The organism is Gordonia sp. X0973 (genome assembly GCF_013348785.1).
Lineage (GTDB): Bacteria > Actinomycetota > Actinomycetes > Mycobacteriales > Mycobacteriaceae > Gordonia.
In genome coordinates, this window is sequence record NZ_CP054691.1 from 1,645,022 (window position 1) to 1,701,747 (window position 56,726).

General features: G+C 69.3%; 56 protein-coding genes, 1 tRNA gene and 1 rRNA gene (2 of these 58 running past the window's edge). 40 read left to right on the top strand and 18 right to left on the bottom strand.

The features are described from left to right. From rrf to HUN08_RS08185, 26 genes are all read left to right on the top strand, one after another. A 5S ribosomal RNA gene (rrf, locus tag HUN08_RS08060) occupies positions 1-114 on the top strand; it begins 3 nt to the left of the window's first position. 114 nt (positions 115-228) lie between these two features. Next, positions 229-2,262 (top strand): HAD-IIA family hydrolase, encoded by a 2,034-nt coding sequence (locus HUN08_RS08065; RefSeq protein ID WP_124248907.1) that lies wholly within the window; start codon positions 229-231, stop codon positions 2,260-2,262. A gap of 13 nt (positions 2,263-2,275) precedes the next feature. Next, complete coding sequence (locus HUN08_RS08070; RefSeq protein WP_124248906.1) at positions 2,276-2,557, top strand: hypothetical protein; 282 nt, start codon at positions 2,276-2,278, stop codon at positions 2,555-2,557. Between the two features lie 4 nt (positions 2,558-2,561). Beyond that, positions 2,562-3,455, top strand: a complete 894-nt coding sequence (locus HUN08_RS08075) for a TlyA family RNA methyltransferase (RefSeq protein ID WP_124248905.1) — start codon at positions 2,562-2,564, stop codon at positions 3,453-3,455. A 52-nt stretch (positions 3,456-3,507) separates the two neighbouring features. Continuing rightward, positions 3,508-4,497: an NAD kinase gene (locus HUN08_RS08080; RefSeq protein ID WP_124248904.1), complete on the top strand. Its 990-nt coding sequence runs from the start codon at positions 3,508-3,510 to the stop codon at positions 4,495-4,497. Continuing rightward, entirely contained in the window at positions 4,497-6,293 is a 1,797-nt protein-coding gene (recN, locus tag HUN08_RS08085; protein WP_124248903.1) for a DNA repair protein RecN, read from the top strand. The genes HUN08_RS08080 and recN overlap by 1 nt, the downstream gene beginning before the upstream one ends. 47 nt (positions 6,294-6,340) lie before the next feature. Beyond that, positions 6,341-6,877: a DUF2382 domain-containing protein gene (locus HUN08_RS08090; protein ID WP_301546944.1), complete on the top strand. Its 537-nt coding sequence runs from the start codon at positions 6,341-6,343 to the stop codon at positions 6,875-6,877. Between the two features lie 131 nt (positions 6,878-7,008). Beyond that, entirely contained in the window at positions 7,009-7,788 is a 780-nt protein-coding gene (locus tag HUN08_RS08095) for a YsnF/AvaK domain-containing protein (protein ID WP_124248902.1), read from the top strand. Between the two features lie 179 nt (positions 7,789-7,967). Next, complete coding sequence (gene steA / locus HUN08_RS08100) at positions 7,968-9,152, top strand: putative cytokinetic ring protein SteA (protein ID WP_124248901.1); 1,185 nt, start codon at positions 7,968-7,970, stop codon at positions 9,150-9,152. Between the two features lie 3 nt (positions 9,153-9,155). Then, positions 9,156-10,073 (top strand): copper transporter, encoded by a 918-nt coding sequence (locus HUN08_RS08105; protein WP_124248900.1) that lies wholly within the window; start codon positions 9,156-9,158, stop codon positions 10,071-10,073. A gap of 115 nt (positions 10,074-10,188) precedes the next feature. Beyond that, complete coding sequence (locus HUN08_RS08110; RefSeq protein ID WP_124248899.1) at positions 10,189-11,919, top strand: CTP synthase; 1,731 nt, start codon at positions 10,189-10,191, stop codon at positions 11,917-11,919. Between the two features lie 4 nt (positions 11,920-11,923). Continuing rightward, positions 11,924-12,565: an NUDIX hydrolase gene (locus HUN08_RS08115; protein WP_124248898.1), complete on the top strand. Its 642-nt coding sequence runs from the start codon at positions 11,924-11,926 to the stop codon at positions 12,563-12,565. An 11-nt stretch (positions 12,566-12,576) separates the two neighbouring features. Beyond that, entirely contained in the window at positions 12,577-13,473 is an 897-nt protein-coding gene (gene xerD / locus HUN08_RS08120) for a site-specific tyrosine recombinase XerD (RefSeq protein WP_124248915.1), read from the top strand. A 42-nt stretch (positions 13,474-13,515) separates the two neighbouring features. Next, positions 13,516-14,451, top strand: a complete 936-nt coding sequence (locus tag HUN08_RS08125; protein ID WP_124248897.1) for a ParA family protein — start codon at positions 13,516-13,518, stop codon at positions 14,449-14,451. Beyond that, positions 14,448-15,266, top strand: a complete 819-nt coding sequence (locus tag HUN08_RS08130; protein WP_124248896.1) for a ScpA family protein — start codon at positions 14,448-14,450, stop codon at positions 15,264-15,266. The genes HUN08_RS08125 and HUN08_RS08130 overlap by 4 nt, the downstream gene beginning before the upstream one ends. A 110-nt stretch (positions 15,267-15,376) precedes the next feature. Then, on the top strand, positions 15,377-16,042 hold the full coding sequence (gene scpB / locus HUN08_RS08135) for an SMC-Scp complex subunit ScpB (RefSeq protein WP_301546979.1): 666 nt from the start codon (positions 15,377-15,379) through the stop codon (positions 16,040-16,042). Between the two features lie 4 nt (positions 16,043-16,046). Beyond that, the gene (locus HUN08_RS08140) at positions 16,047-17,084 is read left to right on the top strand and encodes a pseudouridine synthase (RefSeq protein ID WP_124248895.1); all 1,038 of its coding nucleotides are present in this window, start codon (positions 16,047-16,049) and stop codon (positions 17,082-17,084) included. Next, complete coding sequence (gene cmk / locus HUN08_RS08145) at positions 17,081-17,779, top strand: (d)CMP kinase (RefSeq protein ID WP_124248894.1); 699 nt, start codon at positions 17,081-17,083, stop codon at positions 17,777-17,779. Before HUN08_RS08140 ends, cmk begins: the two co-directional genes overlap by 4 nt. After that, the gene (gene der, locus HUN08_RS08150; protein WP_124248893.1) at positions 17,776-19,212 is read left to right on the top strand and encodes a ribosome biogenesis GTPase Der; all 1,437 of its coding nucleotides are present in this window, start codon (positions 17,776-17,778) and stop codon (positions 19,210-19,212) included. The genes cmk and der overlap by 4 nt, the downstream gene beginning before the upstream one ends. A 62-nt stretch (positions 19,213-19,274) precedes the next feature. Then, complete coding sequence (locus HUN08_RS08155) at positions 19,275-19,757, top strand: DUF4878 domain-containing protein (protein ID WP_124248892.1); 483 nt, start codon at positions 19,275-19,277, stop codon at positions 19,755-19,757. A gap of 13 nt (positions 19,758-19,770) precedes the next feature. Continuing rightward, complete coding sequence (locus tag HUN08_RS08160) at positions 19,771-20,796, top strand: hemin ABC transporter substrate-binding protein (RefSeq protein WP_124248891.1); 1,026 nt, start codon at positions 19,771-19,773, stop codon at positions 20,794-20,796. Continuing rightward, complete coding sequence (locus HUN08_RS08165) at positions 20,793-21,845, top strand: iron ABC transporter permease (RefSeq protein WP_124248890.1); 1,053 nt, start codon at positions 20,793-20,795, stop codon at positions 21,843-21,845. The genes HUN08_RS08160 and HUN08_RS08165 overlap by 4 nt, the downstream gene beginning before the upstream one ends. Then, positions 21,842-22,624 carry a heme ABC transporter ATP-binding protein gene (locus tag HUN08_RS08170; protein WP_124248889.1) on the top strand — a complete coding sequence of 261 codons (783 nt, stop codon included), beginning with the start codon at positions 21,842-21,844 and terminating at the stop codon, positions 22,622-22,624. Before HUN08_RS08165 ends, HUN08_RS08170 begins: the two co-directional genes overlap by 4 nt. A gap of 22 nt (positions 22,625-22,646) precedes the next feature. Further along, entirely contained in the window at positions 22,647-22,928 is a 282-nt protein-coding gene (locus HUN08_RS08175) for a GlsB/YeaQ/YmgE family stress response membrane protein (RefSeq protein ID WP_367649942.1), read from the top strand. Positions 22,929-22,998: 70 nt separating this feature from the next. Further along, positions 22,999-23,072 (top strand) — tRNA-Pro (locus HUN08_RS08180). A 90-nt stretch (positions 23,073-23,162) separates the two neighbouring features. Next, complete coding sequence (locus HUN08_RS08185) at positions 23,163-23,780, top strand: group I intron-associated PD-(D/E)XK endonuclease (protein WP_124248888.1); 618 nt, start codon at positions 23,163-23,165, stop codon at positions 23,778-23,780. Between the two features lie 5 nt (positions 23,781-23,785). On the opposite strand, the gene HUN08_RS08190 is transcribed toward HUN08_RS08185, so the two are convergent. Further along, positions 23,786-24,397 (bottom strand): DJ-1/PfpI family protein, encoded by a 612-nt coding sequence (locus HUN08_RS08190; RefSeq protein WP_124248887.1) that lies wholly within the window; start codon positions 24,395-24,397, stop codon positions 23,786-23,788. A 35-nt stretch (positions 24,398-24,432) separates the two neighbouring features. On the opposite strand from HUN08_RS08190, the gene HUN08_RS08195 reads away from it, so the two are divergent. The 5 genes from HUN08_RS08195 (at position 24,433) to HUN08_RS08215 (ending at position 31,400) form a co-directional block, all read left to right on the top strand. After that, complete coding sequence (locus HUN08_RS08195) at positions 24,433-24,819, top strand: DUF6394 family protein (RefSeq protein WP_124248886.1); 387 nt, start codon at positions 24,433-24,435, stop codon at positions 24,817-24,819. A gap of 9 nt (positions 24,820-24,828) precedes the next feature. Beyond that, positions 24,829-26,634 (top strand): TrkA family potassium uptake protein, encoded by a 1,806-nt coding sequence (locus HUN08_RS08200; RefSeq protein ID WP_124248885.1) that lies wholly within the window; start codon positions 24,829-24,831, stop codon positions 26,632-26,634. Positions 26,635-26,708: 74 nt separating this feature from the next. Next, positions 26,709-28,082, top strand: a complete 1,374-nt coding sequence (locus HUN08_RS08205; RefSeq protein WP_301546945.1) for an LCP family protein — start codon at positions 26,709-26,711, stop codon at positions 28,080-28,082. A gap of 73 nt (positions 28,083-28,155) precedes the next feature. Further along, positions 28,156-29,010: a formate dehydrogenase accessory sulfurtransferase FdhD gene (gene fdhD / locus HUN08_RS08210; protein WP_124248884.1), complete on the top strand. Its 855-nt coding sequence runs from the start codon at positions 28,156-28,158 to the stop codon at positions 29,008-29,010. 44 nt (positions 29,011-29,054) lie between these two features. Beyond that, positions 29,055-31,400 carry an FdhF/YdeP family oxidoreductase gene (locus HUN08_RS08215; protein ID WP_124248883.1) on the top strand — a complete coding sequence of 782 codons (2,346 nt, stop codon included), beginning with the start codon at positions 29,055-29,057 and terminating at the stop codon, positions 31,398-31,400. Positions 31,401-31,421: 21 nt separating this feature from the next. Here HUN08_RS08215 and HUN08_RS08220 read toward each other — a convergent pair whose 3' ends face one another. After that, positions 31,422-33,650, bottom strand: coding sequence for an NADP-dependent isocitrate dehydrogenase (locus tag HUN08_RS08220; RefSeq protein WP_124248882.1), 2,229 nt, complete (start codon positions 33,648-33,650; stop codon positions 31,422-31,424). A gap of 235 nt (positions 33,651-33,885) precedes the next feature. Here HUN08_RS08220 and HUN08_RS08225 point away from each other — a divergent pair, with 235 nt between their 5' ends. Then, on the top strand, positions 33,886-34,239 hold the full coding sequence (locus HUN08_RS08225) for a YidH family protein (protein WP_124248881.1): 354 nt from the start codon (positions 33,886-33,888) through the stop codon (positions 34,237-34,239). A gap of 15 nt (positions 34,240-34,254) precedes the next feature. On the opposite strand, the gene HUN08_RS08230 is transcribed toward HUN08_RS08225, so the two are convergent. Beyond that, entirely contained in the window at positions 34,255-34,884 is a 630-nt protein-coding gene (locus HUN08_RS08230) for an alpha-ketoglutarate-dependent dioxygenase AlkB (RefSeq protein ID WP_124248880.1), read from the bottom strand. A 34-nt stretch (positions 34,885-34,918) separates the two neighbouring features. Further along, positions 34,919-35,500, bottom strand: coding sequence for a TetR family transcriptional regulator (locus HUN08_RS08235; protein ID WP_124248879.1), 582 nt, complete (start codon positions 35,498-35,500; stop codon positions 34,919-34,921). Positions 35,501-35,595: 95 nt separating this feature from the next. Between HUN08_RS08235 and HUN08_RS08240 the strand changes: the two genes are divergently transcribed. The 6 genes from HUN08_RS08240 to HUN08_RS08270 all read left to right on the top strand — a co-directional run bounded on the left by HUN08_RS08240 (position 35,596) and on the right by HUN08_RS08270 (position 40,238). Further along, entirely contained in the window at positions 35,596-36,621 is a 1,026-nt protein-coding gene (locus tag HUN08_RS08240) for an ABC transporter permease (protein WP_124248878.1), read from the top strand. Positions 36,622-36,753: 132 nt separating this feature from the next. Continuing rightward, positions 36,754-37,776, top strand: coding sequence for a putative nucleotidyltransferase substrate binding domain-containing protein (locus tag HUN08_RS08245; RefSeq protein WP_124248877.1), 1,023 nt, complete (start codon positions 36,754-36,756; stop codon positions 37,774-37,776). A gap of 5 nt (positions 37,777-37,781) precedes the next feature. Continuing rightward, positions 37,782-38,657 (top strand): Fic family protein, encoded by an 876-nt coding sequence (locus tag HUN08_RS08250; protein ID WP_124248876.1) that lies wholly within the window; start codon positions 37,782-37,784, stop codon positions 38,655-38,657. A 10-nt stretch (positions 38,658-38,667) separates the two neighbouring features. Then, entirely contained in the window at positions 38,668-38,943 is a 276-nt protein-coding gene (locus HUN08_RS08255; RefSeq protein ID WP_124248875.1) for a DUF2277 domain-containing protein, read from the top strand. A 27-nt stretch (positions 38,944-38,970) separates the two neighbouring features. After that, positions 38,971-39,834, top strand: coding sequence for a DUF1622 domain-containing protein (locus HUN08_RS18535; protein WP_367649943.1), 864 nt, complete (start codon positions 38,971-38,973; stop codon positions 39,832-39,834). Between the two features lie 29 nt (positions 39,835-39,863). Next, a complete protein-coding gene (locus HUN08_RS08270; RefSeq protein ID WP_124248874.1) occupies positions 39,864-40,238 on the top strand; it encodes a VOC family protein in 375 nt (124 codons plus the stop codon). Between the two features lie 17 nt (positions 40,239-40,255). On the opposite strand, the gene HUN08_RS08275 is transcribed toward HUN08_RS08270, so the two are convergent. The 11 genes from HUN08_RS08275 to HUN08_RS08325 all read right to left on the bottom strand — a co-directional run bounded on the left by HUN08_RS08275 (position 40,256) and on the right by HUN08_RS08325 (position 51,181). Further along, on the bottom strand, positions 40,256-41,473 hold the full coding sequence (locus HUN08_RS08275) for an oxygenase MpaB family protein (protein WP_124248873.1): 1,218 nt from the start codon (positions 41,471-41,473) through the stop codon (positions 40,256-40,258). A gap of 20 nt (positions 41,474-41,493) precedes the next feature. Next, positions 41,494-41,940, bottom strand: coding sequence for a hypothetical protein (locus HUN08_RS08280; RefSeq protein ID WP_124248872.1), 447 nt, complete (start codon positions 41,938-41,940; stop codon positions 41,494-41,496). Continuing rightward, positions 41,937-42,440 (bottom strand): flavin reductase family protein, encoded by a 504-nt coding sequence (locus HUN08_RS08285; RefSeq protein WP_124248871.1) that lies wholly within the window; start codon positions 42,438-42,440, stop codon positions 41,937-41,939. Before HUN08_RS08285 ends, HUN08_RS08280 begins: the two co-directional genes overlap by 4 nt. 27 nt (positions 42,441-42,467) lie before the next feature. Then, a complete protein-coding gene (locus HUN08_RS08290) occupies positions 42,468-43,706 on the bottom strand; it encodes an LLM class flavin-dependent oxidoreductase (RefSeq protein ID WP_124248870.1) in 1,239 nt (412 codons plus the stop codon). Positions 43,707-43,739: 33 nt separating this feature from the next. Then, positions 43,740-45,005 carry an SfnB family sulfur acquisition oxidoreductase gene (locus HUN08_RS08295; RefSeq protein WP_124248869.1) on the bottom strand — a complete coding sequence of 422 codons (1,266 nt, stop codon included), beginning with the start codon at positions 45,003-45,005 and terminating at the stop codon, positions 43,740-43,742. Then, the gene (locus tag HUN08_RS08300) at positions 45,005-46,213 is read right to left on the bottom strand and encodes an acyl-CoA dehydrogenase family protein (RefSeq protein WP_124248868.1); all 1,209 of its coding nucleotides are present in this window, start codon (positions 46,211-46,213) and stop codon (positions 45,005-45,007) included. Before HUN08_RS08300 ends, HUN08_RS08295 begins: the two co-directional genes overlap by 1 nt. Positions 46,214-46,267: 54 nt before the next feature. Then, positions 46,268-47,434 carry a dimethylsulfone monooxygenase SfnG gene (sfnG, locus tag HUN08_RS08305; protein WP_124248867.1) on the bottom strand — a complete coding sequence of 389 codons (1,167 nt, stop codon included), beginning with the start codon at positions 47,432-47,434 and terminating at the stop codon, positions 46,268-46,270. Positions 47,435-47,520: 86 nt separating this feature from the next. Continuing rightward, positions 47,521-47,820, bottom strand: a complete 300-nt coding sequence (locus tag HUN08_RS08310; protein ID WP_124248910.1) for a DUF503 domain-containing protein — start codon at positions 47,818-47,820, stop codon at positions 47,521-47,523. A gap of 45 nt (positions 47,821-47,865) precedes the next feature. Then, on the bottom strand, positions 47,866-48,714 hold the full coding sequence (locus HUN08_RS08315) for a transglutaminase family protein (RefSeq protein WP_124248866.1): 849 nt from the start codon (positions 48,712-48,714) through the stop codon (positions 47,866-47,868). Further along, positions 48,714-49,703 (bottom strand): alpha-E domain-containing protein, encoded by a 990-nt coding sequence (locus HUN08_RS08320; RefSeq protein WP_124248909.1) that lies wholly within the window; start codon positions 49,701-49,703, stop codon positions 48,714-48,716. Before HUN08_RS08320 ends, HUN08_RS08315 begins: the two co-directional genes overlap by 1 nt. Beyond that, on the bottom strand, positions 49,700-51,181 hold the full coding sequence (locus HUN08_RS08325; protein WP_301546946.1) for a circularly permuted type 2 ATP-grasp protein: 1,482 nt from the start codon (positions 51,179-51,181) through the stop codon (positions 49,700-49,702). The genes HUN08_RS08320 and HUN08_RS08325 overlap by 4 nt, the downstream gene beginning before the upstream one ends. A gap of 99 nt (positions 51,182-51,280) precedes the next feature. Here HUN08_RS08325 and HUN08_RS08330 point away from each other — a divergent pair, with 99 nt between their 5' ends. Then, positions 51,281-51,889 carry a hypothetical protein gene (locus tag HUN08_RS08330; RefSeq protein WP_124248908.1) on the top strand — a complete coding sequence of 203 codons (609 nt, stop codon included), beginning with the start codon at positions 51,281-51,283 and terminating at the stop codon, positions 51,887-51,889. On the opposite strand, the gene trxA is transcribed toward HUN08_RS08330, so the two are convergent. Beyond that, complete coding sequence (gene trxA, locus HUN08_RS08335; RefSeq protein WP_124248865.1) at positions 51,886-52,257, bottom strand: thioredoxin; 372 nt, start codon at positions 52,255-52,257, stop codon at positions 51,886-51,888. The two genes, HUN08_RS08330 and trxA, sit on opposite strands and share 4 nt — an antisense overlap. A gap of 7 nt (positions 52,258-52,264) precedes the next feature. Then, on the bottom strand, positions 52,265-53,437 hold the full coding sequence (locus HUN08_RS08340; protein WP_124248864.1) for a lycopene cyclase family protein: 1,173 nt from the start codon (positions 53,435-53,437) through the stop codon (positions 52,265-52,267). A gap of 74 nt (positions 53,438-53,511) precedes the next feature. On the opposite strand from HUN08_RS08340, the gene HUN08_RS08345 reads away from it, so the two are divergent. Further along, on the top strand, positions 53,512-55,140 hold the full coding sequence (locus HUN08_RS08345) for an ABC-F family ATP-binding cassette domain-containing protein (protein ID WP_124248863.1): 1,629 nt from the start codon (positions 53,512-53,514) through the stop codon (positions 55,138-55,140). A gap of 8 nt (positions 55,141-55,148) precedes the next feature. Here HUN08_RS08345 and HUN08_RS08350 read toward each other — a convergent pair whose 3' ends face one another. Further along, positions 55,149-56,726 carry the 3' portion of an HNH endonuclease signature motif containing protein gene (locus tag HUN08_RS08350; protein WP_129624320.1) on the bottom strand. It continues 186 nt past the right edge of the window, so 1,578 of the gene's 1,764 nt are visible here — the last part of the coding sequence; its start codon lies off the right edge, out of view; the stop codon is at positions 55,149-55,151.

Sequence of the window (56,726 nt, forward strand, 5' to 3'; positions counted from 1 at the left end):
GGCGGCTATAGCGGAGGGGAAACGCCCGGCCCCATTCCGAACCCGGAAGCTAAGCCCTCCAGCGCCAATGGTACTGCACCCTAACCAGTGTGGGAGAGTAGGACACCGCCGAACACAATTTACGATTCAGGCCCCACGCGCAAGTGTGGGGCCTGAATCATTTTTCCAGGTCCGTCCGCCCCGGTAGGGTAAGCGGAGATCTGAAGTGGAATATGAACGGAATAGGGAATGAGCGCAGGCGACGATAGGCGACGCGGCCGCGAGGGCGACCGACGCGGAGACCACCGCGGCAGCGGAGTGCGCGGTGGTGGGCAACGCGGCAGCGGTCCCCAACGGGGTGGCAATCGCCCGGGGAGTCGTCCCGGCGCCGGCCGTCCGAACGGCGATCGCCCCGGGCCCGCGCGCAGTCGGCCGCGCCCCGACGAGCCGGCGATCCCCGACGACGTCACGCCGAATGACCTGGACCCCGAGGTCCGCCGCGACCTGCGCGCCCTGGACAAAGCGAGTGCCGACGCGGTGGCGCGGCATCTCGTCATGGTCGGGCGTCTGGCCGACGAGGACCCGGTATTGGCGTTGGCCCACGCACGGGCGGCACGTGAGCGCGCCAGCCGGATCGGGGTCATCCGTGAAACCGCCGGTATCGCCGCCTATCACGCCGGCGAATGGCAGGAGGCGCTCGGTGAACTCCGGGCGGCCAAGCGATTGCAGGGCGGCACGTCGTTGCTGCCGCTCATCGCCGACTGCGAGCGGGGCCTCGGACGTCCCGAGCGGGCGCTCGACATCGCCCGCGGCGAGGACGCGCGCTTGTTGACCGACGACGAGCGGATAGAGATGCTCATCGTCGAAGCTGGCGCCCGCCTCGACCTGGGCGAGCCGGAGAAGGCCGTCGTCACCCTGCAGCGGGCGGATCTGACCCCGGGACAGACCGGACCGGAGCCCACCCGACTGTTCTACGCATATGCCGAGGCCTTGTTGGCGGCCGGTCGCGATGACGAGGCGACCACCTGGTTCATGAATGCGGCTGCGGCCGACGTCGACGACCTGACCGATGCGGAGCTGCGCGTCGTCGAACTCTCCGACCCGGACTACCAGCCGACCGAACCCGAGAACCCGGCGACCCGGCCGGAGACTGCGGCGATTGAGCCGGAGACCGCGGCAAGCGACCCCGTGGTCTCGTCGCGCGAACCGGAGACTGTCTCCAGCGAACCCGAATCGTCGTCGAATGAGCCCGAGACCGCGTCGACCGAGCCCGGTCCGACGCTGGCCGAGGAATACGACGCGGTGCTGCTCGACCTGGACGGCACCGTTTTCGCCGGGCATGCGGCGGTCCCGGGGGCGATCGACGCCGTGGCCGCCCTCCCTGCCGAGCGGATCCGCTATGTGACCAACAACGCCAGCCGACGTCCCGCCGAGGTGGCCGACCATCTTCGCGACCTCGGTTTCGACGCCGTGCCCGACCAGGTTGTGACCAGCGCCCAGGCCGGGGCACGGCTGGCCGCCCGGCAGTTGCCGAGCGGTTCGACGGTGCTGGTCGTCGGCACCGACGGATTGGCGGCGGAGGTCGCCGAGGTCGGTCTGGTTCCGACCCGCACCGCCGCCGACGATCCGCGGGCCGTCATCCAGGGCCACTCGACCGAGACCGGTTGGGCCGACCTGTCCGAGGCGGCGCTGGCGATCGCGGCCGGGGCGGTCTGGATCGCGACCAACGTCGACACCACCCTGCCGTCGGAGCGCGGACTCCTCATCGGCAACGGTTCGATGGTGGCCGCCGTGGCCTCCGCGACCGACGCCACGCCCCTCGTCGCCGGGAAGCCAGCGGCCCCGCTGCTGCACGACGCGATCGAGAGTGTCGGCTCGACCCGGCCTCTGGTCGTCGGCGATCGTCTCGATACCGACATCGAAGGAGCCAACACCGTCGAGGCGGACAGCCTCATGGTGCTGACCGGCGTCAGCTCGCTTCGCGACGTCCTCGCCGCCCCCGTCGACCGCCGACCGACGCATATCGCGCGCGGTCTGCCGGCCCTGCTGGAGCCCGCATCGGCGTCAGAGATCGGTCGTCACCACCCGTGGGAGGTACGGATCGACGGTTCGCGCGTCCGGATCACGTCGCGCGCGGTGACCGCCGAGGCGGCGACGGCCCTCCCTGCGCTCGTCGCGGCGGTGTGGACCGCCTCGCTCGACGCCGCCGCGGTGGGCGATCTCGCGGTGACCTCGGACAATCCGGCGGTGGTCGAGATGCTGCGAGATCTCGGCGTCGGATAGCGTTGGTGACATCATGAGCAATCCGCAGACAGACACGCCGCGGCCGGGGGCACCCAAGCCCGGGGCCCACCTCGCCGCCGAGAATCCCGGTGCCACGGTGTCGCCCTCCGATGTGGCCGACGCGATCACCGAGATGCTCGAAAAGCTCGACGAGGTCGCCCATCACGTCGCCGGAAGCGGTAGCGACGAGCCGATGTCGGCGGCCCAACTGGCGGCACTCGACCGCCAGGCAGACCTGCTCGAGCGGGCCCATCGGGTGCTCGCCGACGCGTTGGCCGCCATCGACCACGCATAGGGCGATGGCACCCAGGGCACGGCTCGACGCGGAACTCGTCCGGCGCGGCTTGGCGCGCTCCCGGGAGCACGCGAGTGCGTTGATCGCGGCGGGTGAGGTGACGGTCAACGGTGCCCCGGCCACCAAACCGGCGACGAACGTCGGGAAAGACACACCGATCGTGGTCAAGGCGGTGGAAGAGCAATGGGCGTCGCGCGGGGCGCACAAATTGATCGGCGCCCTCGATCAGTTCGTGCCCCAGGGGCTGGTCGTGCCGGGGCGGCGATGCCTCGACGCCGGCGCGTCGACGGGCGGTTTCACCGACGTGCTCCTGAATCGGGGCGCGGCGCAGGTGGTCGCCGTCGACGTCGGGTACGGGCAACTGGTGTGGCGGCTGCGCTCCGACGAGCGAGTCGCGGTGTACGACCGCACCAACGTGCGGACGTTGACCCCCGAACAGATCGGCGGGCCGGTCGACCTGACCGTGTCGGACCTCTCCTTCATCTCGCTGCGCCTGGTGCTGGCCGCGATGGCCTCGTGTACCCGCGTCGGCGGCGATCTCGTGCCGATGGTCAAGCCGCAGTTCGAGGTCGGCAAGGATCGGGTCGGCGCGGGCGGCGTGGTACGCGACCCGCGGCTGCGGGTGTCCGCCGTCGTCGAAGTGGCCCGATGGGCGTCGGCCCTGGGCCTGCACCTGCGCGACGCGGGCGCCTCACCGCTTCCGGGACCGTCGGGGAACGTCGAATACTTCCTGTGGCTCACTCGAGAGGCCGACGACGCCGAGTTGGCGGAGCGGGCCCGACGGTTGCCGTCGGATCTGTCAGCCGCCACCGATACGCTTGAAGGCATCGACACCGGGTTCGATCGCCACGGCGTCACCGACTTGATCGAGGGCGTCGTGGCCGACGGGCCGCAGTAGAGCAGGGGAGCGGAGTCAGCATCATGGTCACTACGAGTGCGAGCACCGGCGAGTGAGCGTCGAGACGCGGGATTCCGGCGACCGGTCCTTCCTCATCGTCGCGCACACCGGCCGTGACGACTTGCTGCCCACGCTGGAGGCCATCGCGGTGCGGTGTGCGGCAGGCGGGGTGGCGATGCGCATCGCCGATGCCGATCATCGCGGCGCGGCCCAACGCGCCGACATCGACTTCGACCGGCTGCGCGAACTGGGCGCCACCGTCACCCACGTCGAACACGGCGATGCCGCCGCTGACGGCTGCGAGGTGGTGATCGCCCTCGGCGGCGACGGCACCTTCCTGCGCGCGGCCGAACTCGCCCATCCCGCCTCGGTCCCGGTCATCGGCATCAACCTCGGGCATATCGGGTTCCTCGCCGAGGCGGAGGCGGGGGCGGTCGACGAGGTGATCGGCCGGCTCATCGACGGCAGGTACGACGTCGAGCCGCGCATGACTCTGGACGTCACCGTCGTCGGCGCGGATGGCGCCATCCTCCTGCATTCCTGGGCGCTCAACGAGGTCGTGGTCCAGAACGACACCCACCGCGGGGTGTTGGAACTGGTCACCGAGGTCGACGGCCGGCCGGTGTCGGCATTCGGCGCCGACGGAGTGCTGGTCTCCACGCCGACCGGGTCGACCGCCTACGCGTTCTCGGCCGGCGGCCCGGTGATGTGGCCCGACCTTGAGGCGATCCTGGTCGTCCCGAGCAATGCGCACGCACTGTTCGCCCGGCCGATGGTGACCTCCCCGCATTCGCGGATCGCCGTGGAGGTCGAATCCGACGGCCATGCGGCCATCGCGATGTGCGACGGTCGGCGGTCGGTGCTGCTGCCGCCCGGTGCCCGCGTCGAGGTGGTGCGCAGCGACCGCTCGGTGCAATGGGTGCGGGTCGACCCGGAACCGTTCACCGATCGACTGGTCACCAAGTTCAATCTGCCGGTCACCGGCTGGCGCGGACGTCGGGAGCAGCCCGGCCAGCACCGGCACCACGGGGGGAGCGGCTAATGCTGGAGGAATTGACGATCGCCGGGCTCGGGGTGCTGGAGAACGCCTCGGCCGAGTTCGATCCGGGGTTCACCGTTCTGACCGGCGAGACCGGCGCGGGTAAGACGATGGTCGTCACCAGCCTGCACCTGTTGTCCGGCGGCCGGGCCGACGCGAGCCGGGTCCGCACCGGACACGAGAAGGCCGTCGTCGAAGGCCGCTTCCGGCTCGACGGCGCCGCCGGGCCCGCGGTCGGCGAGATCCTCGAGTCGGCCGGCGCCCAGGCCGACGACGCCTCGCTGATCGCGATCCGGACCGTCGGCTCCGACGGCCGGTCTCGCGCGCACCTGGGGGGTCGGTCTGTCCCGGTCGGTGTCCTGGGTCAGGTCACCAGCTCGATGCTGACGATTCACGGTCAGAACGACCAGCTCCGGCTGCTGCGGGGCGACCAACAGCGCGCGGCGCTCGACCGGTTCGGCGGCCCTGACCTCGCCGCCGCGCTCGAGACGTACCGGACGGCGCGCGCCCGGTGGGTACGGCTCGCCGACGAGTTGGAACAACGGCGCGCCAGCTCGTTCGAGCTGGCACAGGAAGCCGACCGCCTGCGGTTCGCGGTGCAGGAATTGGAGGCGGTGAGTCCCGAGCCCGGCGAGGATGTCGCGTTGACGGCGACGATCAAACGGCTCAGCGACCTCGAGCGGGTGCGCTCGGCCGGGGTCCAGGCGCATGCGCTGGCCACCGGGGACGCCGATGCCGTCGGCGACACCGGTCAAGGGGTCATCACCGAACTCGGACAGATCCGCACATTGCTCGAGACGTCGGGGGATGCGGCGCTGGAGGCCCTGCTGCCGCGAGTCGGCGAGGCGCTGGCCATCGTGACCGACCTCGCGTCGGAGTTGTCCGGGATCGTCGCGGGACTGCCGGCCGACGCCGCCGAACTCGATCAGCTGCTGGTGCGGCAGAGTGAACTCAAGGCCCTCACGCGCAAGTACGCGCCGGATGTCGACGGCGTCCGGGAGTGGTGGGAGCAGGCGCGGACGCGGTTGGCCGAGATCGACGACCCGTCCGAGTCCCTCGAGGAGTTGACCGAATCGGTGGCCGCTGCTGCAGAAGAGGTGGGCGTCGCGGCCGCCGCGCTGCGCGCCCTGCGGGTCGATGCCGCCGCGAAGCTGGCCGATCGCGTGACCGAGGAGCTGGGCGGCTTGGCGATGGGCGATGCGGCGCTGCGGGTCACGGTGACCCCCGACCTGACCGAAGGCGTACCGGAGGCAGAGGCCGCGGCGACGACGGTCACGGCGGTGACGCCCGCCGGCCGACGAGTGCTGCCCGTCGACGGTCAGCGCTGCCGGGTCGGTGGCGACGGTGCCGATCTGGTCGAATTCGCTCTGGTGCCGCACCGCGACGCCGTGCCGATGCCGATAGCGAAGTCGGCCTCCGGTGGTGAGCTCTCCCGCGTCATGCTCGCGTTGGAGGTCGTGCTCGCCTCACCCGAGGGTGGATCGGTGATGGTATTCGACGAGGTCGACGCCGGGGTCGGCGGGCGCGCCGCCGTGGAGATCGGACGACGGCTGGCGCGTTTGGCGCGAAACCACCAGGTCATCGTCGTCACCCACCTACCGCAGGTGGCGGCATTCGCCGATCACCACGTCGTGATCGGCAAGGATGACGGAGGCGCGACGAGTTCGGTGCGCACGTTGACCGGCGACGAACGAGTCGGCGAGTTGGCGCGGATGTTGGCCGGGCTCGGCGACACCGACACGGGACGGGCGCATGCCGAAGAACTGTTGTCGACGGCACAGGCAGAGCGGGTCGGCTGACTTCGAAAGGGTTCCAAACGGGTAACTGTCGTTAACAAAATCGCTATGTGATTCCACAAACCCGCGTTGGCGGGTTTAGGCTGATTGGCATGGATGTGACGCAAGGTGCTGCAGAGAACCCATATCCTGCGGACCCGGGACGAATGACCGTCGGGCTTCACCAGGAATATCTGACGGCCACGACCCGTGAGGTTGTCACCGGTGTTGCGCAGGTGCGGACCTCGGTGGTCAACGAGCAGGCCGAGATCGAGGTTCCGGTGAGCCGCGAGGTCGTCGAGGTGGACCGCGTCGCCGTGAACGATCGCGAAGTCGACGAGGTGCCGACCCCGTATTGGGACGGTGACACCTTCGTGGTGCCGGTAGTCGAAGAAGAACTCGTCGTCGTCAAGCGGTTGGTCGTGCGCGAAGAAGTGCGAGTCACGCGACAGCGGAAGACGAAGAACATGGTGATCGACGGCGAGGTGCGGCGACAGCGCGTCGACGTCGTCCAGGTCGACCCGCATCATCGCGTCCGCGCGGAGATCCCGATTCACCCCAGGGGTGTTGGATATGGGGAAACCAAGGACGCCGGCGGCGATACCTAGGTTTTATGATCGCAAGCCAGGATAGTGGCGGCGGCGGGGAAGCGCCTTCACTATCGCAGGACCAGCAAGTGTAGGTAACGTGCCAACGGGCACACCGTGGATGCAAGCTCTCACAACGGAGGAAATGCGAAATGATTGTCACTTTCGCCGGATACGACATCAAGGTTGGTACTCCGGTGGTTTCTCGGGATGGTGCCGAAGTCGGCACCGTCGCGGATACCCAGGGAGCCGACCTCGTCGTCGACGTCCGCAATAACCCGGCCAATATGTTGCTCGCGGAAAGCGGTGTCGCCGCATTCGAACCGGATTTCATTCGTCTCGACCTGACTGCCGCCAAGATCGCGGCCGGTGAGTGGCTGTCGGCCGATCCGGCCCCGGGCGCCTCCGCGCCGGTACCCGAGCCCGCACCGGTGCCCGTCGCCGCTCCGCCGGCACCGGCTCCCGAGCCCGTCGTCGAGACGGTTGCCGCGCCGGTCACGACCCCGGAACCGGTCGCCGCTCCGGCGGCACCCGCTCCCGCGGCGCCGGCCCCCGAGGCCTCGCGCACCGTCGAGCTGCATGCCGAGGATCTCGTGGCCGCCAAGCGCGAGGTCCCGACCGGTGTGGTCAAGGTGCACAAGAAGGTCGTCGTCGACAACGCCTCGCTCGACGTCGACGTCTTCGAGGAGAAGCTGACGGTCAACCGCACCGAGCTCAACGACGACGTCGTCGACCCCAGCTACAACTTCGAAGAGGGCGTCTTCGAGATCGAGCTGCACGGCGAGGAGGTCGAGGTCGGCAAGCGGGTGCGCCGCATCGGCCAGGTCGAGTTCGGCAAGGAGCGCCAGACGCGCACCCAGCGCGTGACCGGTCAGACCCGTCGCGAGGAACTCGAGTTCGACGAGCAGCCCTACGGCGACAGCGCCACCTAGACGCGTTCACAGTCGTCCCCGCACTGCTTCGGCGGTGCGGGGGCGACTGTTTTCGGCTGTTTTCGGCGACCGCATCGGCGCTGCGACACCTGTGGCCTCTGGGGATCTTGTGACAAAAGTGGTTGATGTTGCGGCGCGCCTTCACGCTCCCGCACGTCGGGCCATTCATGATGTCGGGTATGAAGATGCCTGCCGTACTCACCCGTTCCCACGCGAACCTGCCTGGCAAAACTGGAATCGCCAGGATCGACAAAGACACCAAGCGTCTACTGGGCCGGGTCGGTCCGGGCGACGTGGTGATCCTCGACGAGATCGACCTCGACCGGGTCACCGCTGACGCATTGGTCCGGGCCGACGTGGAGGCGGTCGTCAACGCGTCGCCGTCGATTTCGGGTCGCTACCCCAACCTCGGGCCCGAGGTGCTGGTCGCGGCGGGCATCACGCTGCTCGACGACGTGGGCGCCGACGTGTTCAAGAAGGTGCGCGACGGCGCGAAGGTCCGCATCCACGACGACAAGCTCTACATCGGCGACCGGCGCGTCGCACTCGGCGACGAGCTGATCGAGACCGACATCGCCGATCAGATGATCGACGCGAAGGCGGGCGTCGTCGACCACCTCGAAGCCTTCTCCGGCAACACCATCGAATTCCTGCGCAGCGAATCGCCACTGCTGATCGACGGCGTGGGGGTGCCCGACGTCGACGTGGACCTCGACGGGATGCACGTCGTCGTGGTGGCCGAGGGGGCGGAGGGCGCGGCACAGCTGCGCGCGCTCAAGCCCTTCATCCGCGAATACGCCCCGATCATGGTCGGCGTCGGGGCCGGAGCCGACATCCTGGTCAAGGCCGGCCACAAGCCGGCCCTGATCGTCGGCGACCCGGACGAGATCTCGCGGGACACCCTGCGCTGCGGCGCCCAGCTGGTGCTGCCGGCGGACACCGACGGCCACGCCGCCGGGCTGACCCGCATCCAAGACCTCGGCGTCGGAGCCATCACCTTCCCGGCGGCCGGAGCGGCGGCCGATCTCGCCCTGTTGCTGGTCGACCACCACGGTGCGGATCTGATCGTGACCGTCGGCTACGGCGGCGGCCTCGACGACTTCTTCGACCGGTCGCGCCGCGACGGCAATCCGTCGATGTTCCTGACCCGTCTGAAGGTCGGTCCGAAGCTGGTCGACGCGCGGGCGGTGTCCTCGCTCTACCGGTCGCGCGGATCCGGTCTCGGTATCGCGCTGTTCGTCCTGGCCGCCCTCGTCGCCGTCATCGCCACCCTGCTGCTGTCCGGCAACGGGGCGGGCGTCACCGACTACCTGGTCGAACAGTGGCACCACCTGACGGCCTGGATCTCGCATCTGGGCGGCTGACCGGTGATCTCCATGCGCCAGCACGCGATCTCGCTGATCGCGGTCTTCGCCGCGCTCCTCGTCGGCCTCTTCCTCGGCACCGGGTTCATCGGCGACAAAGTCAACTCGCTCACCGGGACCAGCAGGGACAAGGTGGGCGACCTCAACGATCAGCTCGACGAGGCGAATGCCGCCCGCAACGCGGCCGACGGGTTCGCCCATGCTGTGGCGCCGCGTCTGCTGCACGGCCAGTTGGCCGGGCGCAGCGTGGTCTTCGTCACCGCGCCGAATGCGACCGACGACGACGTGACCGCGGTGAAGGAGTCGGTATCGGCGGCGGGTGCGACGTTCGCCGGCCAGCTGGCGTTGACCGACCAGCTGCTCCGCGACCGGGAGGGGGAGAAGCTGCGCTCGATCATCGACCAGTCGATCCCGCCGGGTAAGAACCTGCGTCCCGAACTCACCGATTCCGGCGGTCGCCTCGGCGACCTACTCGGGCTGATCTTGCAGCTCGGGGTCGGCCGCGGCAACCTGCCGCCGACCGAGGTCGATACGTCGCTGCGGTCGTTGCGCGACGGCGGCTTCATCTCCTACACCGACGGTGCGCTGCGCCCCGGACAACTCGCGGTGATCGTGACCGGCGGCGCGTTTCCGGCGGACTCCGGCGCCCAGGGGCAGCTCGTCGGCCGATTCGCCGGCACCTTCGCCGCGCGGGGGCTCGGCGGCGTCCTGGCCGGCCGGGTCGGATCGGCCAAGGGGGGTTCCCCGGTCGCCGTGGTGCGGGCCGATCCGTCGCTGAGCAACTCGGTGGCCACCGTCGACAACGTGAACCAGCCCATCGGCGTGATCACCGCGGTCCTCGCGCTGCATGCGGCGAACGAGGGCAAGCCGAGTGCCTTCGGCACCGGCGCCGGTGCGACGGCCATCACACCCGCGCCCTGACTGCCTCGACACTCCGCGTCCGCGATAGCCGTTTCGTCGATCGAGGTGTTACCGTGAAGTCCCGTAGGTAACGGGGGTATCCGCCCCCGGATCGATACCGATCGGGAGAGTCCGCTTGCGACCTTTGCGCCACGGAAGTGCTGGCACCAAACACATCTTCGTCACCGGTGGCGTCGCGTCGTCCCTGGGCAAGGGGCTGACGGCGTCGAGCCTGGGGCAACTCCTCACCGCGCGGGGTCTGCACGTCACGATGCAGAAGCTCGACCCGTACCTCAACGTCGACCCCGGCACCATGGACCCGTTCCAGCACGGCGAGGTCTTCGTCACCGAGGACGGTGCCGAGACCGACCTCGACGTCGGCCACTACGAGCGCTTCCTCGACGTCAACCTCTCGCAGGCCGCGAACGTCACCACCGGTCAGGTGTATTCGACCGTCATCGCCAAGGAGCGCCGCGGCGAATACCTCGGGCAGACCGTCCAGGTCATCCCGCACATCACCGACGAGATCAAGCGCCGGGTGCTCGATATGCGCGAGCCGGGCGACGACGGGGTGCGCCCCGACGTGGTCATCACCGAGATCGGCGGCACCGTCGGCGACATCGAATCCCAGCCGTTCATCGAGGCGGCCCGCCAGATCCGGCACGACGTCGGGCGCGACAACGTCTTCTTCCTGCATGTCTCGCTGGTTCCGTACCTCGCCCCGTCCGGGGAGCTGAAGACCAAGCCGACCCAGCACTCGGTGGCCGCGCTGCGCAACATCGGTATCCAGCCCGACGCGCTGATCCTGCGCTGCGACCGCGACGTGCCCGAGGCGCTGAAGCAGAAGATCGCGCTGATGTGCGACGTCGACATCGAGGGCGTGATCTCCACCCCCGACGCGCCGAGCATCTACGACATCCCCAAGGTGCTGCACGCGGAGAGCCTCGACGCCTACGTGGTCCGCAAACTGGGCCTGCCGTTCCGCGACGTCGACTGGTCGGTGTGGGGCGAGCTGCTGCGCCGCGTGCACGAGCCGCAGGAGACGGTCCGCGTGGCCCTCGTCGGCAAATACGTCGACCTGCCCGACGCCTACCTCTCGGTGACCGAGGCCATCCGCGCCGGCGGCTTCGCCCATCGGGCGCGGACCGAGATCGTCTGGGTCCAGTCCGACCTCTGCGCGACCGATGCCGGCGCGCAACACGAACTGGGCGACGTCGACGCCATCCTCGTCCCCGGAGGGTTCGGCATCCGCGGCATCGAGGGCAAGGTCGGCGCGATCCGGTACGCCCGGCGCCGCGGGATCCCGCTGCTCGGCCTGTGCCTCGGCCTGCAGTGCGTCGTGATCGAGGCCGCCCGCTCGGTCGGCTTCGACGACGCGAACTCGGCCGAGTTCGAACCCGACACCACCCATCCGGTGATCTCCGTGATGGCCGACCAGGAGCAGGCCGTGGCCGGCGAGGCCGATCTCGGCGGCACGATGCGTCTGGGGTCGTACCCGGCGGTGCTCACCGAGGGCACCCAGGTGGAGCGGGCCTACGGCACCACCGAGGTCACCGAACGACACCGGCACCGGTTCGAGGTGAACAACGCCTACCGCGACAAGATCGCCGAATCGGGTCTGGTGTTCTCCGGCACCTCGCCCGACGGGCGTCTCGTCGAGTTCGTCGAATACCCGCGGGAGGTACACCCCTTCCTCGTCGCGACCCAGGCGCACCCCGAGTTGAAGTCGCGGCCGACGCGTCCGCACCCGCTGTTCGCCAGCCTGATCGAGGCGGCGCTGGAGTACAAGGCCGCCGAGCGGCTCCCGGTGGAGATTCCCGGTCGCAGCGAGGAAGCGGCGGTCGCCTCCGGCTCCGCGTCGGACTGAGTCGATGACGGACCAGCGGCACGAGTTCACCGTCACCGGTTCCCAACTGCGCTACGACGGGGCGATCATCGCGGTGCGCACCGACGAGGTGACCATGCCGGGCGGTCACACCGCGACCCGCGAGGTCGTCGAGCACCTCGGTGCGGTCGCCGTCGTCGCGCTCGACGCGGAGGACCGCGTCGTGCTCATCGAGCAGTATCGGCACCCCGTCGGCCGTCGGTTGTGGGAGCTGCCCGCCGGTCTGCTCGACGCGCCGGGGGAATCGCCGCTCGACGCCGCCGCACGCGAACTGGCGGAGGAGACCGATCTCTCCGCTGACCGGTGGGACGTCCTGGTGGACCTCGTCGTCTCGCCTGGTTTCACCGACGAGGCGTTGCGCGTCTACCTGGCCCGTGACCTGCAGATCCTTCCGTCGGCCGACCGGTTCGACGAGGAGGAGGACCTGGTGTGGTCGCGGGTCGCGCTGGACGAGGCGGTGGACATGGCACTGCGCGGCGAGATCGTCAACGCCACCGCGGTGGCCGGGATTCTGGCCGCCGCCCGCGTGGTCGAGTCGGGCGGTACGCCGCGGGCCGTCGACGCGCCGTGGACCGACCGGCCGGTGGCCTTCGACCGACGGCGGGCGGCCGAAACGGGGCGCGGCTGAACGCCCCGGCCCTGGCCGACCAGGTGCAGCGCTATCTCGACCACCTCGTCGTCGAGCGCGGCGTCGCGACCAATACCGCCGCCTCCTATCGCCGCGATCTGCGCCGCTACCGCGAATTCCTGCAGTCGCGCGGTATCGATGACCTCGGCGGCGTCGCCGAATCCGACGTGCGCGACTTCCTCGTCGCCCTCCGATCGGGTGACGCGCCCCTGGCCGAGAGTTCGATCGCCCGGACCCTCGTCGCCACACGCGGGCTGCACAAGTTCGCCGTCGCCGAGGGCATGGCCGCCACCGACGCGGCCCACGGGGTGCGCCCGCCCAAGCCGGCGCAACGGCTGCCGAAGGCGCTCTCGATCGACGAGGTGGCGGCCATCCTCGCCAACGCGGGCGGCGACGACCCGCGCGGCCTGCGCGACCGGGCGCTGCTGGAACTGCTCTACAGCTGCGGTGCCCGCATCTCCGAGGTCACCTCGCTCGACGTCGACGACCTCGACCTGGAACACCGCACCGTGCTCCTCCGGGGCAAAGGCGGCAAACAGCGCCTGGTACCGGTGGGCGGCCCCGCGGTCGAGGCCGTCGACGCCTATCTGGTGCGCGCCCGTCCCGCGCTCGCGGCGTCGCGCAGCGGACCCGCCGTGTTCCTCAACGTGCGCGGCGGACGGTTGTCGCGGCAGAGTGCTTGGCAGATCCTGTCCGACGCGGCGCAGCGCGCGGGTGTCACGGCGGCGGTCTCTCCACACACGTTGCGGCACAGCTTCGCCACCCATCTGCTCGACGGGGGGGCCGACGTCCGCGTCGTCCAGGAATTGCTCGGCCACGCGTCGGTGACCACGACCCAGGTCTACACGCTGGTAACCGTGTCGACGATGCGCGAGGTCTACGCCACGGCGCACCCGCGCGCCCGCTAGGGTGGACACAATCATCGGGCGGCAGGGAAGGAGTCATGGTCTGTGAGCACGTCGGAGACCGACAAATACCGGCTGTCCGTCAGCAGCCCGGGCGCCGATGACGAGGCCGACTCCGACGAGGGGGCCGACGGCGCCAAGCTCGGCCCGACCGGCCGCCCCGTGCGCCCCATCCCGGAGCCCGCGCCGCTGACGTCGCATGGCCCCGCGACCATCGTCGCCGTCTGCAATCAGAAGGGCGGGGTCGGCAAGACCACGTCGACCATCAACATCGGCGCCGCGCTGGCCGAGTACGGCCGCCGGGTCCTGCTCGTCGACCTCGATCCGCAGGGCGCCCTGTCGGCGGGTCTCGGCGTCGCGCACCACGAACTCGAGGAGACCGTCCACAACCTGCTCGTGCCGCCGCTGGCGTCGATCGACGACGTGCTGCAGCGCACCCGGGTGGAGGGCATGGACCTGCTGCCGAGCAATATCGACCTCTCGGCGGCGGAGATCCAGCTCGTCAACGAGGTGGGCCGCGAGCAGACGCTGGGCCGTGCGCTGCACCCGGTCATCGACCGGTACGACTACATCCTCATCGACTGCCAGCCGTCGCTCGGGCTGCTGACGGTCAACGCGTTGGCCTGTGCCGACAGCGTGCTGATCCCGATGGAGTGCGAATACTTCAGCCTGCGCGGCCTGGCACTGCTCACCGACACCATCGACAAGGTGCGCGAACGGCTGAACCCGAACCTGGAGATCGGCGGCATCCTCGCGACGATGTTCGATCCGCGCACGGTCCACTCCCGCGACGTGATGGCGCGCGTCGTCGAGGTCTTCGGCGACGTGGTCTTCGACACGGCGATCAACCGGACCGTTCGCTTCCCGGAGACCAGCGTCGCCGGCGAGCCGATCATCTCCTGGGCGCCCAAGTCGACCGGCGCCAAGGCCTATCGGAACGTCGCCGCCGAGGTCATCGCGCGCGACGCGCAGCGTCGATGACCGTCGCCGCCCCGGAAGCCGACGACGCCGAACAGGGTTTCCGAGTCCACCTGGACAACTTCGACGGCCCGTTCGACCTGTTGCTCAACCTGATCAGCCAGCACCGGCTCGACGTCACCGAGGTGGCGCTGCACGAGGTCACCGACGACTTCATCGCCTACACCAAGGAGATGGGCGAGCAGATGGACCTGGAGCAGACGACGGAATTCCTCGTCGTCGCCGCCACCCTGCTCGACCTGAAGGCGGCCCGGCTGCTGCCCTCCGGCGAGGTGGACGACCCGGAAGACCTGGCGTTGCTCGAGGCTCGCGACCTGCTGTTCGCCCGGTTGCTGCAGTACCGCGCCTACAAACAGGCCGCCGCGCTGTTCGCCGAGTTGGAGGCATCGGCGCTGCAGCGCTACCCGCGGGCCGTCGCGCTGGAGGACCATTTCGCGGAACTGCTGCCGGAGGTGACGCTGGGCGTCGACGCCATGGGGTTCGCCGAGGTCGCCGCGGCGGCGCTCACGCCGAAACCCGTCCCGACCGTCGGCCTCGACCACCTGCACATCCCCAAGGTGTCGGTGCCCGAGCAGGCCAAGCGGATCTCGGTCCTGTTGCGCGACGCACCCGACGGCACCCTCACCTTCGGGGAGCTGGTGGCCGAGTGTGAGAACGGTCTGGAGGTCGTGGCCCGGTTCCTCGGCCTGCTGGAGCTGTACCGGGAACGCGCCGTGGGATTCGAGCAGGAAGAGGCGTTGGGGGTGCTGACGGTCAGCTGGACCGGCGACCGCGATCCCGACGAGCTGAGCATGGATCGAGTGGAGGACTACGGGTGAACGACGCGGACACCGACCTGGCGGAGACGGACCAGACCGACCTGGCCGAGACCGGCGGCGACGACGCCGACAGCGCCGCGGCGCAGACGACCCTCGATTCCGAGGATGCGATCCACCTCGACGACCCGGCGCTGCGCTCGGCCCTGGAGGCCGTGTTGCTCGTCGTCGACACGCCGGTCTCGGTGGAGGAATTGGCGACGGCCACCGACCAGGACCGGCTCCGGGTCAAGGCGATGCTCACCAGCATCGCCGCGGACCTCACCGCGGCGGGCAGCGGCATCGACCTGCGCAACACCGCGGACGGCTGGCGCTACTACACGCGAGCCGAGTTCGCGCCCTATGTCGAACGGCTCCTGCTCGACGGTGCGCGCACCAAACTGACCAGGGCAGCGCTGGAAACCCTCGCGGTCATCGCGTACCGGCAGCCCGTCAGCCGCGCCCGCGTCTCCGCGATCCGCGGCGTCAACGTCGACGGCGTGATCCGCACGCTGGTGGCGCGCGGGCTCATCAACGAGGTCGGTACCGATCCGCAAACCTCGGCGACCACCTACGGCACCACCGAGCTGTTTCTCGAGCGCCTCGGCCTCGCCTCGTTGTCCGAGCTGCCCGACCTCGGCCCGCTGCTGCCCGACGTCGATCTGATCGAGGACTTGTCCGAGGAACTGACGGCCGATCCGCGATTCGCCAAACTGGCCGCTGGCCAGGCAGAATCGGGTGAGACGACAGCGCCGCCCGCCACCGGCGGGTCCGGCGCCACCGACGACGATCAGGACTGAACACATGGCATCCGCTAGCCGAGACGGCACACCGGGACCTCGACGATCAGGCGGCAAACCCCGCCCTAAGTCCGGGGGTAAGTCCGCTGCGGGCAAGTCCGCGGCCGGTAAGTCCGGCTATCCGCGCGGCGGCAAGCCGCGGGCGAGTTCCCGCGTCGACAAGGAGTCCGGCAAGGTCCGGCTCAACAACGCCAAGCGGGCCAAGCCCCAGCGGCCGCGAGAGGAGTCCGATCGTTTCGCCGACGACGCGGCCCGCGCGGACGGCGAATTCGTCGGCACCACCGGCACGACGGGCGATCCCTACGACCCGGCAGGCACCCGATTGCAGAAGGTGCTCGCGGCCGCAGGGGTGGCCTCGCGGCGCGGAGCCGAGGAACTGATCGCCGCGGGTCGGGTCAGCGTCGACGGCGTCGTCGTCACCGAACAGGGGATGCGCGTCGACCCACGGCAGGTGATCGTGCGCGTCGACGGCATGCGCGTGCTGATCGACGAGGACATGACCTATCTCGCACTGAACAAGCCCGCGGGCTACCACTCGACGATGGCCGACGACCAGGGGCGACCATGTGTCGGCGACCTCGTCGCCGAGCGGGTGATGGCCGGGCAGCGCATCTTCCATGTCGGCCGGCTCGACGCGGAGACCGAGGGGCTGTTGCTGCTGACCAACGACGGCGAACTCGCGCACCGGCTCATGCATCCGTCGTTCGAGGTGCCCAAGACTTACCTGGCAACGGTGCGCGGCGAGGTGCCGCGCGGGTTGTCGCGCAAGGTGCGGGACGGGATCGAGTTGGAGGACGGCACGGTTCGCGTCGACGAATTCGTGCCACTGCAGGTGTGGGAGGGTTCGTCGTTGGTGCGGATCACCCTGCACGAGGGGCGCAACCGGATCGTGCGGCGGTTGATGGATTCCCTCGGCTTCCCGGTCACCCGACTGGTCCGCACCGACGTCGGGCCGGTGGCCCTCGGTGATCAGCGGCCCGGTTCGATCCGGGTCCTCGGGCGCGACGAGATCGGCGCGTTGTACCAGGCGGTCGGCCTGTGACGGCGCAGGACGGACCCCAGGCGCGCGTGGTGGCCATCGACGGCCCGGCCGGTACCGGGAAGTCGTCGGTGTCGCGTCGCCTCGCGCAGCGGGTCGGCGCCCAATACCTCGACACCGGCGCCATGTACCGGGCGGCGAGTCTGGGCGTGCTGCGGGCCGGGATCTCGCCCGACGACGAGGCCGCCGTGGCGGAGCTGGTCGGCGGGTTGCTGATCGATCTGCACGACGGGGAGGACGAGACGGTCGTGTTGCTCGACGGGCAGGACGTGTCGAGCGCGATCCGCGACGACGAGGTCACCGGCGCCGTCTCCGCGGTCGCCGCCAATCCCCGGGTGCGCGAACAGATGGTGGAACTCCAGCGTCGCGTCGGCACCGGGCGCTTCGTCGTCGTCGAGGGCCGCGATATCGGGACCGTCGTGTTCCCGGCCGCCGGTCTCAAGGTGTTTCTGACCGCGACCCCGGAGGCCCGTGCGGATCGGCGGCACCGACAGAACCTGGCCTCGGGGCGCGACAGCGATCCGGCGGCGGTGCTGGCGAGCGTGAACCGCCGGGACCATCTCGACTCGACCCGCGCGGCGTCGCCGCTGCGGCGGGCCGAGGACGCGGTCGAGTTCGATACGAGCGATCTCACCCTCGAGCAGGTGCTCGACGGGTTGACCGAACTGGTGGAGCGACGAATCGGAGTGCGACGGTGACTGACGAGTTTCTGGTGGGAGAGGCGCTGCCCGGCGACGGTGTCTGGACCGACGAGGCCGACTGGGAGATCATCGACGCCGGTGGCGACGAGACGGCCGACGGCGTGGCTGCATTGCCCTCGGTCGCGATCGTCGGCCGGCCCAACGTCGGCAAGTCGACGCTGGTGAACCGTATCCTCGGCCGCCGCGAAGCCGTCGTCGAGGATCTGCCCGGTGTCACGCGCGACCGGGTGTCCTATCCGGCCAGCTGGTCCGGGCGGTCGTTCATGGTCGTCGACACCGGTGGGTGGGAACCCGACGCCAAGGGATTGCAGCAGGCCGTCGCGGATCAGGCGGAGCGGGCGATGGGCGCGGTCGATGCGATCGTCCTGGTCGTCGACGCCACCGTCGGGGCCACCGCGACCGACGAGGCGGTGGCCCGCGTGCTGCGCCGCGCGAAGGTGCCCGTGCTGTTGGCGGCGAACAAGGTGGACGGCGAGCGGCAGGAGGCTGAGACGGCTTCACTGTGGTCGCTTGGCCTCGGTGAGCCGCACCCGGTGTCCGCGGCCCACGGCCGCGGCGCGGGTGATCTGCTCGACGAGGTGCTGAAGGTGCTGCCCGAACGCACGCGGGTCGTCGCGCCGACCGGCGGGCCGCGTCGTGTCGCGCTCGTCGGCAAGCCGAACGTTGGAAAGAGTTCGCTGCTCAACAAGCTGGCCGGGCAGGAGCGCTCGGTCGTCGACAACGTCGCCGGGACCACCGTCGACCCGGTCGACGAGCTGATCGAACTCGACGGACAGGTGTGGCAGTTCGTCGACACCGCCGGTCTGCGGCGCAAGGTGCGCACCGCGTCGGGGCACGAGTACTACGCGTCGCTGCGGACGCGGTCGGCGCTGGAGGCCGCCGAGGTGGCGATCCTGCTGATCGACGCCTCCGAGCCGCTGACCGAGCAGGATCTGCGGATCCTCGCGATGGTGGTCGACACCGGCCGCGCGCTGGTGATCGCCTTCAACAAGTGGGACCTGGTCGACGAGGACCGCCGCTACGCCCTCGACCGCGAGATCGATCGGGAACTCAGCCGGGCCGCATGGGCGTCGCGGATCAACATCTCCGCGATGACCGGGCGTGCCGTCGCCAAGCTGGTGCCGGCACTCGAGGAGGCGTTGTCCTCCTGGGACAAGCGCATCGGCACCGGTCAGCTCAACAACTGGATCAAGGACGTGGTGGCGGCCAATCCGCCGCCGGTCCGCGGTGGGCGTCAGCCGCGCATCATGTTCGCCACGCAGGCCGCCACCCGGCCCCCGACCTTCGTCCTGTTCACCACCGGCTTCCTCGAGGCCGGCTACCGCCGCTTCCTCGAACGGCGACTGCGCGAGGAGTTCGGCTTCCACGGTTCGCCGGTGCGGGTCAACGTGCGTGTGCGCGACAAACGGGAGCAGCGTCGCAAGCGGTGAGCAGATGTTATTAGGATGGCCTTAGCCGGTGCCGTCCGGGCACCCCTGGAAAGGAAACTCTGATGAACCTTCGCATCGCCGGTGCCGTGAGCGCGTTGGCCGCCGTCGCCCTGTTCGGCGCGGTCGGCTGCACCAACTCCGAAGAGGCGTCGACGGCCTCCGGTACCACCCCGTCGGTGGTCCAGACCGCGACGCTCGACTCCGCGAAGGCCCAGGAGATCCTGCGCACCCTCGTCGACCCGGCCACGACGTCGGAAGCAGCCGCCGCGCTGATCAACTCGGGCGACGCCTCGTGGGGCGAGAAGATCCACGGCTTCGCCGAGGGCGCCTCTCGGGGCGGGTACACGCCGGACAAGTTCACCGTGAAGTCGGTCGCCGCGCAGGGTGCCGACAAGGCCGTGGCCCAGGTCGAGGTCGCCAGCCCGCACACCCCGGCGCCGGTCACCGCGCCCTACAGCTTCGAGCGGGTCGACGGCACCTGGAAGTTGTCCGCGGCCTCCGGGGAAGCCCTCGTGGGCATGGGCTCGGCCCACGCCCACCACTGATCGCCGGCCGTACATGAGGTTGGTGACCCGAGCGGCCGTCATCGGTCTGACCGCCGTGTCGGTGCTGGTCGGCGGTTGCTCGGTCACCCCTCTGGACGTCGGCGGCGGCGCGCCGTCGACGGCATCGGTGCCACCGGGCCCCCGCACCGCATCGGTGCCGGCCGACCCGGTACCCGTCGTCACCGATCCGGTGCCGCAGCTACCCGTCACCGTCCCGTCGGCCGACGGGCCGAATGTGACCGTCACCGACGTGAGCCGGATCGTCGCGCTCGACCGATTCGGCACCTACGGAACGACGGTGTTCGCCCTCGGCCTCGGCTCCCATCTGGTGGGCCGCGACATCGCGACGAAGTTCCCGGCGTCCGAGCACATCCCGGTGCTCACCCCCGACGGCACCAACGCCAATCTCGAGGCGTTGCTGGCGCTGCGCCCGACGGTGGTGCTCGCCGACGCGTCGCTGCCGTCGATCGCGAATCTGGCCGTCCGGTTGCGGGCCGCCCGCATCCCCGTCGTCCTGGGCGAGACCTCCCGGAATCCGGAGACCGCGCCGGCCCAACTGCGCAGCACCGCCGCGGCGCTCGGGGTGCGGGCCGCCGGTGAGCAGCTTGCCGCGCGCACCGAGGACCAGATCAGGCAGGCGAAGGCGGTGGTCCCGCATCTGAAGACCAAGCCCAAGATCGGGTTCCTCTACGCGCGGGGCACCGGGCTGATGATCCTCGGCGGCCCCGGTTCCGGTGCGTCGGAGCTGATCGACTTCCTCGGCGGCATCGACGCGGGCACCGCGGCCGGGCTGACCGACGCCTACACGTCGATGACCGCGGAGGGGCTCATCAAGGCGGCCCCCGACGTGCTGCTCATGATGACCGACGGCCTCGCCTCGGTGGGCGGTATCGACGGGCTGGAACACGTCCCCGGCGTCGCGCAGACGCCGGCCGGGCGGACTCGCACCGTGATCGACATGGGTGACGGGCAGTTGTTGACCTTCGGCCCGCGCACCGGCGAGGTGGCCCTCGCGCTTGCCAAGGCGTTGTACCGATGAGCGCCCCGACCGGTGAGATCCGGCGGGTGCGCGCGGGCATCGCGTTGACCGCGGCCCTCGCGCTGACCGTCCTCGTCGCGCTCTACGCGATGGCCATCGGCCAGAACCCGGTCCCGTTGCCGCAGGTGGTCGGCTCGCTGCTGCACCACCTGAGCATCCCCGTCGGCCCGTTGCCCGACCAGGTCGGCGAGGACACGCTGTGGCAGGTACGCATCCCGCGCGTCTACCTGGCGTTGGCCGTGGGAGCGGCCCTCGGCTGTGCCGGTGCGGTCTTGCAGGGGGTGTTCGCCAATCCGCTGGCCGAGCCGGGCGTCATCGGCGTCTCGTCGGGTGCGGCGGCGGGTGCGGCCGGGATCATCGCCATCGGGGGACTGGGGGCCGCCGGCTACTTCGTCGCCGGTGGGGCCTTCGCCGCCGGATTGGTGACCACTCTGTTCGTCTACCTCGCGTCGCGGACGGCGGGACGCACGCAGGTGGTCAGCCTGATCCTGACCGGTATCGCGGTCAACGCCTTCGCCGGCGGATTGATCGCGTTCTTCACCTATCGGGCGACTCCCGCCGCCCGCGACCAGATCGTCTTCTGGCAGATGGGCAGTCTCAACCGCGCGACGATGGACCAGGTGCTGCTCGTCGCCGGCCTCGTCGTCGTGGGCCTCGCCGCATCGATGATGCTCGCGCGCCGCATCGACCTCTTGGCGTTGGGCGAGTACACCGCCGGACATCTCGGCGTCGACGTGGAGCGGCTGCGCCGCGCCTCGATCGTCATCGTCGCGCTCCTCACGGCGGCCGCGGTCAGCTTCTGCGGCATCATCCTGTTCGTCGGGCTGGTCGTCCCGCATTTCATGCGGCTCATCGTCGGGCCGCGCCACGCGGTGTTGATACCGGCCAGCGCGATCGCCGGTGCGGCCCTGCTGACCGCGGCCGACCTCGGTGCGCGCACCCTCGTGCCCTACGGCGAACTCCCGATCGGCATGGTGACCAGCCTCGTCGGCGGTCCGGTGTTCCTGCTCCTGCTGCGTCGCGAGATGAAGCGGGGGGCCGGGTTGTGACGGCGGCGGTACGCCTCGAGCAGGTCGCTGTGAACCGTGGCGAGCGACGGGTGCTGGCCGACGTCTCACTCGAGGTCGCGGCGGGGGAGCTGTGTTGCCTCGTCGGCCCGAACGGAGCGGGCAAGTCGACGCTCGTCTCCGCGATAGCCGGGTCGCTGCGCCCGTCGTCGGGACGGATCTCGTTGCTCGGTGAGCCGCTCGACGGGATGTCGAAGGTCGAGCAGGCCAGGCGGCGGGCGGTGCTGCCGCAGGAACACACCATCGGGTTCACCTTCACCTGTGCCGAGGTGGTGCAGATGGCCCGGCATGCCTGGGTCCGCACGGATCGGCGCCACGACGACGAGAGGGCGGTCGCCGACGCGATGACGACCTGCGACGTCACCGGGTTCTCGCAGCGCAGCTTCGGCAGCCTCTCCGGCGGCGAGCGCGGTCGCGTGGCGCTGGCCAGGGTGCTGGCCCAGGGGACGCAGATCCTGCTGCTCGACGAGCCGACCGCGGCGATGGACCCGCACTACCAGGAGCAGGTGATGGCGATCGTGCGACGGCAGGTCGACGCCGGTGCCGCTGCGCTCGTCGTCGTACACGACCTCAATCTGGCGTCGGCCTATGCCGACACGGTCGCCGTCCTGGCCCCCGACAAGGACGGTTGCGGGCGTCTCGTGGCGGTCGGGGAGCCGCGCGAAACGCTGTCGGCCGAGCGGGTCAGCGAGGTGTACGGGCTGCCGATGCGCACCCACGACGTCGACGGCCAACACGTGGTCCTGCCGCACCGCCGATGATCCTCGTGCGATACTTCGCGGCATGGGAGCAGCGGGACTGATCATCATCGGCGTCATCCTCTTCGGCATGATCGCCGGCGGGGTGGCCCAACTCGTCCTCGGCGTGAGCAAAGTGTCGACGATGGACTGGTCGCTGGCCTTCGTCGCCGGCATCATCGGATCGTTTGTGGGCGGGGTCCTGCACGGCCTGATCACGGGTCGCGGCTTCACGATCGTCCCCAGCGGGCTGATCTTCTCGGTCATCGGAGCGATCATCGTCACCGCGCTGTGGACCTGGTACAAGAAGGGCAAGATCGCCCGCTGACGGCGCCCGGGTCCCGATTGGTGGACCCGCCGGGGCGTGCGATAGGGTAAGTCTCGCTCTCAACGAGCAACGGGCTGTGGCGCAGTTTGGTAGCGCACCTGACTGGGGGTCAGGTGGTCGCAGGTTCAAATCCTGTCAGCCCGACTCGCATGATTCCCATCCGACGATTCGGACGGGAATTTTGTGCATTTGGAGCCGTGCCGGAATGTCGGAGGTTCGTCCTACCCTGCGGACATGTCCAGGGAACCGAGCTACTCCGACGACGAGGTTCGTCGGGCGGTGGCCGCTTCTAGATCATGGCGCGAGGTATTACGACGCCTGGGGCTGCACGCGACGTCGGGCAGTCAGATCAGGTCAGTTCGCGGGCATGCCGACCGTATCGGGGTGGATACGGAACATCTTTCGCGATGCAGTCCGGTCGATGTCCGGCCTGCTTCTGATGGACACCATGGTTCCGACGCACAGCTACTCAAGCCAGAGCCCAAAATGGAGAATCTTTCCCGCGCTGGTGTGCTGATTGCCGCCGCCTGGTACACCATGTGCGGATCTGAGGTTTCCTGGCCTCTCGAACCCTGTAGATACGATCTGCTGGAGGAGCGGGAAGGCCGGATACGGCGCGTGCAGGTCAAGACGACGACCGTTCAGGTCGGCCGGTCATGGAAGGTCTATCTGTCGACAACCAGTGGTGGGCGTCGGGTGTACGGCCGCGCCGAGATCGAGGAGTTCTTCGTCATCACTGGTGATCTGGCACTCTATGTGGTTCCGATTGGCGCAGTCTGTGGCCGTCAAGCGCTTCATCTTGGGAAATATGAAGAGTTCCGGGTCGGAAGCTGGAGTGGTCTGCTGCATTGAAACGGTCACAAGCCGTGCAGCGCGGCGAACCGGTCGCGGGTGGAATCGGTCTGCACGTCGAGCTCGATGTAATCGGCGGCGTGCTGCGCGGTCTCGGGGCCGCACAGCGACCGGATCAACGCGGTGGTCATGTCCATGCCAGCGGCGACACCCGAGGAGGTCCACCGGTCCCGGTCCTCGACCCAACGCGCATGCGGAACCCAGGTGACGTCCTCGCCCTGGCTCGACGCCCAGGCGAAGGCGAGCTTGTTGGAGGTCGCGCGGTAGCCGTCGAGCAGTCCCGCCGCGGCGAGCACACCCGAACCGGTACACACCGAGCTGACGATTCCACAACCGGTCGCGTAGTCGCGGAGCCAATCGAGGAATCCGGCGTCGCCCACGAGCGCGCGGGTTCCGATCCCGCCCGGGATCAGCATGACGTCGGCGGGCTCGGCGTCGGAGAACGCGCGCTCTGCGTTGACCGTCACTCCCTGTGAGCTGGCCACCGGCCGCGCGGTCGGGCCGACGAAGGTCACGGCGAACTCGTCGGGCAGGACGCTCAGCAACTCGACCGGACCGAAGACGTCGAGCAGTTCGAAACCGTCGAAGAGGATGACGGAGACAGTTCGCGGTGCCACACGTGCACGGTACGCCGTGTCGTAGAGTGAGCCGCATGAACATGGCGAAGGTCGTCTTCGGCTTCTTCGTACTGCTGGCCGCGACGCTCAACTTCGGATTCGTCATCGGCAGCCTCTCCGATCCCACCGAGCACAGCGTCTACGAGTTGTTCGCCGCGATCACGGTGAGCCTCATCGCCACGGTCTTGAAATTCGGCGACCGCACGCAACTGGGCGCGGTACACCTCTCGACCAGCCTGGTCGCCGACCTCCAACTGCTGGCGGCGGTCGTCGTCTGGGTGATCGCGCAGCAGGTCAGCACCCACGGCATGACCCCCGGTGCGGTGGCCAGCGTCGTCTCGCTGGCGGCCGGGGCACTGTTGGCCAACGTCGTATCGGTGATCCTGCTGGTCGTCGAAACGGTCACCTTCCACCGCGGCTGAGCAAACGCCGTGGTCATCAGGAGGCGCCGGCGCCGCTCGAACCAGCCCGAGCACCGTTACGAGGATCCGACCTCGGCCACCGTCTTCGTCGTGCTGAGGCGGATGCGCGCGCCGCTCATCACCCTCATCGTGCTGTTCGCGATCGGCGTTCTCGGCCTGGCCCTGATTCCGGGCCGCGACCAGGCCGGTCACACCGTTCATCTGACACTCTTCGATGCGTTCTACGTCATGAGTTACACCGCCACGACCATCGGATTCGGGGAGACGCCGTGGCCGTTCACCGTCGCCCAGCGGCTGTGGGTGACCGCATGCATCTTCATGTCCGTACTCGGATGGGCCTATGCCGTCGGAACGCTGCTCTCGTTGGTCCAGGACCACGGGTTCCGTCAGGTGCGGGCCCGGCACCGGTTCAGCCGGCAGGTGATGCGCCTGCGCGAGCCCTTCCTCATCGTCGCCGGTTACGGGCGGGCCGGTGAGTTGGTGGTGCGTTCCTTCGACGCGATGGGGCAGCAGGTGGTCGTCATCGACCCCGATTCCGCCCGCATCGACGAACTCGACCTCGGTTCCTTCCGCAGCGACGTGCCGGGGGTTGCCGCCGACGCCGGTGACCCCGCACAACTCCGCCTGGCCGGTATCGACCACCGGTACTGTGCCGGAATCCTGGCGCTGACCGGCGACGACCAGGTGAACCTCTCGGTCACGATGGCGGCCGCGCTGCTGCGCCCCGACCTGCCCGTCATCTCGCACACGATCATCGGGTCGACGGCCGAGCAGATGCGAGCCTTCGGCACGCCGACGGTGATCGATCCCTTCGAGCGGTTCGGCGATCACCTGCGCCTCTCGCTGCACTCGCCTGCCGGATTCCAGTTGCTGACCTGGCTCGAGGCCGGTCCGGGCGCCGAACTGCCCGAACGGGGCCGCACGCCCCGGCCGGGCAGGTGGGTCGTGTGCGGCTTCGGCCGATTCGGGCACGAGTTGGCGCGCTACCTACTCGAATCCGGCGTCGACCTGACGGTGATCGACGAACGGGTCGATCCTGACGGCGAGACCGGGCTCGACGGCGAGGTCGAGGTCATCCAAGGTGACGCGGGGGATCCCGAGATCCTCGACCGCGCCGGACTCGACACCGCGGTGGGCCTAGTGGCCGGTACCGACGACGATGTCACCAATCTCTCGATCCTGGCCGGGGCGCGCAAACGCAACGACGAGCTGTACCTCGCCGGTCGCCAGAACCGGGCGACGAGTGCGGAACTCTTCGACGCGATGCACCCCGATGCGCTGCTGGTGCCGAGCGACGTCGTCGCGCACGAGGCCTACGCCCGGATCAGTTCGCCGCTGCTCTGGCGCTTCCTCCGCCACATCCCCGGGCAGGACGACAAGTGGTCGGCCGACCTCGTCTCGCGGCTCGTCAACGAATGCGGTCACGTCCTGCCGCCGGTGTGGAAGATCCGCCTCGACGCCGACCGCGCGCCCGCGGCCATCGACCGGGTGAACGGGGGCGGGGTCCTGCTCGGCGATCTGTTGCGGCGCCCCGAGGACCGCACCAGGCGGTTGCACATCGTCACACTGCTGCTCGTCCGTGCCGACGGCGAGGAAGTGCCGGCGCCCCCGATGGAAACGGTCCTCAACCCGGGCGACGAATTGCTGTTCGCCGGGGGCGGACGCGAGCGCAGGGGAGTGGAATCGACGCTGGTCGTGGAGTCGACCGCGGCCTATGTGCTCAGCGGCGACCACGTGCGGGCCCGGCTGCGGCTCGGTGCCGCGCACAAGCGACGCCACCGAAACCTGGGCCTACCAACAGGAAAGTCTCAGTAGAAACCTATCCGCGTGCGAAACACTGTTGCGGGCGCGGACGGTCCGCGACCGTGAGACCGGTAGGGGCCCGACCTGTGACGTCACGTCGAGGACACGATCGGCGTCCCACCGCGGGCGCGGTGATGCGGGCACAAGAGGCGGCCGGCCGGCCGGTGTTCCGATGGGTCGACCCCGAGCCGGGCGTACCGCCCACCGATCGCATCCGGCAAGCGGCTTCGACGGGCGCCCCTGAAGCAGCGCCGACGGTGGCACCACGTCGGGCCGCCAAGGGCACCGGCGTCGCGACGACCGTGCGGGTGGCGGTCGCGACGGCGTCATGCGTGGCGCTCGCGGTGACGGGTGCGATATGGACCGAGACGGGCAAGGCGGTTTCCGGATTCCGGGTGTCGCACGCGCTCGGCCGACAAGCACCGCACTACACCGGTGGTGCCCAGAACATCCTGCTCATGGGGTTGGACACCCGGAAAGACCTGAACGGGCAGGATCTGCCCGCCGAGATTCTCGACCAACTGCATGCCGGTGACAGCAGCGACGGCGGCTACAACACGAACACGCTGATCCTGGCGCACGTCTCCTCGGACGGCCGACAGATCACCGCCTTCTCGATTCCTCGAGACGACCTCGTCGACGTGCAGGGGGTCGACGTGTCGCAGGCCAAGATCAAGGAGGCATACGGGCGGAAGAAGGCGGCGACCGAGGACGAACTCGTCTCCGAAGGGGTCAAGGACCCGGTCGAATTGGAGACCCGCGGGCGCGAGGCCGGGCGGGCCGAGACGCTGCAAACCGTCGAGACCCTGACCGGCGTGCAGATCGACCGGTTCGCCGAGGTCAGCCTGTTCGGCTTCTACGACCTCGCCAAGGCCCTCGGCGGCGTGCGGGTGTGTCTGAGGCATGCCGTGCGCGACCGGTACTCGGGCGCCCATTTCCCGGCCGGGGTGCAGCGGCTCAGCGCGCGCCAGTCACTGGCCTTCGTCCGACAGCGCCACGGGTTGCCCAACGGCGACTTGGACCGCACCCACAGGCAGCAGGCGTTCATGCTCTCGGCGCTGCACCAACTGCGCCAGCAGGGGACCTTCACCGACGTCGGGAAGGTCAACGCGCTGATCGACGCCGCGCAGCGCAACATCGTGCTCTCCGACGGGTGGAACCTGCCCGACTGGGCCACCGAGATGGGCGGGTCGATGCCGAAGATCACCTTCGAGACGCTGCCGGTGCTCCGCTACAGCACCTTCGACGGTCAGGATGTGAACATCGTCGACCCGGATGCGATCAAGGCGCGCATCCAACACGCCTTCAACCCGCCCGCGGGCAGCCATCATGTGCGGGGGAAGAACCGGTCGCCGTCGTCGTCGGAGGTCACGGCCGATCCGTCGGAGACTACTGCCGCGGATCAGCCCGACTCGGGCGAAGCGGTGACCAGTTCCGCGGGCATTCCCTGCGTGAACTGATCACCGCGGTACCGGCCCTTTGCCGAGCCCGGTAGTCCTGTCTCCGCAGCAACCCCGGCGTACAGTCGGGCTCATGGGGCGTATCACCGTGCGCAGGACGTTGACGAAGGTCGCCGTCGGCCGTGAACCGCAGCGGAGAATCGACACGTTGGCGGTGGAGGAACCACTGGAGATACGGGTGTCCGGCACACCGCTCACGGTGACGATGCGCACGCCCGGCGATGACGTAAACCTCGCCGCGGGGTTCCTGGTCTCCGAGGGAATCATTTCCGACGGTGCCCAAGTGCGGTCTGCGATCCACTGCGACGGGCCGCGCGTGGGTCGCCCGGCTATGCCGAGTGCCGATGGGGCGGTCAATCAATACAACATCCTCAACGTCGTCCTGGCTTCGGATGTCGCACCGCCCGCTGCGGGTGCCGCGCGCAACTTCTACACCACCAGCGCGTGCGGACTGTGTGGCAAGACGAGTATCGACGCGGTTCGGACGGTCTCCTCGCACGACCTCACCGTGGATTCGGTGTCTGTCGCCGCCACCACCGTGACCGGGCTACCGAACAGGTTGCGAGTCCAGCAGGCCGTCTTCGAGAAGACCGGGGGACTTCATGCCGCAGCGCTCTTCGACGTCGCCACGGATGAACTACTGGTCTTGCGCGAGGACGTCGGCCGGCACAACGCCGTTGACAAAGTGATCGGGTGGGCAGCCCTAGCCGGGCGGCTGCCGTTGCGAGGGACCGTTCTCCAAGTCTCCGGGCGGGCGAGTTTCGAGCTGGTGCAGAAGGCGGTGATGGCCGGGATACCGATCTTGGCCGCCGTATCGGCGCCGTCGTCCCTCGCCGTCGAATTGGCCCAGGAAGCCGGGCTGACGTTGATCGGCTTCGTGCGCGGGGAGTCGATGAATACCTATTCGCACCCGCAGCGGATTGCGTAGCCCCCAGCCGAACCAATAGACCGTATCCAGGAAGCGAGACGAGTATGTCCATCGATCACAGTGACGACTCCACCGATCAGCGACCCCGCGGCTTGCTCCCTGATGTGCCACGTCAAGGTGGATTCGGTCCAGTCGTCGACCGGGCATGGGCCAGTGAGCCCTACCACCACGCGGCCGCGTCCTGGGGTGCCGCCGAGTCGGTCGGCAAGATCCTCTTGAAGCAACGCGAGATCGTTCGCGGAACTCACTCGATGTTCGTCATGAACCATCCCAACGGCTTCGATTGCCCGGGCTGTGCTTGGCCGGACGACAAATCTCTGACACTCGACTTCTGCGAAAACGGCGTCAAACACGTCACGTGGGAGATGACCCCGAAACGGGTGCATCCCGATTTCTTCGCCAACCACACTGTTACCGAACTGGCCGGTTGGACCGACTACGAGTTGGAGGACCAGGGCAGACTCACCGAACCGATGGTCTACGACCAAGAGTCGGACAAATACGTGCCGATTCAGTGGCAGGCGGCATTCGACATGATCGGAGCCCAACTCCGCTCACTCGACGACCCGAATCAGGCCACTTTCTACACCTCGGGGAGGTTGTCCAACGAGGCCACCTTCCTCTATCAGCTGATGGTGCGCGAGTACGGCACCAACAACCTCCCGGACTGCTCGAATATGTGTCATGAGGCTTCGGGTCGCGCGTTGCAGGCGGCGATCGGTTCCGGAAAGGGGACCTGCGACCTGGCCGACTGGGAGGAGGCCGACGCCCTGTTCATCATGGGTGCGAACGCGGCGTCCAATGCTCCCCGCATGCTCACCGCCCTCGCGGACGCGACCCGCCGCGGTGCCCGCGTGGTCCACATCAACCCGCTGGTAGAAGCGGGCGCCACCAAGACCATCGTTCCGCACGAGGTGGTGGACATGGCCTTGTTCAAGGCCACCTCGGTATCGAATATGAACATCCAGGTCAGACCGGGCGGCGACCTCGCATTGTTGCGCGGGATAGCCAAGGTGGTCATCGAGGCCGGGCAGACCGATCCGACCGTGATGGACGCCGACTTCCTAGCCGAGTTCACCGACGGCTTCGACGCCTATCGCGAACTCGTCATGACAACGCCCTGGGCCGAGATCACCAGGCAGGCGGGCGTTCCCGAGGACGAGATCCGTCGGGTGGCACAGATCTACCTCGATTCCACGAAGACCATTGTCTCGTGGTGTCTGGGCGTCACCCAGCACGAACACGGGGTGGACACCGTTCGGGAGATCGTGAACCTGCTGATGCTGCGCGGGAACCTCGGTCGGCCGGGCGCGGGTCCGTCGCCGGTGCGCGGACACAGCAACGTGCAGGGGAACCGCACCTGCGGGATCGATCACCGGCCGCCGAAGTGGATCGACAAGCTCGACGAGGCCTGTGGGATAGACAGTCCGCGCGAGCATGGCCTGGACACCGTGAAGTCGGTGCAGGCGATGCACGACGGGTCGGTGAAGGTCTTCGTCGGGATGGGTGGCAACTTCGTACTCGCAGCGCCAGACACGACCTACACCGCCGCCGGTCTCTCCCGGTGCGAGATGACCGTGCAGGTCAGTACGAAACTCAATCGCAGCCATCTGGTGCATGGACGTAAGGCATTGATCCTGCCCTGTCTGGGCCGGACGGAGAAGGATGTGCAAGGCGCCGGCCCTCAGGGTGTCACAGTGGAGGATGCCATGGCGATGGTGCACATCTCCCACGGGAAGCGGCGACCGGCGTCACCCGATCTGCTGTCCGAACCGGCGATCATCGCCGGCATCGCGCAGGCGACGCTGCCCGGCAGCACCACCCCGTGGCAGTGGTATGTCGACGACTACGACCGCATACGAGACCTGATGGCCCAGGTCCTCCCCGGATTCGAGGGCTTCAACGAGTTGATCAAGACCCCCGGTGGTTTCCGGATCCCACAGCCGGCGCGTGAACGGGTCTTCGAAACACCCTCCGGTCGGGCGGTATTCTCCGTGGCACCGATGCCGAACGTCATACCGATGGATCCCGACACGCTGATCTTGCAGACCATGCGATCGCACGACCAGTGGAACACCACGATCTACTCGGCCGACGACCGGTATCGCGGGATCAAGAACCTGCGAGAACTCATCTTCTTGAACGAGTCCGACATGGCGGCGCGAGGTCTGTCCGAGGGTGATTTCGTAGACATCACGGCCACCTCGATCGATGGCTCCCAACGCACGCTTCAGCGCTTCCGGGCGCTGCGCTACGACCTGCCGCGCGGTAGCGCGGCCGGGTACATGCCAGAGATGAATGCCCTGGTGGGGATCGCGGACTTCAGCACCCAATCCGACCAACCGCTGATGAAGAACCTGCGGGTCACCGTGGTGCCCAGCGCAACGTAGCTGGTCGACTGGTCACCACGATCAGATCGCGAGATCCTCGTTGAAGGTCTTGCTGGGGCGCATGGCCTCGGTCAGGCGCGCCGGCTCGGCGGCGTAGTAGCCGCCCAGGTCGACGTGGCGGCCTTGGACCTGCGCCAACTCGCCCACGATCTTCTCCTCGTCGGCGGCGAGTTTCTCCGCCAGCGGTTTGAACTGTGCGGCCAACTCGGGGTCCTCGGTCTGGGCGGCGAGGGCCTGGGCCCAGTAGAGCGCCAGGTAGAAGTGCGAGCCGCGGTTGTCCAGCTCACCGGTCGTGCGCGACGGGCTCTTGTCGTTCTCGAGTAGCTGTCCGGTGGCCTCGTCGAGCGCCTTCGCCAGGACCGCGGCCTTCGGGTTGTCCCCCTTGCGGCCGAGGTCCTCGAGGCTGACGGCCAGCGCGAGGAATTCTCCGAGCGAGTCCCAGCGCAGGTGATCCTCCTCCACCAGCTGCTTGACGTGGCGGGGTGCCGAACCGCCGGCCCCGGTCTCGTAGAGCCCGCCGCCGGCCATCAGCGGCACGACCGACAGCATCTTCGCGCTGGTGCCCAACTCGAGGATGGGGAAGAGGTCGGTGAGGTAGTCGCGCAGGATGTTGCCGGTAGCCGAAATGGTGTCGAGGCCGCGAATCATCCGCTCCATCGTGTACCGGATCGAGCGCACCTGCGACATGATCTGGATGTCCAGACCGTCGGTGTCGAGGTCTTTGAGTTCCTCGCGCACCTTCGTGATCAGTTCGTTCTCATGCGGCCGGTACGGGTCGAGCCAGAACAGCACCGGGGTATCGGAGAGTCGGGCGCGGGAGACGGCGAGCTTGATCCAGTCGCGGATCGCCGCGTCCTTGACGGTGCACATGCGCCAGATGTCGCCCTCTTCGACGTCCTGGGACATGAGGACCTCGCCGGTGGCGTTGTCGACGACGTCGGCCACACCCGTGAACGGGATCTCGAAGGTCTTGTCGTGCGAGCCGTATTCCTCGGCCTTCTGCGCCATCAGGCCGACGTTCGGCACGGTGCCCATGGTGGTCGGATCGAACTGGCCGTTGGTCTTACAGAAGTTGATCATTTCCTGGTAGATCCGGGCGAAGGTCGATTCCGGGTTGACCGCCTTGGTGTCCTTGAGCTTGCCGTCGGCGCCGTACATCTTTCCGCCGGCGCGGATGAGTGCCGGCATCGAGGCGTCGACGATGACGTCGGACGGCGAATGGAAGTTCGTGATGCCGCGCGCCGAGTCGACCATCGCCAACTCGGGCCGGTGCTCGTGGCATTCGTGCAGGTCCTCGATGATCTCGTCGCGCTTGCTGGTCGGCAGCGCCTCGATCTTGCTGTACAGGTCGGACATGCCGTTGTTGACGTTGACGCCGAGCTCGTCGAACAACTTCTGGTGCTTGGCGAAGGCATCCTTGTAGAAGACCCGGATGGCGTGGCCGAATACGATCGGGTGGCTCACCTTCATCATGGTGGCCTTGACGTGGAGTGAGAACATCACGCCGGTCTCGAAGGCGTCCTGCATCTGCTGCTCGTAGAACTCGATGAGCTTGCGCTTGCTCATGAACATCGAGTCGGCGACGTCGCCCTTGCCCAGCTCGACGTGCTCCTTGAGGACCACCTTCTCGCCGTCGGCGCCGGTGAGCTCCATGCGGACGTCGCGGTCCTTGTCGAGCGTCATCGACTTCTCGCCGTGGTAGAAGTCGCCCTCGGTCATGTGGGCGACGTGGGTCCGCGACGCCATCGACCACTCACCCATGCTGTGCGGGTGTTTGCGCGCGTACTCCTTGACCGCCTTGGGGGCCCGGCGGTCCGAATTGCCTTGGCGCAGTACCGGATTCACCGCACTGCCCAAGGCCTTCGAGTAACGACGATTGATCTCGCGCTCCTCGTCGGTCTGCGGGTCGGCCGGGTAGTCGGGAATCGCGTAGCCCTTCTCCTGCAATTCGGCGATGGCGGCCTTGAGCTGCGGCACCGACGCGCTGATGTTGGGCAGTTTGATGATGTTCGCCTCGGGTTCGAGGGCGAGGGCGCCCAGGGCGGCGAGATTGTCGTCGACGCGCTGATCGTCGGACAGGTAGTCGGGGAACTCGGAGAGGATGCGCGCCGCCAGCGAGATGTCGCTGGTCTTGACGTCGATTCCGGCGGCTCCCGCGAAGGTCTGGAGTATCGGGAGGAACGAGTACGTTGCGAGGAGCGGTGCCTCGTCGGTCAACGTGTAGATGATGGTGTTTTGCTGCGAACTCACGTATTTCTCCTGATCCTCTGGGTGGGGATCGGCTGATCCGGACTCGTGCCGGCGCCTACCGCCTGACGCCGGGGTGTGGCGCCGTGGACATCACCAACCTATCGCGACCCGGGCCACGGTGCGGCGGTATGGGTGCCCGTCGGAGTGGCAGACGCCCAAACCGACTGGGGGAGTCGGCCTTCGGCACGAATCCGGTCCGGTTCGCGATACCATCCCGACATGCGACGGAGGCCCCATGAGTGACGACGACTCCGACGCCGCACCGATCCCGCCCGGCGCGGTGGACGCGCGGTTCACCCTGGCGGCCGAGCGCACGATGCTCGCGTGGCTGCGCACCGCGATGGGCCTGATCGCGGCGGGTGTCGCCGTGCTCCACCTCTTCGACCCCTTCGGTAACAGCACCGCGCGAACCGTCTTCGGTTCCGGGCTGGTGCTGGTCGGAGCCGTCACGGCGGTCATCGGCGTGCTGCGCTGGCGCAAGGTGGCGCGGGCGCTGTCGAAAGGCGGCCCGATGCCCGGCCCGCTTCCGGTGATGCTGCTGTGCCTGGTCCTCGTCGTCGTCGCGCTCGGATTCGTCGTCTGGTCGTAGATCCGGGGCGGGACGTCACCACACGCCGGACGGACGGAACTGGATGCTGATCCGCGGTCCCGACCCGGGTTGCTTCGGCACGCAGTGATCCCAGGTGCGCTGACACGCACCACCCATCACGAGTAGGTCGCCGGACCCCAGCGGGAACCGTCGCGACGCGCCGCGGTCGCGAGGGCGCAGCATGAGCGAGCGAGGGGCGCCGAGCGAGACGATCGCGACGAGGGTGTCCGAGTCGGCGCCGCGGCCGATCCGGTCGCCGTGCCAGGCGACGCTGTCCCCGCCGTCGCGGTACAGGCACAGCCCGGCGGTGGCGAAACCCTCCGGCAGCGGACCCGAACGGTAATGCGCGCTCAGCGCGTCGCGCATCTGGGTGAGCGCTGGGTCGGGCAGGGGGTCGGCCTCGGCATACCGGGCCACCAGTCGCGGCACGTCGACGACCCGGTCGTACATCCGACGTCGTTCCCGCCGCCACGGCACCTCGTCGGCGAGGCGCTCGAACAGTTCCGCCGAGCCGCGCAGCCACCCGGGTGCCACGTCGACCCACGCGCCGCCGTCGAGTCGGGTCCGTCGCGCGGCGGCGAGGTCGCCGACGGTCGGCCCGGTGTCGGCGACGCTGAACAGCGAGTCCTGGAAGCCGTTGCGCATGGGACCGAGCTTACGCGCTATTCGAACATATGCGCTAGTGAGGCTGATCGATTATGGCCTGGAGCTGCGGCCCGACGGAGGCGCAGAGCTCGTCGGCGGACTGTGCGGTGAAGGCCGGTGCGCCGATGAGATACCGCATGGTCGCGATCCCGAAGAGCAGTCCGCCGACCGCGCGGACGGTGTCGGTGCCGATGCCGAACTGCTCCGCCGCCACCGGGAGCATCTCGGCGGAGAGGAATTCGCCGAAACTCTGTGCCGTCGCTTCGTCGGTGACTGCGGACCGGAGGAAGGCGCGCAGCGGCGGACCGGTCGTCTCGCCCTCCCAGGTGGTGAGAAACGTCATGGCGATGCGCGTGCCGAGCTGGTCGCGGGGGCCCGCGGCCGCCGCGGAGACGAGTTCGGCTGGATCGAGAGGCAGTGCCATCGCGGCGACGAACAGGCCGCGCTTGTTGGTGAAGTAGTAGGGGATCAGCGCGACGTCGACGCCGGCGTGGCCGGCGATCGCGCGCAGGGAGGTGCCGTCGAACCCGTGTCTGGCGAACAGTTCTCGGGCGGCATCGCGGATGTCGTCGCGAGTGCGACTGTCGCCGCCGCGACGGCCGGTGCGGGGACTCATGGTCTCAGGATAGCGTAAATTCAACGACTGTTGACATACCGCGTCGGCGCGGCCTACCTTGAGCTTCTGCAACTCCAGAGCGAAAGAGAATCACCATGTCCGAGTTCCCCGTGCGCAAAGTCGTCGGTCTCATCGTCGGCGCGGCGATCGCCATTCCGCTCATCCTGCTGATGTTCATCGGCCCGGCGTCTCGCGGCGCCCCGCACGATCTGCCGATCGGCGTGGTCGGGCCGCCGGCCGCGGCCGATCAGGTCGGGCAGGCGTTGGCGCAGCGCCAGCCGGGTGCCTTCGAGGTGCGGTCCTATGCGTCGCAGGCCGAGCTCGAGAATGCCGCGCGCCACCGCGAGGTGTACGGCGGTTTCGTCCTCGGCCCGGCGCCGACGACGGTGATCGCCTCCGGTGCCGGACCGGCCCCGGCGCAGCTGCTCACCCAAATCGGCACCCAGATCGCGGCCCGGCCGGGGGCACCCGGTACGACGGCGGCGGCACCGCGGGTCGTCGACGTGGCGCCGCTGGCCGCCGATGACGCGCGTGGCGCCGGCTTCGGATCGATGGTGATGCCGGTCTTCATGGCCGGCGCGATCCTGGGGGTGGCCATCCCACAACTCACCCGACGGGCCCGGGCGACGGCCGCGCTCTTGCCGATCGGTGCGGCGGCGGTGGCCGCGACCTGTGTCGGCGCGGCGATGGCCGTGGGCGTCCTCCCGGGCGGCTTCTGGTCGCAGTGGCTGGCCCTGGGAGCAGGGATTCTCGCGATCGCCTCTGTCACGGCCGGCCTCGTCACCCTCATCGGGGTGGGCGGCATGGGGATCGCCGCGGCACTGTTCCTGCTCGTCGGGATGCCGTTGGCCGGTATCGGGGCACCGCCGGAGTTCCTGCCCGGCATCTGGGGTGCGGTGGGCCAGTGGTTGCCGCTCGGGGCGACCGGGACCGCGTTGCGCGGTGCCGCCTACTTCGCCGACGGCGACGTGGTGGGGGCGGGGACGGGTCGGGCGTTCACCGCGCTGGTCATCTGGATCGTGGTCGGTTACGTGCTTCTCGGTCTGGCCGTCGCGCGCCGGCGGCGGGTCGTCGCCGAGGTCGTCGAGGCGGAAACATCCGAAACGGCGGTCGGGGCGTAGCACGGGGCGCAACCCCGGTCTGGTCGTCGGCGTCCGCGCCTGGATTTCTCCGCCGAAAACTCCCGATTACGATGCCGTTTCCCCACCCGGATTCGTTTGCGCCGGTCACCGTGCCATCGGAAGAATCACCGCATGAGCAATACGGAACCGGACGACGGGTTGGCGGTCGTCGCCACGGCTGCCGACCGTGCGGTCCTGGGCGAGGCCATCGCGGCCGCGCGCGACGCGATAGCCGCGCGGGCACACCGACTCAGCGCCGACGAGGCGGCGGCGCGGTGGTCGGCATTGGTCGTCGAGGCGGTCGGCTCCGCGGCCCGTGTGGTCGGCGCGCCCACGGGTATGCGGTGGCAGTGGTTCGTCACCGGTAGCTGCGGACGGGGCGAGGGACTCCCGGGGGCCGATGTCGAGACCCTCGTCGGATTCGAGCCGAGTTCCGGCGACACCGCCGACGTGCTCGAGCGGGCGGCGCAGGTACACGAGTTGATCGAGCGGGTGGGGCTCGCCCCCGACCGCAACGGTGCGATCGGGAGCCGATCGCGCTGTTGTCGGACCGTCTCCGGCTGGGCGACCGCGATCGACGGGTGGGCGGCCGACCCGGCCGCCGACCGCGGAGTGGTCATGTCGGGCCTCGCGCTGGACTCGCGGCCCGCCGGTGCCGGGGGCGGCGCATCCGTGGACCTCGATCTCTGCGGCGCGGTGCTCCGGGCCGGCAAACAACACCCGGGATTGGGGCGGGCGATGGCCCAGGACAGCGCCGTGGTGCGCGAGGCGGTACCGGCGCGTCTGGCGGTGCTCGCCGGACGCCGCGAGACCGTCGACCTCAAACGGGCCGTCCTCGATCCGATCACCCGGCTGGGTCGGTTGAAGGCGGTGCTCGGCGGGACCGGAGCGCGGTCCACCCGGGACCGGCTGGGCGCCGACAACGGGATTCTCGACGAGATCGACTGGCCGGCGCTCGAACGCGCGTGGACCTCGGTCACCGCCATCCGCTGGGCGCTGCGTTCGGGTGACTGGCAGCGCAGTGGGGCGGCGGCCGACGTGGTGGGGCTGCGCGACCTCGCGCCGCACGATCGGGCGATCGTGCGCAGCGCCGGGCGCGAAGTGCTCGGCGCACAGCGGGTGCTGCGCTACCTCACGTCGGTGCAGACGAGTTGACGGCGATGGCAGGTACGACGGCGACGACGGATGGCGTGATGCCGCACGCCCGGAATCCGCTGGCGGTGTGGGCCGTCGCGGCCCAGCGGCTGGAGGGGTGGACGCCGGATGCGGATGAGGTCGGCGGGTTGGACCAGCTGGCCGACGGCGCGATCACGATTCACGAATACCTGGGGCGCTGCCGACGACGGTATGCCGGAACCGCGGGCCACCGGCCGCCGGTGCTCGCGCGGCGGCGGCCCTATCTGATCCGTGGCACCGACGTACTCGAGAACAATCTGGGCTTGACTCAGGCGCAGGTCCTGGCGCGGGCCGAACACGCGATCAGTGCCGGTCGCACGGTCGGGATGCTGGCCCGGCCACCGCGCGACGTGACGGTCCCCGACGTGCACCGCGCCCTGTTCGCCGACGTGTACCCGTGGGCCGGGGAGCCGCGGCTGACCGGCATCGCCAAGTCGGGCGTCGCGTTCAGCGGGGTCCACGAGATCGGGGCCGGTTTGGCGCGGACCCAGCGCGACGTGGCCGAAGCGTGGGCCTGCGCGGACGGCTACGGCGCGACGGCGATGGCGCATCGTCTGGCCCGGATCTACGCCGACTACAACCTGGTACACCCGTTTCGGGAGGGGAACGGGCGCACCGGGGTGCTCATGCTCGCCCTGATCGCGATGCGCGGCGGACGCTGGCTCGACGTCGCGCGACTCGACCGTCGGGAGTGGCTCACCGCCTCGCGCGACTCCGTGGCCCGCACCGGCGTCGCCGGCCCGGATGCCGAGCCGCTACGGGCGGTGATCGAGCCCTGTCTCGTCGCGATTCCGGCGGCGGCGGTAACAAGTAGCGGGTTCGCGTCCCAACCCGGCGACGTCGGGTCCGGACGCGCGTAGCGTGGGCCGCATGTGCCGAAACATTCACACGCTGCACAATTTCGAGCCGGCCGCGACCTCCGACGAAGTCGCCGCGGCCGCTCTGCAGTACGTCCGGAAGATCGCCGGGACCACGAAACCGTCCCGCGCCAATCAGGAGGCCTTTGACCGGGCGGTGGCCGAGATCGCACACAGCACCCAGCACCTCCTCGATGCGCTGGTCACCACCGCGCCACCGAAGAACCGCGAGGAAGAGGCCGCCAAGAAGCGGGCGAAGGCCATCGCTTCCGGGCGCTATGCCGGATAGAACCGCACCGGACACCGGTATCGGCCGATGAAACTGCACCAGGTGTTCGACGGAGTCGCCGACGCATTCGAATTCGCGGGCGTGGTGGCGATGGTCATCGGCTTCCTCGTCGCGCTCAGCCTGTCGGCGCGGCGGTACGTCAGCCGCGAGGGCGGGGCCTTCACCCTCCTGCGGACCTCGCTGGGCAGCGCGATCCTGCTCGGCCTGGAGATCCTCGTCGCGGCCGACCTGATCCGGACCATCACCTCCGAACCGTCGTTGGAGAACGTCGGCGTCCTCGCGATCATCGTCATCCTGCGGACCATCCTGAGCTGGTCGATCGAGATCGAGATCGAGGGCACGCTACCGTGGCGACGGGCGCTGACCGAATCCGGCGCACAGGTACTCGCCTCGACGGCGGCGCGCGAGCGCGATCACCATGCGGCCGCCGACGTGGCGAACAGTCGGAAATCATCTCCCGCACGAAGGACCAGGGCCATGGCGAAGACTCGACCGACCGGCGAATCGGTGACCGACTTCATCGCCTCGATCGCCAACGCGCGCCGTCGCGCCGACACGTCGACCGCGGTCGAGATGTTCCGATCGGTGACCGGTGCGCGGCCGGAGATGTGGGGGCCGTCGATCATCGGATTCGGCCGCAACCCGTACACGACGGCCGACGGCGCGGAGCACGACTGGTTCACCGTCGGACTCTCGCCGCGCAGGCAGGCGCTGACCCTGTACGGGATCTCCGAAGCCGCGCACGCCGACCTGCTGGACCGCCTCGGCCCGCACACCACAGGCAAGGGCTGCCTGTACGTCAAGAACCTCGCCGACGTCGACGAGGAGGTCTTGCGCCGACTGGTAGAGATCAGCTGGCGCGAGAACGACGACGCGGCGACGACAACCTGACCGATCGGTGTCGACAGGAGGGTGGAGCGATGCTCGATAGAGATGCCAAGCAGGTGGGGTTCGTCGGGGTCTCCGATCTCGATGCCGCGCAACGGTTCTACGGAGATGTCGTGGGATTGCCACTCGAGGATGCGCGTCCGTTCGCGCTCGTCCACGACGGTGAGCACGCGCAGTTGCGCATCACCCTGGTCGACGACGTCCGTGCCGCGCCTTACACGGTTGCGGGCTGGGCGGTCGCCGACATCGAGGCGGAGATCGATCGGCTGGCCACGGCCGGGGTGGTGTTCCGTCGTTACGACGGGATGGATCAGGACGAGCGCGGGATCTGGACGGCGCCCGGCGGCGCGCGGATCGCCTGGTTCGGCGATCCCGACGGGAACACGCTCTCGTTGCAGGCGCTTTGACCGCGGGCGGAGCCGAATCAGCGACGCAGACTGCGGCCGGCGTCGAACTTCTCCTCGCGTTGGCCCAGGTGCCAGGCGTGCCAGCGCCGCCAACGGCGCACCTGGCCGAGCTGCCACCACCGGTCGATCGCGGGCGACAGTCGTCGGGCGGCCTCGATCAGGGCGACCAGCGGCGCCCGGACCAGCAGGATCGCCAGCCCGGGCACGCCCGACGGCAGCCGGTATCGGCGACGGTTCCACGGCAGCATGAACAGTCGCGTGTATCCGGCCTGCAACTGCAGGTGATAGACCGCGCGCAACCGGGAGAGGCCGCGTAGCTCCGGTCCGGGAGTGAAGGAGGGGACGAATCCCTCCACCAGTTCCGGGCCGAGTGGCCCGGAGTCGTGTTTGCGCGTCGCGTCGAAGAAGTAGAGCAACCGCAGGCCGTCGGCGACCGTCTCCGGGAACATGTCGTCGACATGGCATCCGACGAGGTGCCCGAGGTAGCGGTTGAAATGCAAGACCGCTCTCATCTCTGCGGGAGACGTCAGGAAACCGAGGCCGAACAGGCCGACCGCCGGGGCCACGCTGCCACCGAGCAGCGTGAGCATCATCTCGCTCTGGCTGATCGGCAGGCCGTGTTCGTCGGCATCCCACTCGGGATGCTCCGCGACGCGGGCGCGGACCGAGACATGCATGACGCGTACCTTCAGCGAAACCTCGCGGGCGGTCGAGCCGGGGGTGAGGACGGCGCCGGGCCGACAGACCTCCAACCACCAGCGGGAGGTCTCCAGGTATCGGTGCAACGCGCTGGCGCCGGCGTAGCCGCCCGAAAGCGAGAGGGGGACCGCCAGCGACGCCTCTGTGTAGGTGTCCATCGTGCCCGCGTTGCCCACGGCGCCCAGGCTGTAACCCCAACGGCGCCACACCGCGGCACCCCGTTCGACGAGTTCCGGATCGACCCACTCGGGAATCGACTCGAACTCGGCGAACAGCTCGCGCATGGAGTCCGGCGCATCGGGGACGTTGTCGATGCCCACCCGCAGCGCCTCGTCGAGCAGGGCGCGGGACCGATCCGGCCCGAGTTCGCCGTGATACGTCTGCGCGACGAACCGCTCGGCCACCGGGTCGCCCGTGTCGTGGTCGCGGATGAAGGCCGCCTGCACGTCGGCAGTCGGTAGCAGGTCGACCCGGGTGAACCGCTTGACCCGGTCGCGTAACCGCTGGTGGGCGGGGGAGACCGTCGACTCGACCATGCCCACGACGGTAGTCGGCCTCAGGCGACCGCGGCGGCCGATCCCGATTCGACCGCGAGTCCGCGTGCGGTCAGCAGCGGGATCACGGCCGTGGCGACGGTGTGTGCCAGCGCTTCGGGGGCCTCGGAGCGCAGCGTGACCCCGTCGGCCACATGCGCGGCCCACATGTCCCACAGCAGACCCGCCAGCGTCGACGGGGTGCCGGCGTGGACCACGGTCGCGGTGACGGCTCCCGGCGTCCATCCGGGCCGCAGTCGGGCGAGGCCGTCGAAGGCGGCGGCGACCGTGTCGGCCAGATACACGTCGAGGTCGACGAAGGCCGCCCCGGGCGACCGCGCGGCGTGGTCGGCGGCATCGCGCAGGGTGGGGGCGCGGAACCGTCGCACCGGTTCTGGCCGCTGCGGGGTGATCTCGATCCAGGCCCCGTCGGCGGATTCCACGGCCAACCGGAACGGGTGCGCGCTCATGCCGCCCCCTCCCGGTCGATACGCCGCAGTCGGCTGCGGTGGAAGACCAGGGGACTGGTCTCCGGCTCGGCGAAGTGGTCGACCACCTCCAGCAGCGCGATCGAATGGTCGCCCGCGGGAATCAGCCGTTCCAGGCGCGTGGTGAACCCGGCGGCGGCACCGTGCAGGTGGACCGCGCCCCCGAGGGTGGAACTCCAGCCGAGGCCGGTGAACCTCTCCGACGCCGGTGCGCGGAAGTGCTCGGCCACCGCCTGCTGGTCCTCGCCGAGCACGCTGATGCCCCACTCCGGGCGATCGCGCAACACGCGCAGCGTCGACGACGAGTGCCCGATGTTCACCGACGCCAGGGGCGGGTCCAGCGAGACCGAGGTGAAGGAGGAGACGAGCAGCCCGGCCGGACCGTCCGGCCCGAGCGCGGCGACCGCGACGAGGCCGGAGGGGAAATGGGCGAACGCCCGGCGGAGGTGCGCCGGATCGGTCGCGATGAGCGTCGACGACATCGACGTGTCCTTTCTGCGGAGCGGTGATCAGTTGTTGGGCAGCGGGGAGGAAGGGGGCGGCAGGAAGGGCGAACCGAATCCGGAGCCGGCGAACCGGGGGTCGGCGGACGATGTCGGCTCGGCGGACCGCGCCGGGTCGGCGAAGGCGCCGTCGTCGAGCAGGCCGCGCCGGGCCAGGTTCCCGACCACCCCTTCGCCGAACCAGTACAGCTCCTCCAGGTGCGGGTAGCCGGAGAGGATGAATTCGTCGATACCCAGGTCGGCGTATGCCGCGATCGCATCGGCGACCTCGGTGTGGCTGCCGACGAGGGCCGTGCCCGCGCCTCCGCGCACGAGACCGACACCGGCCCAGAGGTTGGGCTCGATCTCCAGCGCCCGCGGATCGCGCCAGGACCCGTCGGCGCGGTGCGCCGCGTGCAGCCCGCGCATGGCGGCCTGCCCGGTCGACTCGCTGCGCGCGAGACCGGCCTGCGCGGCCGCCACGACCTCGTCGTCGAGGGCGCCGAGAAGTCGCCCGGCCTCGGCCCAGGCCTGCTCGGAGGTGTCGCGGGCGATCACGTGCAAGCGGATCCCGAATCGGACGGTACGACCCTGCTCCCGAGCCAATCCGCGGATCCAGTCCAGCTTCGCCTCTACCGCGGCGCGCGGCTCTCCCCAGGTGAGGTAGACGTCGCTGTGCTTGGCCGCGACGGGACCGGCGGGCTCGGAGGAGCCCCCGAAGTAGATCGGCGGGGTCGGCAACGGCAGCGTCGGCAGCGCGGCCTCGTGGACCTGCAGGTGCTCCCCGCGGTAGGTGACCGTCTCACCGCGCCAGAGCGCGGTGACGATGTCGAGGAATTCGTCGGTGCGGGCGTAGCGGGCGGTCTTGTCCAAGGTGTCGCCGTAGGCGAGCTGGGTCGAGGTCTCGCCGCCGGTCACCACGTTGATCAGCAGTCGGCCGGGGGCGTGCTTGCTGAAGGTCCCCGCCATCTGCGCGGCGAGGGTCGGGCTGACGAGTCCGGGCTGCAGGGCCAGCAGGAAGCCGAGGCGCTCGGTCTCGCGGGCCACCATCGCCGTGGTGATCCAGGCGTCCTCGCACCACGGCCCGGCCGGGGTGAGCGCGGCGGTGAAGCCGAACCCCTCGGCGGCCCGGGCGATGGAGGCCAGATAGTCGACGGTGGCGTCGCGGTCGCCGCCGGCGCTACCGGCGGGCACGCCGTGACCACCGCCGACGATGGTGCGCGAATCGCCGTAGGTGGGGAGGAACCAGTGCAGTTTGAGAGTCATATCGGGCTTTCGTTCGTCGGCCGTATCGGGTGGCTACAGGGCTGTGTGGGTGGGTGGATAGCGACCCTGCAGCGCCCATCGGCCCAGGTGGTGGACCTTCCAGCGCTCCGGGTCGTGCAGCGTGTGGGTACGGGCGTCCCGCCAGAAGCGCGAGAGGTTCGCCCGCTCGGAGGCGGAGCGGGTACCGCCGAAGTCGAAGAGCTCCGCACCGGCGCGACGCGCGGCGCGCCCGGCCGCCACCTTGGCCGCGGCGGTGGCCAGCGATGCCTCGGCGACCAGGGCCCGACGCCGATCGCCGGTGCCGTCCGGATCGGCGTCGGCGGCCTGGATCGCATCGGCGGCGGTGAGGAGCAGGGACTCCGCGGATCGCACGGCCAACTCCAGATCGCCGGCCTGAGCGATCAGATAGGGGTCGTCGACGGCCTCGGTGACATCTGCTTCGAACCACGGTCGCGCACCCGTGGCGGCGATCGCGGCCGCGGCGAGCGCCCCACGGGCGATGCCGGTGTCGATCGCGGCGTGGATCAGTTGGGCCCGCGCGCCATAGGTACCCGGATCGGCCAGCAGCGCGGTGAAGTCCACCACGTGGTCGGGCCGCACGGCGACGCGGTCGAAGCTGACGGTGCCGCTGCCGGTGGTGCGCTGGCCGAAGCCGTCCCAGTCGTCGGCGATGGTGATCCCGGGGGCGTCGGCCGGGACGTAGGCGATTACCTTGTGCGGCGCCGAGCCGGTGCCGCGGCCCGAGACCGCGCGCACCGCCAGGATGTCGGCGTGCAGGGCGCCGGTGCAGTAATACTTCACGCCGGACAGGAGCAGGCCGTCGTCGGTGTCGCGCAGGGTCGTGCCGTCGTCGGCGGCGGTTCGGCCGGAGCGCTCGGTCTGGGCGTTGGCGATGCGGGCACCGTCGAGGATGCGGGGGTACACGGCGCCGGCGAGTGCGTCCGACCCGCCGCGGCGCAAGGCTTCGAGGAAGGTGAAGTGACTCTGCGGGATCTGTGCGAGCGACGGATCGGCGGCCGCCAAGACCGCCACGACCCTGGCCAGCGCCGCCGGCTCGACGTCGGCACCGCCGAACTCGGCGGGCACCGTGATCGCCAGGAGGCCCGACGCCGAGAGCGCGGCGACCTCGTCATGCGGGTGGACGCGGACCGCGTCGCGGTCGCCCGCCCCCGCCGCGAAGGCGGGGGCGAGCGACTCGGCGACGGCGATGGCCTGGGCCCCGTCGCCGATCCGTCGGGCCGTCGGACCCTCCGGCGCGGCGTCGAGCGGATCGGCGCCCGTGCTGATGAGATCGGTCATCAGCTGTACAGGCTGAACTGCGGGGCGCGGTGGTTCAGCGTCCAATCGCCGACCTCGCGGGCCTTGTACGCAACCGGGTCGTGCACGGTGTGCGTGCGCAGGTTGCGCCAGTGGCGGTCGAAGCCGTAGGCGCTGGTCGTGGCCCGGGCGCCCTGGATCTCGAACAGGCGCGACGCGGCTTCCAGCGAGACCTTCGTCGTGACGTACTTGGCCTCGGCGATCGCCACCGCCGTCTCGGCGCGCTGCTCGGCGGTCAACTCGGGACCGAAATCGAGTGCGGCCTGCAGGGCGTCGCCGGCGCGGTCGGCCAGGAGGGCGGCCGCGGTGATCTGCGCCCGCAACTCGCCGACGAGTTCGAGGATGTACGGGTCCTCGACGGCCGCGTCCAACCCGGAGGTCTCCCAGGCGCTCGCGTGCAGCCGGGTCCAGTCCAGCGCCTCCTCGAGCGCACCCTCGGCGGTGCCGATGTAGAAGTTCACGAAGGCCAGCTGCCAGTGCGGGGTGACCAGCGTCTGATACGCCGAGAACTCCTTGCCGGTCAGCGGATCGGCGCCGAGGATCTGCTCGCGCGTCACCGGCGTGTCGGCGAATTCGACGCCGCCGGAATCGGTGAGGCGCTGCCCGATGTTGTCCCAGTCGCCCAGCGGGGTGAATCCCTCGACGTCGCGGGGGAGCGCGAGGAACACCAAGTCGCCCTCGAAGACCGCGGTCACCGAGAGGAAATCGGCGACGCTGGCGCCGGAGGCGAAGGTGCGCCGCCCGTTGAGGCGATAGCCGTCGCCGTCGCGGGTCAGTTCGAGGGCCGAGCCACCGCGCGGGTTCTGCACCCCGCCCCAGAACAGCTTGTCGGCGGCGTTGCGGCGGGAGATCTCCTCGGCCTGCTCGGGGGTGCCGAACAGGTGGGGGATGCGCTGCTGGGCGTAGTGGTAGCCCAGCAGGTGGGCGATGGACGTGTCGCCGCGAGCGATCCGCCGGGTCAGCTGCTGGCTCTGCGCATAGTTCAGCCCGGAACCGCCGTATTCGACGGGCTCGCCGACCTGCAGCAGATCGGCTTGGCGGAGCAGGTCCACCTCGGCGACCGGGTCGGCGTTCGCGTGGTCGCGTTCGGCCGCGGTGGCGCGCAGCTGCGCGGCGACGGCGTCGGCGCGGCGCAGGGCGTCGGCGAACCGTTCCTGCTGGTCGACGGCGGGGGAGACGGTGGTGGTCATGAAGTGGTGCCTTTCGTTGTTGTGTGGGGTCGAGATGTCGAGCGGGTGGACGGGTCAGGCGAGGATGCCGTTGGCGGCGAGTTCGCGTTCGAGGCGACCGCTGCTGGCCAGATCGGCCTCGAGTTCGCGGACCAGCGGGAGGATGCGGGTGCCGAAGTACTCGACGTCTTCGAGGTAGTGCAGGAATCCGAGGAGGAAGAGGTTCACACCGCGGGTCTTGTAGGCGACGATCCGTTCGGCGATCTGCTCCGGCGTGCCGATCAGGCCGGTGCGGAATCCGTCGTTGTACTGCACGAGGTCGGCGAACTCGGAGTCCTGCCACATCCCCTTGCCGTTCGACGTCGACTGCCCGGCCTGGCGGACCGCCGAACCGAAGCCCGCGACGGCTTCGCGGTCTGCCTTGGCCACGATCTCGCGCAGCACGTCGCGGGCCTCCGATTCGCTGTCGCGGCCGATGAGGAAGCCGTTCAGCCCGAACTTGACGTGGCGTCCGTGCAGCGCGGCCTCGGTGTTGACGTCGATCACCTGCTCGGTGATCCCGTCGAAGTCCTTGCCGTTGCTGAAGTACCAGTCCGAGACGCGTCCGGCCATCGCACGGGCTGCCGTGGAGTTCCCGCCCTGGAAGATCTCCGGATGGGTTCGGCCGGGGACGTCGACCGGTTTGGGCTTCAGGTCGAAATCGTGCAGGCGGTAGAAGTCGCCGCCGAACTCGGCGTGCTCGGAGGTCCAGATGGCGCGCAGGTAGGAGATGAACTCTTCGCTGCGGCGGTAGCGCTCGTCGTGCTCGAGCCACGGCTCGCCCAGTTTGGTGAACTCGTCGCGGAACCACCCGCTCACCACGTTGACCGCGGCGCGCCCGCCGGACAGCTGGTCCGCCGTGGCGATCAGCTTCGCCAAGACGCCGGGCTGCCAGAGTCCCGGGTGTACGGCCGCGATCACCTTGAGGCGCTCGGTGGCGAGCAGCAGCGCCAGCGAGAAGCTCGTCGACTCGTGCTGATAGGCGGCTCCGTAGGAGGCGATGTAGCGGACTTGGCTCAGTGCGTAGTCGAAGCCGTTGTTCTCGGCGAGGACCGCCAACTGCCGGTTGTAGTCGTAGCCCCAGTCGGTCCGCTGTTCGATGGTGGAGACGACCAGTCCGCCGCTGACATTGGGAACCCAGTACGCGAATTGCAGCGGTGCGGCGGCCGCGTCGAGTTGCTGATCGGATCGGTGTGCGCTCATGTCGACCAGTGTGCGAGCAGCGCCGACGGCGCGGCACCCTTGCGCCCACGGTGGTTTTGAGGCCCGGGGTGGTTCTAACCGGGACGTCAGTCGAGGTCGTCGGATTCGACGATGCGGCGCCGCACCGCCACCAGTTCGACCTCCGGGCGCGAGGCGCCGAAGCGCTCGACGCTGTCGAGGACGTCGACGAGGTGAGCGCGGTCGGGGCTGACCACGCCGACGCCGATCGCGGCCCGTCGGTGCAGATCGAGGTGGTCGACTTCGGCGGCGCTCACCGCGAAGCGGCGTTTGAGCTCGGCGACGATCGGTTTGACCAGCGACCGCTTCTGTTTGAGCGAGTGCACGTCGCCGAGCAGGTAGTCGAATTCACACCAACCGATCCACATATCGCCCACCAGCCTAGTGTGCTGGTCAAGTGACTATCGGGGACATCACGCCAGGCGGGTGATCCGAACCGTGACATCCAGTTCGGAGCCGGCGCCGCCGGTGTAGATCCCCTTGACCGGGGTCAGGTCGGCGTAGTCGCGGCCGGTCCCGACCGTCACGTGATGGTCGTCGACGAACTTGTTGTTGGTCGGGTCGATCGCCCACCAACCACCGGTCCACACCTCGACCCAGGCGTGGCTCTCGCCGTCGACGGCCTCCCCGATCTCGGCCCGGTCGAGCGGATGGAGATAGCCGGAGACGTAGCGGGCCGGGATGCCGAGGCTGCGCAGCATCGCCAGGGTGATGTGGGCGTAGTCCTGGCACACACCGGTGCGGTGCTGCCACGCCTGTGCGGCGGTGGAGTGGACCTCGGTGGTGCCCGGCTCGTAGGTCATCGCGTCGTGGACGTGTGCGACGACCGCCTCGGCGGCGGCCGCGGGGGAGAGCCCGGTGGCCGCGGCCGCGGCGAAGTCGGCCAACTCGGCGGTATGCGGCGTGTATCCGGTGGGGCGCAGCATCTCGTCGTATTCGTCGACGACCGAGCCGTGGCGCAGTTGGATCCAGTCGACCGCCGTCGTCTCCGCGCCACGCGTCTCGTCCTCGGTCTCCACGACGGCGGTGCCGACGACCTCCAGCCGGTCGTGCGGGGTGTGCAGGTCGAACACGGTGACGGTGGTGCCCCAGTAGTCGGTGTAGCGGAACTGTCGCGCCCCGGGCGTGGTGTCGACGTGCTCGACGACGACGCTTTGCCGCGAGTCGCTGCGCGGGGTGATCCGCGCCTCGTTGAAGGAGGAGCTCACCGGCGCGGAATAGGTGAACCCGGTGCTGTGGACCAGGCGCAGGCGTGCGCTCATCAGTGGTTCCCTTGGTCGGTGGCGCCGGGCGGGGTGCCGTAGTCGAAGCTGAGGCCGGCATCGGTCCAGGACACCCACGGCTCGACGTGGAAATGCTCCTCGGCGATCGACTCGCTGACCTCGCGGCAGGTGTTCTGGAGATCGTCGAGATAGGCGGGCAGGTCGCGGACCATGTCGGCGACGCCGATGAACTCGATCGAGCTGCGCGCCCGGCCCAGGAGGGTCAACGCCGTGGACTGCGACCCCACCCGGTCGGGGCGGTTGTCGAGTTCGGCGAGGTGGCGCTCGGCGACCCGCAGCGAATGGAAGACGGAGCGGGGGAACAGCCGGTCGAGGATCATGAACTCCACGACGTTCTCGGTGTCGACGGCCCCCCGGTAGGCGTGGATGTAGGTGTCCTGCGCGCCCGCCGCGACGAGCAGGCTCATCCACGAGAGTGCGTCGCGCCGGTAGGCCGAGCGCGACATGAGCAGTCGGACCGTCATGTCGACCCGCTCGATGGACCGGCCGACGATCAGGTAGCTGTACCCGTCGTCGTGGCTCAACGTCGCATCGGTGAGGCCGGCGAACATCGCCGCCCGCTCTTTGACGTGGGAGAGGAAGGCGTGGGGGCCGATGAGCCGTGCCCGTCGCTCCGCGTCGCCCAGACCCATGTAGGTGGCGTTGAGGCATTCCCACATCTCGCTGGAGATGACCTCGCGCGCGCCGCGGGCGTTCTCCCGCGCGGCGGCGATCAGGCCGAGCAGCGACCGCGGGTCGGAGGGGTCGTAGGCGACGCGGTCGACCATCGACCACACCGTCTCCGGCACGTCCGGCTCGGTGTCGAACCCGAGGACGCCGAGTACGTGGCGTGCGGTGGAATCGGTGTCGACCGTGGTGTCTTCGAGCAATTGCTGGACGGCGACGTCGAGGATGCGGGCGACGTCGTCGGCGCGTTCGACGTAGCGCCCGATCCAGTACAGGGAGTCGGCGTTGCGGGCGAGCATCAGCTCCCGTCCTTCCCGGTCGCCAAGACCCAGGTGTCCTTCGACCCGCCGCCCTGCGACGAGTTCACCACCATCGAGCCCTTCTCCAGGGCGACACGGGTGAGCCCGCCGGGCAGGACCCACACCGACTCGCCGTCGTTCACGGCGAAGGGCCGCAGATCGACGTGGCGGGGCTCCAGGGCGTCGTCGAAGAGGGTGGGGTTGGTGGACAGCGCCACGAGGGGTTGGGCGATCCAGCCGCGCGGGTTCGCGCGGATCCGGTCGGCGAGACGGTCGAGTTCGCCGCGCGTGGCGAACGGCCCGAAGACGATGCCGTATCCGCCGCTGCCCTCCACCGGCTTCACGACGAGTTCGTCGAGGCGGGACAGCACCTCGGCGCATTCGTCCGGCAGCCAGCACCGCAGCGTCTCCACGTTGCGCAGCAATGGCTCCTCGCCGAGGTAGTAGCGGATGATCTCCGGCACGTAGGTGTAGACGAGCTTGTCGTCGGCGACGCCGTTTCCGACGGCGCTGGAGATCACCACGTTGCCGGCCCGCGCGGCGTTGACGAGGCCCGCGACGCCCAGCACCGAATCCGGCCGGAACTGCAGGGGATCGAGGTAGTCGTCGTCGATGCGCCGATAGATGACGTCGACGCGGGTGCGGCCGTCGGTGGTCCGCATGTACACGACGTTGTCGCGGCAGATGAGGTCGCGACCCTCGACCAGCTCGATCCCCATCTGCCTGGCGAGCAGGGAGTGCTCGAAGTAGGCGGAATTGGCGACCCCGGGCGTGAGCAGCACGACCGTCGGATTCGTGACACTCGACGGTGCGGAGGCGCGCAGGGCGCGCAGCAGGTGGCGCGGGTAGTCGCGGACCGCGCGGACCCGGTGGGTGGCGAACAGGTCGGGGAAGACCCGGGCCATAGTCCGGCGGTTCTCCATCACATAGGAGACGCCCGACGGTGAGCGGACGTTGTCCTCCAGGACGCGCAGATCTCCCTTCTCGTCGCGGATCAGGTCGATTCCGGCGACGTGGATGCGGACCCCGTTGGGCGGGCGGATCCCGAAGGCCTGGCGGTGGAAGTGCGCGCACGAGTTGATCAGCCGGCGGGGCAGCACACCGTCGCCGAGAATCGCCTGCTCCCCGTAGACGTCGTCGAGGAACATCTCCAGCGCCCGTACCCGCTGGGTGATCCCGGCCTCCAGGCGGGTCCACTCCGTGGCGTCGATGACGCGCGGCACCGGGTCCAGGGGGAAGGGGCGTTCCTGACCGGAGAGGGAGAAGGTGACGCCCTGGTCGATGAACGCACGACCGAGTGCGTCGAGTCGCGCACGCAGATCGCTCGGGTCCATCGCGCGCAGCGCGGAGGCGATCTGGCCGTAGGTGGGTCGGACCGAGCCGTCGGTGTCGAACATCTCGTCGACGGCGCGCTGCTGCTCACCGGCGCGGTAGGCCCCGAACGGGCCCCGGCCCGAAGAAGGTGTCGCGGTCCCAGTCACGTCTGTCACCTTGGCATCGGGGTGTTTCCGCGCCGGGGCTCCGGTGTTGCCGAGGCGTTACGCGCGCGCAAGTGGCAAGATAATCCGGTGCCCGAATACATGACCTATGAGGAATTTGGCCGGCGCTTTTTCGAGGTCGCCGTGACCGAGCCGCGTATCGCCGAGGCGTTTCGGGGGATCGCCGGAGAAAGCTTCGACGTCGGTCCGATCCCGTCGGGACCCGGCGGGATGGTCAAGGTGCTGGCGCGCGTACACATCGACGAGCCCGACATCACGCGGTCGGTCGAGGACCTGATCCGTTTCACCGTGCAGATCCCGCTGCGCATTCGGATCGAGATCGACCTCAAGCTGGACCGGCTCAAGTACGACGTCGACGGCCTCATCACCCTCCCGCTGACCTGTCACGCGGTGGAGCCGCTACAGATCCACTTCGACGTGCAACCGCCCAAGCCGGCCGACGTCCACGTCGACGTCGCCTCGCACAACATGCGGGCCGAACTGGTCCGCAACCTCGCGCAGGTCGACGACGAGGTGCGACGCGTCATCGCCAAGCAGGTCGCGCAGGAGATCGACAAACCAGAGGTGCGCGCCGCGCGCATCATCGACGTCGACAAGCAGCTGCGCGATGCGATGGATCCGAAGCCGGAGGCCGAGGTCGTCGAAGTGGTCGTCGACGAAGCCGACGAGGCCGCGTCGACTAGCGGCTAGACCTCGGTCGCGCCGTCCGGCTCGCTCTCCGCGATCGCCTTCTCGACGTCGAGCTTCTTGAGCTGGCCGATCAGGTCCTCGAGGGCCTCGGGCGGGAGCGCGCCGGCCTGGTTGAACACCATGTAGCCCTTCTTGAAGGCCATCAGCGTCGGGATCGAGCGGATGTTCGCCGCGGCGGCGAGCTGCTGCTCCGCCTCGGTGTCGACCTTGGCGAACACGATGTCGTCGTGGTTCTCCGAGGCGCGTTCGAAGGTCGGGGCGAACTGTCGGCACGGGCCGCACCAGGAGGCCCAGAAGTCGACGAGCACGATCTCGTTGTCGGTCACGGTCTGGTCGAAGGCCGCTGCGGTCAATTCTGTGGTTGCCATGCCCGGTTCAACGTCGCGCGGAACGGATCTGTTCCAGCGCGTCCGCGGCACCCGCGCGCAGCAGCCCGCCGCGTCCGCGCCAGTCGAGCTCGGCGAAGGTCAGCGCCATCGCGCGGAGCACGCCGGGTACGTCGTCCCGGGCGCCGAGGTAGGCGCGCTGCGCCGCCGGGTCGATGCGGAAGAACGCGTCGAAGAACTCCGCAGTCTCGTCGTCGTGCAACCCGAGTAGAACGCCCAGGCCGCGTCGGCGCAGGCGATAGACGGTACGTGCCCGCGCCGGCCACAGCGCGGTCCGCGGCTCCCGCCCGGCGCGCACCGCCGCGACGACGGTGTCGACGCAGCGCAGCGACTCGGCGACGCTGTATCCGGTCGCCGGGTGCATCATGCCGCCGGCGGCGCCGAACCGGACCGGTGCGCCGTCGTCGACCCACGGCGCCGGGCCGGAGTCGACCAGGGGGAAGTCGACGAACTCGACCTCCGGATTCCCGTTGGAGCCCCGCCACCCACTCGGGGTGCCGCGCTGTGCCCATCGGCGCGCGAGGTCGTCCATCGACGGTGGACGGCCCGCGAGAAAGGTCTCCTCGACGAGGAAGCGCCCGCCGCCGAGTGGAACCCGATAGCTGAAGGTCGGCGTCCCGGGCGTGGCACCCGGCGGGGGCCGCCAGTCCATCAGCACGGATTCGACGTCGGCGCCTGCGGTGCCGATAACGCCGTAGGCCCGCTGGTGCGGGGCATCGGGGACACCGGCCCGGCGGCCGGTGGCGTCGATGACCGCGCGTGCGTGCAGCGTCTGTCCTCCATCGAGGCGGACGGACCGGGGTGTGGCCGTGGCCGCGCGGGCGGTGATGATGGTCACCGCGTCGAGGTGCAGGTACCGGCGCAGCGCGATGTTGTCGAGCACGATGTAGCGGCGTTCGATGACCTGCCGTCGGGGGGTGTAGGCGACGACGCTGCCGCTGTGCGTGGCCGCCATCTGCGCGGGCAGCCAATCGGGCAGGTCGTCTTCGAAGGCGCCGAAGGTCTGTGACCAGGTCCGATGTGGATCGGGGTCGACGACGGCGGTGTCGAGGCCTGCCGCGGCGGCGCGGTGTGCGAGCGCCCGCCCCGCCGGACCGGCGCCCAGGACGACGAGATCGTGCGACGGGGGGACGCCGGTCGCGGGGGACGGGCGATCGGTCATGGGTCTCACCGTAGCCGTGCTGCGCGGTCGCGGATTTCGGGCGGGCCGTCGCCGCCCCGTAGACTCGATTGGTCATGATCACCGCCACCGATCTCGAGGTCCGCGCGGGCGCCCGGACCCTGCTCTCGGCGCCCGGTTCCGCGCTGCGCATCGGACCGGGGGACCGCATCGGATTGGTCGGCCGCAACGGGGCCGGGAAGACGACCTCGCTGCGCATCCTCGCCGGTGAGACAGAGCCCTACGCAGGCACGGTCGTCCGCAACGGCGAGATCGGCTACCTCCCGCAGGACCCCAAAGAGGGCGACCTGACCGTGCTCGCCAAGGACCGCGTGCTCTCGGCCCGCGGCCTCGACGTCATGGTCCGCGACATGGAGAAGCAGCAGCTCCTCATGGCCGAACTCGTCGACGAGGCCGCCCGCGACAAGGCGGTCCGGCGCTACGGCCAGCTGGAGGAGCGGTTCTCGGCGTTGGGCGGCTACGAGGCCGAGTCCGACGCGGCACGGATCTGCCACAACCTCGGCCTGCCCGACCGCGTGCTGTCGCAGCAGCTCTCGACCCTGTCCGGCGGGCAGCGCCGCCGTATCGAGCTGGCCCGGATCCTGTTCGCGGCCTCCGACGAGGGCGGCAAGTCGACGACGACCCTGCTGCTCGACGAGCCCACCAACCACCTCGACGCCGACTCGATCACCTGGCTGCGCTCCTTCCTGCAGAGCCACGAGGGCGGTTTGATCGTCATCAGCCACGACGTGGACCTGCTGGCGGATGTCGTGAACAAGGTGTGGTTCCTCGACGCTGTGCGCGGCGAGGCCGACGTCTACAACATGGGCTGGAAGAAATACCTGGACGCGCGCGCCACCGACGAGGCCCGTCGTCGGCGCGAGCGGGCCAACGCGGAGAAGAAGGCCGCCGCCCTGCGCACGCAGGCCGCGAAACTGGGCGCGAAGGCGACCAAGGCGACCGCGGCGCAGAACATGCTCAAGCGGGCCGAACGCATGCTGGGCGAACTCGACGACGAGCGGGTGGCCGACCGGACCGCGACGATCCGGTTCCCGGAACCCGCCACCTGCGGCAAGACACCGCTGATGGCCTCCGGGCTGACCAAGATGTACGGCTCGTTGGAGATCTTCAGCGGCGTCGACCTGGCGATCGACAAGGGCAGCCGCGTGGTGGTCCTCGGACTCAACGGTGCGGGCAAGACCACACTGCTCAAACTGCTGGCCGGGGCGGAGAAATCCGACGCGGGCTCGCTCGAGCCCGGTTACGGCCTGAAGATCGGCTACTTCGCGCAGGAGCACGACACGCTCGACGACGATGCCACCGTGTGGGAGAACATCCGGCATGCGGCGCCCGACGCCGGGGAGCAGGACCTTCGGGGGCTCCTGGGAGCGTTCATGTTCAGCGGCGCGCAGCTCGAACAACCCGCCGGCACGCTGTCCGGCGGTGAGAAGACGCGGTTGTCGCTGGCCGGCCTCGTCTCGTCGGCGGCCAACGTGCTGCTGCTCGACGAGCCGACCAACAACCTCGACCCGGTGTCGCGCGAACAGGTGCTCGACGCCCTGCGCAGCTATACCGGCGCCGTCGTCCTGGTCACCCACGATCCCGGCGCGGCGGCCGCCTTGGACCCGCAACGGGTGATCTTGCTGCCCGACGGCACCGAGGACCACTGGTCCGACGAGTACCAGGAATTGATCGAACTCGCCTAGGTGAATTCTCAGTAGGGCGGGTCGCCGTCGGTTTCGCGGGGGTGTTCGCGTCGGCGTCGGGTTTCACGGTCGGCGGCGATTTTCTCCTCGGCGAGGCGTTGTTGGCGATTGGCCTCGCGTTCGGCTCGTCGGCGGGCGTGCTTGGCTTTGGTGCGGTCTCGGGGTTTGGGGTCATCGGGTGCCGGCGACGTCGGAGCGGCGGGCTTCGGGGCGTGCCATGTGATGGTGTCGAGGCTGGGGAATAGCGCGGAATTGGTTTCTGCGGGTCCTGGGAATCGAATTCCTTCGGGGGAGACGACCTCGGAGAGTAGGCGGCCGGTGCTGTCGCGGTATTGGTCGTCGACCCAGCCGCTGCCGAATGTTTTGAGGTTGTGGTGCATGCGGCATTTGGTGGCCAGTCCGTCGGGGGTGGTTTGACCGCCGGCGGTGGGGTCGTCGTGGTCGTATTCGGCGACGTGGTCGATATCGCACTGCCATGCGGGCTTGTCGCAGCCGGGTATCGTGCAGTATCCGTCGCGGGTGCGCACGAAGGTAGCCAGCGCCGTCGATGGGCGGTATGGATCCGACGGCAGGTGCGTCGGTAGGGACGTTTCATCGAGGTCGTTGCTATCGGCCGGGTTGAGGGGGCGGAGGCGGATGTCGTCACGAGTGAGCAGGTCGCGCAGGTGTGCGGCGGAGATGACGCCGTGTCCGTCGATGAAGGCGGGTTCGTCGTCGCGACCGTCGACGGTGGTCTGGCTGGCGATCACTTGGACGAGCACCCGGCCCTTGGCCACTTCCTGGTTTTGGTGGTCGGCGATCCATTGCGCCAGCGCGCCGGGCTCGGGGATGTCGGATGCGCAGTCGTGGGTGCCGCAGTCGCATTCGAAGCGCAATCCGCTGAGCAGTGAGAACAGCGCATCGCAGCGTCGGGCCGATTCGCTGCGCGGATCCTTCTTGCAGACTTTTCCGGCGAGCAGGAACACGTTGCGCAGCGCGATGTTGGCGTCTTGAGCGGTCATCGTCGCACCGAGGGTGGCCATGCCGTCGGCATCGGGCAGGACCCACACCGACCGGGAGGCCTTGGCCTTCTCGTGGCGACGACGGACTGCGTCGGGGTCGTGCCGGAAGATGATGCGGTCGATGAGGTCGGTCAACCGCTTGTTGGACCAGGTGCCGGTGCGGGAGTGCAGTCGGGCGGCGACATCGAGGTCGATCGTCTTCGACCAGTCCTGGCCGTCGATCAATTCGGTTCGGGACACCGCTAACCGGAATTGGCGGGGGCTGATGATGCCGTCGCGCAGGCAGCGCCCGATGGACGGGATGCGGTCGCGCATCGCGATCGCCTCGGCCAGCCACCTATCGCCCTGACTTTGACTGATGCCGCGGCTCATGGCGATCCGGGCAGCGGCTTGGGTTTCGATGTCGAGCATCCGGACCCCGCGCGCCGAGGCCTCCGGTCTACCGGTGGCGACCAACCCCGAATGCATGGCCCCGATCTCGCGATACTCGATCCAGGCCAGCATCGCGTTGGCCTTGCCGGTGTGTGTGAGAACATCGACGGTCCACTCCGGATCGCCCAGCGCCAGCGACGCGGCCGCCCCGAC

Coding starts and splice junctions, on each gene's coding strand:
- HUN08_RS08065 (WP_124248907.1), top strand. CDS start 229: ATGAGCGCAGGCGACGATAGGCGACGCGGCCGCGAGGGCGACCGACGC.
- HUN08_RS08070 (WP_124248906.1), top strand. CDS start 2,276: ATGAGCAATCCGCAGACAGACACGCCGCGGCCGGGGGCACCCAAGCCC.
- HUN08_RS08075 (WP_124248905.1), top strand. CDS start 2,562: ATGGCACCCAGGGCACGGCTCGACGCGGAACTCGTCCGGCGCGGCTTG.
- recN (WP_124248903.1), top strand. CDS start 4,497: ATGCTGGAGGAATTGACGATCGCCGGGCTCGGGGTGCTGGAGAACGCC.
- HUN08_RS08095 (WP_124248902.1), top strand. CDS start 7,009: ATGATTGTCACTTTCGCCGGATACGACATCAAGGTTGGTACTCCGGTG.
- steA (WP_124248901.1), top strand. CDS start 7,968: ATGAAGATGCCTGCCGTACTCACCCGTTCCCACGCGAACCTGCCTGGC.
- HUN08_RS08115 (WP_124248898.1), top strand. CDS start 11,924: ATGACGGACCAGCGGCACGAGTTCACCGTCACCGGTTCCCAACTGCGC.
- HUN08_RS08130 (WP_124248896.1), top strand. CDS start 14,448: ATGACCGTCGCCGCCCCGGAAGCCGACGACGCCGAACAGGGTTTCCGA.
- HUN08_RS08140 (WP_124248895.1), top strand. CDS start 16,047: ATGGCATCCGCTAGCCGAGACGGCACACCGGGACCTCGACGATCAGGC.
- HUN08_RS08155 (WP_124248892.1), top strand. CDS start 19,275: ATGAACCTTCGCATCGCCGGTGCCGTGAGCGCGTTGGCCGCCGTCGCC.
- HUN08_RS08160 (WP_124248891.1), top strand. CDS start 19,771: ATGAGGTTGGTGACCCGAGCGGCCGTCATCGGTCTGACCGCCGTGTCG.
- HUN08_RS08165 (WP_124248890.1), top strand. CDS start 20,793: ATGAGCGCCCCGACCGGTGAGATCCGGCGGGTGCGCGCGGGCATCGCG.
- HUN08_RS08175 (WP_367649942.1), top strand. CDS start 22,647: ATGGGAGCAGCGGGACTGATCATCATCGGCGTCATCCTCTTCGGCATG.
- HUN08_RS08185 (WP_124248888.1), top strand. CDS start 23,163: ATGTCCAGGGAACCGAGCTACTCCGACGACGAGGTTCGTCGGGCGGTG.
- HUN08_RS08195 (WP_124248886.1), top strand. CDS start 24,433: ATGAACATGGCGAAGGTCGTCTTCGGCTTCTTCGTACTGCTGGCCGCG.
- fdhD (WP_124248884.1), top strand. CDS start 28,156: ATGGGGCGTATCACCGTGCGCAGGACGTTGACGAAGGTCGCCGTCGGC.
- HUN08_RS08215 (WP_124248883.1), top strand. CDS start 29,055: ATGTCCATCGATCACAGTGACGACTCCACCGATCAGCGACCCCGCGGC.
- HUN08_RS08225 (WP_124248881.1), top strand. CDS start 33,886: ATGAGTGACGACGACTCCGACGCCGCACCGATCCCGCCCGGCGCGGTG.
- HUN08_RS08230 (WP_124248880.1), bottom strand. CDS start 34,884: ATGCGCAACGGCTTCCAGGACTCGCTGTTCAGCGTCGCCGACACCGGG.
- HUN08_RS08235 (WP_124248879.1), bottom strand. CDS start 35,500: ATGAGTCCCCGCACCGGCCGTCGCGGCGGCGACAGTCGCACTCGCGAC.
- HUN08_RS08240 (WP_124248878.1), top strand. CDS start 35,596: ATGTCCGAGTTCCCCGTGCGCAAAGTCGTCGGTCTCATCGTCGGCGCG.
- HUN08_RS08245 (WP_124248877.1), top strand. CDS start 36,754: ATGAGCAATACGGAACCGGACGACGGGTTGGCGGTCGTCGCCACGGCT.
- HUN08_RS08250 (WP_124248876.1), top strand. CDS start 37,782: ATGGCAGGTACGACGGCGACGACGGATGGCGTGATGCCGCACGCCCGG.
- HUN08_RS08255 (WP_124248875.1), top strand. CDS start 38,668: ATGTGCCGAAACATTCACACGCTGCACAATTTCGAGCCGGCCGCGACC.
- HUN08_RS18535 (WP_367649943.1), top strand. CDS start 38,971: ATGAAACTGCACCAGGTGTTCGACGGAGTCGCCGACGCATTCGAATTC.
- HUN08_RS08270 (WP_124248874.1), top strand. CDS start 39,864: ATGCTCGATAGAGATGCCAAGCAGGTGGGGTTCGTCGGGGTCTCCGAT.
- HUN08_RS08275 (WP_124248873.1), bottom strand. CDS start 41,473: ATGGTCGAGTCGACGGTCTCCCCCGCCCACCAGCGGTTACGCGACCGG.
- HUN08_RS08280 (WP_124248872.1), bottom strand. CDS start 41,940: ATGAGCGCGCACCCGTTCCGGTTGGCCGTGGAATCCGCCGACGGGGCC.
- HUN08_RS08285 (WP_124248871.1), bottom strand. CDS start 42,440: ATGTCGTCGACGCTCATCGCGACCGATCCGGCGCACCTCCGCCGGGCG.
- HUN08_RS08290 (WP_124248870.1), bottom strand. CDS start 43,706: ATGACTCTCAAACTGCACTGGTTCCTCCCCACCTACGGCGATTCGCGC.
- HUN08_RS08295 (WP_124248869.1), bottom strand. CDS start 45,005: ATGACCGATCTCATCAGCACGGGCGCCGATCCGCTCGACGCCGCGCCG.
- HUN08_RS08300 (WP_124248868.1), bottom strand. CDS start 46,213: ATGACCACCACCGTCTCCCCCGCCGTCGACCAGCAGGAACGGTTCGCC.
- sfnG (WP_124248867.1), bottom strand. CDS start 47,434: ATGAGCGCACACCGATCCGATCAGCAACTCGACGCGGCCGCCGCACCG.
- HUN08_RS08310 (WP_124248910.1), bottom strand. CDS start 47,820: ATGTGGATCGGTTGGTGTGAATTCGACTACCTGCTCGGCGACGTGCAC.
- HUN08_RS08315 (WP_124248866.1), bottom strand. CDS start 48,714: ATGAGCGCACGCCTGCGCCTGGTCCACAGCACCGGGTTCACCTATTCC.
- HUN08_RS08330 (WP_124248908.1), top strand. CDS start 51,281: ATGACCTATGAGGAATTTGGCCGGCGCTTTTTCGAGGTCGCCGTGACC.
- trxA (WP_124248865.1), bottom strand. CDS start 52,257: ATGGCAACCACAGAATTGACCGCAGCGGCCTTCGACCAGACCGTGACC.
- HUN08_RS08340 (WP_124248864.1), bottom strand. CDS start 53,437: ATGACCGATCGCCCGTCCCCCGCGACCGGCGTCCCCCCGTCGCACGAT.
- HUN08_RS08345 (WP_124248863.1), top strand. CDS start 53,512: ATGATCACCGCCACCGATCTCGAGGTCCGCGCGGGCGCCCGGACCCTG.